The sequence below is a fragment of the Novosphingobium sp. FKTRR1 genome, assembly GCF_020404405.1.
In the GTDB taxonomy this organism is placed as follows: Bacteria; Pseudomonadota; Alphaproteobacteria; order Sphingomonadales; family Sphingomonadaceae; genus Novosphingobium.
This window is the reverse complement of the sequence record NZ_JAIZDA010000014.1, coordinates 1-55,531: the sequence shown is the minus strand read 5'-3', so window position 1 is coordinate 55,531 and position 55,531 is coordinate 1. Positions and strand designations below refer to the sequence as shown.

General features: G+C 65.2%; 57 protein-coding genes and 1 pseudogene (1 of these 58 cut by a window edge). 40 read left to right on the top strand and 18 right to left on the bottom strand.

What is annotated here, in order from left to right; translation table 11 throughout:
• The 18 genes from LDN95_RS13950 to hutC form a co-directional block, all read left to right on the top strand.
• Positions 1–131: the 3' portion of a hypothetical protein gene (locus LDN95_RS13950; RefSeq protein ID WP_039335409.1), read on the top strand. It extends 91 nt beyond the left edge of the window; the window shows 131 of its 222 coding nt (coding positions 92–222); its start codon lies beyond the left edge, outside the window; it ends in the stop codon at positions 129–131.
• A gap of 60 nt (positions 132–191) precedes the next feature.
• Positions 192–512 (top strand): hypothetical protein, encoded by a 321-nt coding sequence (locus LDN95_RS13945; protein WP_039335411.1) that lies wholly within the window; start codon positions 192–194, stop codon positions 510–512.
• A 23-nt stretch (positions 513–535) separates the two neighbouring features.
• Positions 536–2,452, top strand: coding sequence for a 2Fe-2S iron-sulfur cluster-binding protein (locus tag LDN95_RS13940; RefSeq protein WP_039335413.1), 1,917 nt, complete (start codon positions 536–538; stop codon positions 2,450–2,452).
• Entirely contained in the window at positions 2,452–3,180 is a 729-nt protein-coding gene (locus LDN95_RS13935; protein ID WP_017503491.1) for a hypothetical protein, read from the top strand. Before LDN95_RS13940 ends, LDN95_RS13935 begins: the two co-directional genes overlap by 1 nt.
• Positions 3,177–3,899 (top strand): hypothetical protein, encoded by a 723-nt coding sequence (locus LDN95_RS13930; RefSeq protein ID WP_039335417.1) that lies wholly within the window; start codon positions 3,177–3,179, stop codon positions 3,897–3,899. The genes LDN95_RS13935 and LDN95_RS13930 overlap by 4 nt, the downstream gene beginning before the upstream one ends.
• Positions 3,886–4,329, top strand: coding sequence for a DUF1622 domain-containing protein (locus LDN95_RS13925; protein ID WP_007406411.1), 444 nt, complete (start codon positions 3,886–3,888; stop codon positions 4,327–4,329). The genes LDN95_RS13930 and LDN95_RS13925 overlap by 14 nt, the downstream gene beginning before the upstream one ends.
• Positions 4,330–4,343: 14 nt before the next feature.
• The gene (locus tag LDN95_RS13920; protein WP_015449267.1) at positions 4,344–4,784 is read left to right on the top strand and encodes a four-helix bundle copper-binding protein; all 441 of its coding nucleotides are present in this window, start codon (positions 4,344–4,346) and stop codon (positions 4,782–4,784) included.
• 332 nt (positions 4,785–5,116) lie between these two features.
• Positions 5,117–6,340 carry a glycoside hydrolase family 130 protein gene (locus LDN95_RS13915; protein WP_016743863.1) on the top strand — a complete coding sequence of 408 codons (1,224 nt, stop codon included), beginning with the start codon at positions 5,117–5,119 and terminating at the stop codon, positions 6,338–6,340.
• Positions 6,341–6,568: 228 nt separating this feature from the next.
• On the top strand, positions 6,569–6,859 hold the full coding sequence (locus tag LDN95_RS13910; protein ID WP_007406388.1) for a hypothetical protein: 291 nt from the start codon (positions 6,569–6,571) through the stop codon (positions 6,857–6,859).
• A gap of 318 nt (positions 6,860–7,177) precedes the next feature.
• Positions 7,178–7,579, top strand: coding sequence for a hypothetical protein (locus LDN95_RS13905; RefSeq protein ID WP_015449265.1), 402 nt, complete (start codon positions 7,178–7,180; stop codon positions 7,577–7,579).
• Positions 7,580–7,726: 147 nt separating this feature from the next.
• Positions 7,727–8,056: a hypothetical protein gene (locus tag LDN95_RS13900; RefSeq protein ID WP_039335426.1), complete on the top strand. Its 330-nt coding sequence runs from the start codon at positions 7,727–7,729 to the stop codon at positions 8,054–8,056.
• Positions 8,057–8,308: 252 nt separating this feature from the next.
• A complete protein-coding gene (locus LDN95_RS13895; RefSeq protein WP_039335428.1) occupies positions 8,309–9,829 on the top strand; it encodes an aldehyde dehydrogenase family protein in 1,521 nt (506 codons plus the stop codon).
• A 26-nt stretch (positions 9,830–9,855) separates the two neighbouring features.
• Entirely contained in the window at positions 9,856–10,881 is a 1,026-nt protein-coding gene (gene adhP / locus LDN95_RS13890; protein ID WP_037569599.1) for an alcohol dehydrogenase AdhP, read from the top strand.
• Positions 10,882–10,906: 25 nt separating this feature from the next.
• Complete coding sequence (locus LDN95_RS13885; protein WP_015449263.1) at positions 10,907–12,613, top strand: copper resistance system multicopper oxidase; 1,707 nt, start codon at positions 10,907–10,909, stop codon at positions 12,611–12,613.
• On the top strand, positions 12,610–13,596 hold the full coding sequence (locus tag LDN95_RS13880) for a copper resistance protein B (protein ID WP_174544608.1): 987 nt from the start codon (positions 12,610–12,612) through the stop codon (positions 13,594–13,596). Before LDN95_RS13885 ends, LDN95_RS13880 begins: the two co-directional genes overlap by 4 nt.
• On the top strand, positions 13,590–14,831 hold the full coding sequence (locus LDN95_RS13875) for an MFS transporter (protein WP_015449261.1): 1,242 nt from the start codon (positions 13,590–13,592) through the stop codon (positions 14,829–14,831). Before LDN95_RS13880 ends, LDN95_RS13875 begins: the two co-directional genes overlap by 7 nt.
• 68 nt (positions 14,832–14,899) lie before the next feature.
• Positions 14,900–15,337, top strand: coding sequence for a DUF411 domain-containing protein (locus tag LDN95_RS13870; RefSeq protein WP_004213035.1), 438 nt, complete (start codon positions 14,900–14,902; stop codon positions 15,335–15,337).
• A 191-nt stretch (positions 15,338–15,528) separates the two neighbouring features.
• On the top strand, positions 15,529–16,218 hold the full coding sequence (gene hutC / locus LDN95_RS13865; protein WP_230588639.1) for a histidine utilization repressor: 690 nt from the start codon (positions 15,529–15,531) through the stop codon (positions 16,216–16,218).
• Positions 16,219–16,221: 3 nt separating this feature from the next.
• On the opposite strand, the gene LDN95_RS13860 is transcribed toward hutC, so the two are convergent.
• The 4 genes from LDN95_RS13860 to LDN95_RS13845 form a co-directional block, all read right to left on the bottom strand.
• The gene (locus tag LDN95_RS13860) at positions 16,222–16,956 is read right to left on the bottom strand and encodes a PepSY domain-containing protein (protein ID WP_004213137.1); all 735 of its coding nucleotides are present in this window, start codon (positions 16,954–16,956) and stop codon (positions 16,222–16,224) included.
• Positions 16,953–17,657, bottom strand: coding sequence for a PepSY domain-containing protein (locus LDN95_RS13855; protein WP_015449260.1), 705 nt, complete (start codon positions 17,655–17,657; stop codon positions 16,953–16,955). Before LDN95_RS13855 ends, LDN95_RS13860 begins: the two co-directional genes overlap by 4 nt.
• A gap of 10 nt (positions 17,658–17,667) precedes the next feature.
• Positions 17,668–20,370 carry a TonB-dependent receptor domain-containing protein gene (locus LDN95_RS13850; protein WP_015449259.1) on the bottom strand — a complete coding sequence of 901 codons (2,703 nt, stop codon included), beginning with the start codon at positions 20,368–20,370 and terminating at the stop codon, positions 17,668–17,670.
• 738 nt (positions 20,371–21,108) lie between these two features.
• Positions 21,109–21,675, bottom strand: coding sequence for a TetR family transcriptional regulator (locus LDN95_RS13845; protein WP_039335533.1), 567 nt, complete (start codon positions 21,673–21,675; stop codon positions 21,109–21,111).
• Positions 21,676–21,744: 69 nt separating this feature from the next.
• On the opposite strand from LDN95_RS13845, the gene LDN95_RS13840 reads away from it, so the two are divergent.
• Both LDN95_RS13840 and LDN95_RS13835 read left to right on the top strand, forming a co-directional pair.
• Complete coding sequence (locus LDN95_RS13840) at positions 21,745–22,575, top strand: SDR family oxidoreductase (protein WP_037479754.1); 831 nt, start codon at positions 21,745–21,747, stop codon at positions 22,573–22,575.
• 450 nt (positions 22,576–23,025) lie between these two features.
• The gene (locus LDN95_RS13835) at positions 23,026–23,202 is read left to right on the top strand and encodes a hypothetical protein (protein WP_226018247.1); all 177 of its coding nucleotides are present in this window, start codon (positions 23,026–23,028) and stop codon (positions 23,200–23,202) included.
• 61 nt (positions 23,203–23,263) lie between these two features.
• On the opposite strand, the gene LDN95_RS13830 is transcribed toward LDN95_RS13835, so the two are convergent.
• The 9 genes from LDN95_RS13830 to LDN95_RS13790 form a co-directional block, all read right to left on the bottom strand.
• Positions 23,264–23,671, bottom strand: coding sequence for a response regulator (locus LDN95_RS13830; protein ID WP_013039094.1), 408 nt, complete (start codon positions 23,669–23,671; stop codon positions 23,264–23,266).
• Between the two features lie 81 nt (positions 23,672–23,752).
• Complete coding sequence (locus LDN95_RS13825; RefSeq protein ID WP_015449255.1) at positions 23,753–24,376, bottom strand: response regulator transcription factor; 624 nt, start codon at positions 24,374–24,376, stop codon at positions 23,753–23,755.
• The gene (locus LDN95_RS13820; protein ID WP_030089528.1) at positions 24,366–25,901 is read right to left on the bottom strand and encodes a PAS domain S-box protein; all 1,536 of its coding nucleotides are present in this window, start codon (positions 25,899–25,901) and stop codon (positions 24,366–24,368) included. The genes LDN95_RS13825 and LDN95_RS13820 overlap by 11 nt, the downstream gene beginning before the upstream one ends.
• 58 nt (positions 25,902–25,959) lie before the next feature.
• Entirely contained in the window at positions 25,960–26,433 is a 474-nt protein-coding gene (locus LDN95_RS13815; protein ID WP_015449253.1) for a DUF305 domain-containing protein, read from the bottom strand.
• Positions 26,434–26,523: 90 nt separating this feature from the next.
• On the bottom strand, positions 26,524–27,642 hold the full coding sequence (locus LDN95_RS13810) for a copper resistance protein B (RefSeq protein WP_039335436.1): 1,119 nt from the start codon (positions 27,640–27,642) through the stop codon (positions 26,524–26,526).
• On the bottom strand, positions 27,642–29,570 hold the full coding sequence (locus LDN95_RS13805; RefSeq protein ID WP_039335437.1) for a copper resistance system multicopper oxidase: 1,929 nt from the start codon (positions 29,568–29,570) through the stop codon (positions 27,642–27,644). The genes LDN95_RS13810 and LDN95_RS13805 overlap by 1 nt, the downstream gene beginning before the upstream one ends.
• A gap of 67 nt (positions 29,571–29,637) precedes the next feature.
• Entirely contained in the window at positions 29,638–30,204 is a 567-nt protein-coding gene (locus tag LDN95_RS13800; RefSeq protein ID WP_226018246.1) for an RNA polymerase sigma factor, read from the bottom strand.
• Entirely contained in the window at positions 30,201–30,638 is a 438-nt protein-coding gene (locus LDN95_RS13795; RefSeq protein WP_039335535.1) for a periplasmic heavy metal sensor, read from the bottom strand. Before LDN95_RS13795 ends, LDN95_RS13800 begins: the two co-directional genes overlap by 4 nt.
• Positions 30,638–30,910 carry a hypothetical protein gene (locus LDN95_RS13790; protein WP_007406394.1) on the bottom strand — a complete coding sequence of 91 codons (273 nt, stop codon included), beginning with the start codon at positions 30,908–30,910 and terminating at the stop codon, positions 30,638–30,640. The genes LDN95_RS13795 and LDN95_RS13790 overlap by 1 nt, the downstream gene beginning before the upstream one ends.
• A gap of 132 nt (positions 30,911–31,042) precedes the next feature.
• Here LDN95_RS13790 and copC point away from each other — a divergent pair, with 132 nt between their 5' ends.
• From copC to fabI, 10 genes and pseudogenes are all read left to right on the top strand, one after another.
• Positions 31,043–31,420 carry a copper homeostasis periplasmic binding protein CopC gene (copC, locus tag LDN95_RS13785; RefSeq protein WP_039335443.1) on the top strand — a complete coding sequence of 126 codons (378 nt, stop codon included), beginning with the start codon at positions 31,043–31,045 and terminating at the stop codon, positions 31,418–31,420.
• A 4-nt stretch (positions 31,421–31,424) separates the two neighbouring features.
• The gene (copD, locus tag LDN95_RS13780) at positions 31,425–32,369 is read left to right on the top strand and encodes a copper homeostasis membrane protein CopD (protein WP_039335445.1); all 945 of its coding nucleotides are present in this window, start codon (positions 31,425–31,427) and stop codon (positions 32,367–32,369) included.
• A 36-nt stretch (positions 32,370–32,405) separates the two neighbouring features.
• A complete protein-coding gene (locus LDN95_RS13775) occupies positions 32,406–33,080 on the top strand; it encodes a class I SAM-dependent methyltransferase (protein WP_017501308.1) in 675 nt (224 codons plus the stop codon).
• Between the two features lie 107 nt (positions 33,081–33,187).
• On the top strand, positions 33,188–35,545 hold the full coding sequence (locus LDN95_RS13770; RefSeq protein WP_039335449.1) for a heavy metal translocating P-type ATPase: 2,358 nt from the start codon (positions 33,188–33,190) through the stop codon (positions 35,543–35,545).
• Positions 35,542–35,940, top strand: coding sequence for a Cu(I)-responsive transcriptional regulator (gene cueR / locus LDN95_RS13765; RefSeq protein WP_039335451.1), 399 nt, complete (start codon positions 35,542–35,544; stop codon positions 35,938–35,940). Before LDN95_RS13770 ends, cueR begins: the two co-directional genes overlap by 4 nt.
• On the top strand, positions 35,934–36,155 hold the full coding sequence (locus LDN95_RS13760) for a hypothetical protein (RefSeq protein ID WP_017501310.1): 222 nt from the start codon (positions 35,934–35,936) through the stop codon (positions 36,153–36,155). Before cueR ends, LDN95_RS13760 begins: the two co-directional genes overlap by 7 nt.
• Positions 36,156–36,344: 189 nt before the next feature.
• Positions 36,345–38,066: an alpha/beta hydrolase gene (locus LDN95_RS13755; RefSeq protein WP_226018245.1), complete on the top strand. Its 1,722-nt coding sequence runs from the start codon at positions 36,345–36,347 to the stop codon at positions 38,064–38,066.
• Positions 38,067–38,069: 3 nt separating this feature from the next.
• Complete coding sequence (locus LDN95_RS13750; RefSeq protein WP_039335455.1) at positions 38,070–39,497, top strand: bifunctional enoyl-CoA hydratase/phosphate acetyltransferase; 1,428 nt, start codon at positions 38,070–38,072, stop codon at positions 39,495–39,497.
• Positions 39,490–40,680 carry an acetate/propionate family kinase gene (locus tag LDN95_RS13745; protein WP_226018244.1) on the top strand — a complete coding sequence of 397 codons (1,191 nt, stop codon included), beginning with the start codon at positions 39,490–39,492 and terminating at the stop codon, positions 40,678–40,680. The genes LDN95_RS13750 and LDN95_RS13745 overlap by 8 nt, the downstream gene beginning before the upstream one ends.
• Positions 40,677–41,450, top strand: a pseudogene (gene fabI / locus LDN95_RS13740) (enoyl-ACP reductase FabI). The gene LDN95_RS13745 and the pseudogene fabI overlap by 4 nt, the downstream one beginning before the upstream one ends.
• A 27-nt stretch (positions 41,451–41,477) precedes the next feature.
• Here the strand turns inward: fabI and LDN95_RS13735 are convergent.
• The gene (locus tag LDN95_RS13735; protein ID WP_039335459.1) at positions 41,478–41,897 is read right to left on the bottom strand and encodes a hypothetical protein; all 420 of its coding nucleotides are present in this window, start codon (positions 41,895–41,897) and stop codon (positions 41,478–41,480) included.
• A 275-nt stretch (positions 41,898–42,172) separates the two neighbouring features.
• Here LDN95_RS13735 and atpD point away from each other — a divergent pair, with 275 nt between their 5' ends.
• The 10 genes from atpD (at position 42,173) to LDN95_RS13685 (ending at position 50,410) form a co-directional block, all read left to right on the top strand.
• Positions 42,173–43,585: a F0F1 ATP synthase subunit beta gene (gene atpD, locus LDN95_RS13730; RefSeq protein WP_039335461.1), complete on the top strand. Its 1,413-nt coding sequence runs from the start codon at positions 42,173–42,175 to the stop codon at positions 43,583–43,585.
• Positions 43,582–43,992 carry a F0F1 ATP synthase subunit epsilon gene (locus LDN95_RS13725; protein ID WP_039335462.1) on the top strand — a complete coding sequence of 137 codons (411 nt, stop codon included), beginning with the start codon at positions 43,582–43,584 and terminating at the stop codon, positions 43,990–43,992. Before atpD ends, LDN95_RS13725 begins: the two co-directional genes overlap by 4 nt.
• Positions 43,989–44,264 carry an AtpZ/AtpI family protein gene (locus LDN95_RS13720; protein WP_039335464.1) on the top strand — a complete coding sequence of 92 codons (276 nt, stop codon included), beginning with the start codon at positions 43,989–43,991 and terminating at the stop codon, positions 44,262–44,264. Before LDN95_RS13725 ends, LDN95_RS13720 begins: the two co-directional genes overlap by 4 nt.
• The gene (locus LDN95_RS13715) at positions 44,261–44,527 is read left to right on the top strand and encodes an ATP synthase subunit I (protein ID WP_039335465.1); all 267 of its coding nucleotides are present in this window, start codon (positions 44,261–44,263) and stop codon (positions 44,525–44,527) included. The genes LDN95_RS13720 and LDN95_RS13715 overlap by 4 nt, the downstream gene beginning before the upstream one ends.
• Entirely contained in the window at positions 44,524–45,225 is a 702-nt protein-coding gene (locus LDN95_RS13710; RefSeq protein WP_039335466.1) for a F0F1 ATP synthase subunit A, read from the top strand. Before LDN95_RS13715 ends, LDN95_RS13710 begins: the two co-directional genes overlap by 4 nt.
• Entirely contained in the window at positions 45,222–45,464 is a 243-nt protein-coding gene (locus tag LDN95_RS13705) for a F0F1 ATP synthase subunit C (RefSeq protein ID WP_017501321.1), read from the top strand. Before LDN95_RS13710 ends, LDN95_RS13705 begins: the two co-directional genes overlap by 4 nt.
• 1 nt (position 45,465) lies before the next feature.
• Complete coding sequence (locus tag LDN95_RS13700; protein ID WP_039335467.1) at positions 45,466–46,215, top strand: hypothetical protein; 750 nt, start codon at positions 45,466–45,468, stop codon at positions 46,213–46,215.
• Positions 46,187–47,719, top strand: coding sequence for a F0F1 ATP synthase subunit alpha (locus LDN95_RS13695; RefSeq protein ID WP_370631691.1), 1,533 nt, complete (start codon positions 46,187–46,189; stop codon positions 47,717–47,719). Before LDN95_RS13700 ends, LDN95_RS13695 begins: the two co-directional genes overlap by 29 nt.
• Entirely contained in the window at positions 47,716–48,564 is an 849-nt protein-coding gene (locus LDN95_RS13690) for a F0F1 ATP synthase subunit gamma (protein WP_039335471.1), read from the top strand. The genes LDN95_RS13695 and LDN95_RS13690 overlap by 4 nt, the downstream gene beginning before the upstream one ends.
• Positions 48,565–48,643: 79 nt before the next feature.
• Entirely contained in the window at positions 48,644–50,410 is a 1,767-nt protein-coding gene (locus LDN95_RS13685) for an oleate hydratase (protein WP_039335473.1), read from the top strand.
• Between the two features lie 180 nt (positions 50,411–50,590).
• Here the strand turns inward: LDN95_RS13685 and LDN95_RS13680 are convergent, their stop codons facing one another.
• From LDN95_RS13680 to LDN95_RS13665, 4 genes are all read right to left on the bottom strand, one after another.
• A complete protein-coding gene (locus tag LDN95_RS13680) occupies positions 50,591–51,211 on the bottom strand; it encodes a response regulator transcription factor (RefSeq protein ID WP_039335475.1) in 621 nt (206 codons plus the stop codon).
• Between the two features lie 224 nt (positions 51,212–51,435).
• Positions 51,436–52,320: a ribose-phosphate pyrophosphokinase gene (locus LDN95_RS13675; protein WP_226018243.1), complete on the bottom strand. Its 885-nt coding sequence runs from the start codon at positions 52,318–52,320 to the stop codon at positions 51,436–51,438.
• Positions 52,317–53,855, bottom strand: coding sequence for a thymidine phosphorylase family protein (locus tag LDN95_RS13670; RefSeq protein ID WP_062345266.1), 1,539 nt, complete (start codon positions 53,853–53,855; stop codon positions 52,317–52,319). The genes LDN95_RS13675 and LDN95_RS13670 overlap by 4 nt, the downstream gene beginning before the upstream one ends.
• Positions 53,852–55,312 carry an MBL fold metallo-hydrolase RNA specificity domain-containing protein gene (locus tag LDN95_RS13665; protein WP_052242496.1) on the bottom strand — a complete coding sequence of 487 codons (1,461 nt, stop codon included), beginning with the start codon at positions 55,310–55,312 and terminating at the stop codon, positions 53,852–53,854. The genes LDN95_RS13670 and LDN95_RS13665 overlap by 4 nt, the downstream gene beginning before the upstream one ends.
• Positions 55,313–55,531: the final 219 nt, after the last annotated feature.

The window sequence follows — 55,531 nt, the reverse complement described above, 5'->3', positions numbered from 1 at the left end:
GTTGCCGGGCGATGGAGGGCAATATGGGTCTCCAGACGCCGCATGATCATGGCGAGATGAAGGGGCAGGGGCGCAACCCGATGAACCTCTCGCACGACCGGTGCCTTCAGATCCTGCGCAGCGCGCAATGAGCCGGTCCGGGCGCCATCCCCGGCGCCCGGGACCACAGTTTTCAAGCCAAGGAGCAAGCTATGATCAACCATGCGAAAAAAGCCCTTCCGCTTGTCGGCGGAAGCCTGTTGCTGGCGCTCGCGCTTTCGGGCTGCGACCGCCAGGCCGACCAGACGGTGCCGCCCGCGGCGAACAGCGTCGCCGCCACCCCGGTCCTGACCGACAGCGGCAACGCTGCAGACGCGGCGTCGATGGACGCGATGAGCAACCAGGCCGAGATGGAGCGGCATCACCGTCAGGCGATGGACCATGACGCGATGCGCGCCGGGGCCGGCAACCAGACCGCGCCGGCACCCGATCCCGCGCCGGGCAATGCGGCGATGCCGATGAAGGATATGTAGGCTCGCACACTAAGGGGATGAGGATGTCCAGGCGGATCAGCCTTCGACGCTTGAGCCTCGGCTGCGCAATCGCTCTCAGCCTGTCCGCGAGCGCGAGCGCGGGCGCGCAGGAGGGCGAGGATCATGCCGCGCATCATGGCGCAGGCATGCCGGCCGGCGGGGGCATGTCCGCACCGGCAGAGCCGGGGTCGTCGGACATGGCGAAGATGATGAACCCCATGATGGATCGCATGATCAATGGGGAAGGGGAGAATGAGCACGGCCACGAATCGCGCCGGACCGGCTTCATCTCGCAGCTGCTCGCCTTTCCCGCGCTCGACGAAGCGGCAAGGCAGCGGGTCGCTGCGCAGGCCGGCGAACGGGTAAGCACCGGTCTGGCGATGATCAACGCCGCCTCGGCCGACGGCGCGCGTGCAACCACGGTCTCGGCCCGGCTCGATGCGGCGCGCCGCCTGCGCGATGGAACCGACCTGTTCCGGTCCGGCACCGCCGCGCAGGGCGCGATCGGGGGCTTGCAGCCGCCCCGGGAGGTCGGCCTTGCCTGGCTGCGCGATCAGCTCGACATCGACCAGGCCGCGCCCGGCCATGCCGACCACTGGTTCGGCATCTCGCCCTCACACCTCCTTCTCATGCTCTTCCTGGGGCTGGTGAGCGCCACGCTGATCGCGCTGCAGATCTTCCGCCTCCGGCGGATCGGGGCGATCGCCGGCGGTGTCGCCACCGCCAAGACCTCGGAAAAGCCGGAGCCGAAGGCTGTCCCGCCCGCTGCGAAGCTCGCGCACGCACCTGCCCCCGTTGCCGGCAGCGCCGGGCTCGCCTCGAGCAATGCGGCCGCGCCCGCGGGAGCTTCGCTGCGCAAGCCCAAAAGCTGGGCGGGGCAGCTGCGCGTGGTCCAGATCGTGCGAGAGACGCCGAGCGTGCTGACCTTCCGGCTCGCGGACCCGGCCGCCGACCGGCTGCCGTTCGACTTCCTGCCGGGCCAGTTCCTGCAGGTCGAGGTAGAGCCCGAAGCGGGCAAGACCGCGCGCCGTTCCTACACGATCGCCTCTTCGCCGACCCAGCGGGCCTATGTCGAACTGACGGTCAAGCGCGAGGAGCAGGGCGTGGTCTCGCGATACCTGCACGACAAGGTCGTCGCCGACGATCTGCTGAAGGTCAGCGGACCGTTCGGCGCCTTCACCTTCACGGGAACGGATGCCCAGAGCATCGTGCTGATCGCGGGCGGGGTCGGCATCACCCCGATGATGTCGGTGCTGCGCTATCTCACCGACACCGCGTGGAAGGGTGATATCTTCTTCTTCTACGGCGCACGGTCGACCGAGGAATTCGTGTTCCGCGACGAGCTCGAACGGCTCGAACGCCGTTTTCCCAACCTCCATGTCGTCGCCGCGATGCAGCGCGCGCCCGGCACCGTCTGGATGGGCCCCGAAGGGCCGATCACCCGCGAGATGATCCTGGCCGCGGTGCCGGAGATCGCGAGCCGGCGGATCCATATGTGCGGCCCGCCGGCGATGATGGGCGCGATGCGCGGCGTGCTGGCGGAACTCGGCGTCCCCGAAGCGCAGCTGCACACCGAGGCGTTCGGTCCGGCCTCGCTGCCGGCCGACCACGAGGATCTCGAGGTCAAGCCCGCGCCCGCGCCAGCAGCTAAGCCGGCCCCGAGCGCCGAGGTGGCACCGAGCACGGTGACCTTCTCCGTGTCGGGGGTGTCGGCGGCTTTGCCCGCGGACGAGACCGTGCTCGAGGCGGCCGAGGGCGCGGGCGTCGAGATCCCCTATGCCTGCCGTGCGGGCACATGCGGCGCCTGCGTCGTCAAGCTGCTGCAGGGCGAGGTGACGATGGAGGTCGAGTCCGGCCTCGCGCCCGCCGACAAGGCGCAGGGCTATGTGCTCGCGTGCCAGGCGAAGGGCACGGGCACGCCGCTCGTGGTCGAAGCCTGATGCGCGAACGCAGCGACATCGCCGTCGGCCTGCTGGTCGCGTTCCTGCTGCTGTTCCCGTTCGGCTACCTCGTGCATGTGTCACCGCGCTTTCCGGGCAGCCTGGCCGGCGGGATCATCGGGATCGCAGCGCTCGTGCTGATGCTGCTGACGCTTCCCTATGTCGCGGCCAAGCATATCGCCTGGGTCGACAAGGCGCTCTCCCGGCTCGTCAGCAAGCCGACCCTGCTCGCCATCCACATCTATGCCGGCGTGCTGGCGCCGATCCTGGGTCTGGTCCACGCCGCGCACAAGCTCGAAAGCCCGGTCGGACTGCTTCTGACCATCCTTCTGCTGATGACGGTCATCACCGGCTTCATCGGCCGCTACCTGCTTGCCCAGCTTGGTCGGGCGCTGCGCGGACGCAGGTCGGAACTGGCTTCGCTTCGCGCCGCCTTCCTCGAGGAGCCGGCCGCGCCGACGCAGGCCGATACCGCAGCCGCGCCGCTGTCGGGCTGGAGGCGCTATCTGTTCGTCGCCGGGGATGCGCCCGCGGGCCAGCACCCCCAGGACAAGGCGGGGATCGCCGCGGCGCTGGCCGATACCGAATTCGCGATCCGCGCCGAAGAGGCGACCAACACCCTGTTCGCGCGATGGCGGTTCCTGCACATCCTGCTGGGCTGTCTCATCTTCGCGCTGCTCGCGCTCCACGTCGGCGCGGCGATCTATTACGGGCTGCGCTGGCTATGAGCTGGCAGCGTCTTTCCTACGCCGTCTTCATCGCGGCCCTGCTGGTGATGGTCGCCGCGGTCGCGATCCGGATGCGATCGGACGCGCCGAGGGATGCCGGCCTGATGGCGCAGCTCGTCTCGCCCGGCCCGCTCTCGAGCGCGCACCAGTCCTTCGCCGGCCAATGCACGGCCTGCCACACGCCGGGCAAGGGCGTCGAAACCCGGACCTGTCTCACCTGCCATGCGGGCACGGATTTCGGGACGAAGCAGTCGACTCAGTTCCACGCGAAAGCGACGCAGTGCACCTCCTGCCACGTCGAACATGAGGGAGAGCGCGGCATCATCCGCATGGATCACGCCGCCTTGCTCGACATGGCAAAGTGGCGGCAGCCTTCGGCGGGCATGTCGACAAACACTAGAAGCCTGACTCCCGAGACCGCGCTCAATTGCGCGAGCTGCCATGCGTTCCGCGATCCGCACCAGGCCCTGTTCGGCACCGACTGCGCGAGCTGCCACAAGACCGACAGCTGGAAGATCGTCAATTATCGCCATCCATCGGTCAATTCGACGCAGTGCGCCGAGTGCCACAAGGCGCCGCCGAGTCACTTCATGGAGCATTTCAGCATGGTCTCGCAGCGCGCAGCCGGATCGAAGGCGCGCGTCGACCAATGCTATGCCTGTCACGCCACCGACAGCTTCAACAATATCCGCAAGCGAGGCTGGTATGATCACCATTGAGGCCGACTGGCTGAGCGCCTTCTTCCGGCTCGCGGTGATTGGCCTGGAACTGGCGGGCACGCTGACCATCCTGGTCGGCGCGGGGCTCGCAACCTTTCTGTTTGCGCGGCGGGCGAGGGCGGGCGACCGGACCGAGGCTTATAGCGCGTTCCGCTCGGCGCTCGGCCGCAGCATCCTGCTCGGCCTGGAATTTCTGGTCGCCGGCGACATCGTCAAGTCGCTGGTGATCAACCCAACGCTCGACGATCTCATCGTTCTGGCCGGGCTGGTGCTGGTGCGGACCTTCCTGAGCATCTCGCTCGGGGTCGAGATCAACGGCCACTGGCCCTGGGAGGAAACCCGGATGGCGCGGGAGAAGGCGCGTGCGGCGTCGGATGGGTCGCCTGCGACGGCTGAGGCCGCCGGATGCGGCACAGCGCTCAAGGGATAGCAGATGGGAGGTGCATGATGATCGAGAGACGCGAATTGCTGATGGCCGGCGCCGGCCTTGCCGCCGCCGGAACGCTGGCTGTGCCGGCGGCGGCGCAGCAGCATCGAATGGAAGGGATGGCGATGTCGATGACGGACTGCATCGACGATTGCGTGGCTTCGCACCGCATGTGCCTGGAAACCGCCGCTTGGCTGACGAAGCAAGGCGGCGCGTCAGCTACGGCGTCGCTGATCGCCATGCTGAACGACTGTGCGGAACTGTGCCAGGCGACCGCCAACTCGATGCTGCGGGAATCTGCCCTGCACCGCATCGTCTGCCGCGCCTGCGCCGACGCTTGCGAGCGCTGCGCCGAGGAATGCGGACGCCATAGCGCGGACCAGCGGATCGCGCGTTGCTCGGCCACCTGCAAGAAATGCGCGGCGAGCTGCCGAACGATGGCGGACATGTCGAGCTGAGCGGCGCGCTTCGCACGTGCCCCACATAGTCACGTTCAGGCCAGAGCCCCCGGTCACAGCTTGTGTGTCCGACAACTACGCCAGGACAGCGATCATGGCACGTGGCACAAAGTCCGAGTATCCGGCAACGGCGGAAATCATCGCACCCGCCATCGCCGGAGCCTTCCGTGCCGCCACCCGATAGTCGGGTAATGCCGAGCACCATCTTTACGATTGCGTGAACGCTCCACGGTCGATCTGTATTGGAGAAGTCAGTGTCAACCGCCGAATTTGTCAACCGGCTACCCGAATTGCTCCGCCCCAATCCAGCAAGGGTAGTGATCAGACCCTATATGCCGTCGACGGAAACCTATAAATATGCGGTACCGGATCAGCCACGTGCGCAGCGCATCGCCGACCGCGTCCTGGCGCTCGACCCAGCATCGCTCCACGATGAGTTGCAACGCATTCTTGATGATTTCTCGGGAAGGCATCGTGAGGTTCCGTCCCTGTTTTTGCGGCGGTTCCACGAGGTTGATGGCATCATCGTCTGTGATTGCGAGGTCACCCATGAACAGGCGCTCTTGATCGGTGCCCATTTTTGCAACGAATATTCCTATGAGGCAGCAGCGCTTTTCAATCCGAGCATCGTCCTGCATCCTGATCAGTCTGCTGTACCTGAAAACTCTCTCCGATTCATTCTTTCCCTGCGAGGCGTGGGCGAGGGGCATATCTCCTCCGTCACCTTTCGCACCGGGTTTTGCGCCGCGGACGGAACCATAGCAATCAATCCTCCGAGCCCCATGCCGCTCGTGCTGGAGACTGAAAACATCTCCGGCGAGGACGGGCCGGACGCGGGCATTCGGATCAAGTGCGATGGCAGCCACGATCTCTCGGAGATCGTGATCTTTCCGACAACCCCCAGCCAGCGTGGTGGCATCGAAGACCTTCGCTTGGTCCGCTTCCTGGACGACGATGGCCGAGCCACCTATTTCGGTACATATACGGCATTTAGCGGCCAGTCCGTCCGGCAGGAGTTGTTGTCCACGCCGGACTTCCGGACATTCGAACTCAGACCGCTGCGTGGGGATGCCACCGGTAGCAAGGGCATGGCGCTTTTCCCCCGACGCATTGCCGGGCACTTTGCCATGCTTGGGCGCGAGGATAACGAAAATATCTGGTTCCTGACGTCCGCGGACATTCACGACTGGAGTGGCGGAGCGAAAGCCATCGAACCTCGCTGGCCTTGGGAGTTTGTCCAGATCGGTAATTGCGGATCGCCGATCGAGATCGACGAAGGCTGGCTGGTCGTAACTCATGGAGTCGGCGCCGTTCGGAACTATTGCATCGGGGCGTGCCTGCTGGACCGTGACGATCCCTCGAAGCTGCTGGCGCGGACGAAGCTACCGCTTTTGCGGTCGGACATGGATGAGCGCGAAGGTTATGTGCCAAACGTAGCCTACAGCTGCGGCGCGATGGTACATAATCGGGTGCTGGTACTGCCTTATGCCATTGCTGACAGCTTCACCACTTTTGCCACTATTCCTCTCGAGCGTCTGCTGGCCGCCATGGATTAGTCACTGTTGCCGACCTGTCCTGCTCTCGAGTCCGAACCATAGTTACACATCGGCACAACAACGATGCCAGTGCGATAATTTATGGCCATCTCAGAGACGGACTTCGCACATTACGTATACAGCAAGGCGGAAGGTGACACCATTTCACGGGCAAGCTCCGGAAGGGGCGACAATCGACCGGGCATATGCTCGATCGAACGGGAAACCCAGACTTGAAGGAATGGATACTTGCGCAAGAAGACGGCAATGATCGCTTCGCTCGCAGCTCTCGGCTTCCTCGCCGTCAGTGCCGGACCGGTGCTGGCGGACGGGATGCCGCCGGGCATGCCCGATCTTGAGGAGACCCTCAAGGCCAGGCCGGCGCCTGCCCAGCCCGATCCTGCCCACATGCAGGGCATGGCTCACGGTAAGGAGCAGATGCACGGCCAGATGATGCAGGGCCATCGAATGGCGATGCGGGATTCGCAGGACCAGGACGGCGCCTCCGGCATGTCACACAGGTCGGACGGTGGTTGCTGACCCTGCCATCATTCCATCAGACGACAAGGTTGACGGACAAGATCATGGCCGCTTTCAACCGAAGCCTTGGTCCGCCGTTCCCACGGCGGGCCAATCGCTTTTCTGGCCGGTCTCAGGACGAGAAAACCAGGCCGGGTCACATTTTTGATCGATCCCGGATCATCATTTTACGCGCCTGCTCCAGCAGGCACACGGCCGATCGGATTTCGATTCGTAAGTTACGTATACAGACTGCGTCTCGCTAGCAGCATTGAAGCTTCGGAATTGCCGGGATCGGAACGTCGATCGGGCAACAGGAAGAACACTCGGAGACCCTCAATGCGACAGACGACATTTCTCGCGGCGCCCGTCAGCCTCTTCGCGACGCTAACCTTCGCCGCCGGCACCGCTCTCGCCCAGTCGACGCCCGCGCCCGCGCAGGCTGCGCCGGCCCATGCCCACCAGCAGGGCATGGATCATGGCGGGCAGCAGATGCACGATCAGATGATGAAGGATCATCAGGCCGGCGCGCAGAAGCAGCAGGGGCAACCGGCCCAGCAGGATCAACAGGGCATGTCGGGGATGGCCGGCATGTCCGGCGGCTCGCCTGCATCGAACGGCTCGGGCATGGCCGGTAAGGCGAAGAGTGGCTGCTGCAAGATGCCGATGAAGAAGGCCAAGCCGGCGGCGAAGAAGAAGACCGCCAAGCCCATGGCCGACAAGCCGATGAGCGACATGTGAGGTTTCCAGCCCCGAGAACAGACCCCAGGGGCTGAGGGCCCGCCGTTCCCCCGCGGCGGGCCAGTTCTTTGACGATGCCCAGCGTCGCCCCGTGCTCCCAGCTTTCAAAACCGGGTCCGAGCGTCTGACTTGACAGAGGAAACAGCGATGCGAAAACATCTTGGCGTCGGTGCTGCTGTTGGCTTTCTGCTCTTTGGCAGCACGCCGCTCCTCGCACAGGGTATCGGCCATAGCTTGTTCATGCGCGGCAAGATCGTCCGTATGGATGCGGGCGGCACAGTGGCCTGCCTGGGTAAGGCCGATGGCGCGCACATCGGGCAGATACTCGAAGTCTATCACGCAACGCCGCGCCACCGCCGTCTTGTCGGTCATGTCGAAGTCGACCAGATTTTCGACGACCATTATGCTCATTTCCGCGTGAGGGACGGGACGCTTCAGAAAGGCGATTGGGTGAGCCTAAAGTGCGTCCGGGCGTAACGCCAGAATTGGAATGCCAAGCGCCGCCCTCGCCAAAAGAAGACTCGGCCGAGTAACGCCTGTCTCGGCATAATTCCGATCAGGCGTGCGCGAATACGTTCAGGAGTCGATGAATAGTCATCGGCTCTGTTGGCGTGTCTGACCCTCAAGCCCGCGACCCCGATACCAGACTACCTTCTGCGGAACTTACTTATAGGCCACCCGGGCAAAGAGATTACTCCGTCAGGCCATCGATAGAGATGGAGTCAGGTTATGTTCGAGGAGGCGATCGGGACCATTAACGCGGCGGCCTCCTTCCGACACCGCTATGATAATTTCATCGGAGGCCGCTGGAGCGCTCCTGCGGGCGGCGAGTATTTCGCCGACACGAGCCCGATCAATGGCGCCCAGATCGCAGAGTTCGCGCTGTCGACGCCGGAAGATGTCGAGCGCGCGCTCGATGCGGCGCACGCCGCCAAGGATCAATGGGCAAGGATCGCGCCCGCCGAACGCGCCAGGATTCTCAATCGCGTCGCCGACCGGCTCGAAGACAATCTGGAGTTGCTGGCACTTGCCGAGACGATCGACAATGGCAAGCCGATCCGCGAGACGCGCGCTGCCGACGTGCCGCTCGCGATCGACCATTTCCGCTACTTCGCCGGCTGCATCCGGGCGGAGGAAGGCGGCATCTCGACGATCGATGCGGACACCATCGCCTATCATTTCCGCGAGCCGCTCGGCGTCGTCGGCCAGATCATCCCGTGGAACTTCCCGCTGCTGATGGCGGCGTGGAAGATCGCCCCGGCGCTGGCGGCGGGCAACTGCACCGTCATCAAACCCGCATCCCAGACGCCGCTCACCTTGCTGATGTTCGCCGAGCTCACCGCCGACATCCTGCCGCCCGGCGTGCTCAATGTCGTTACCGGCCCGGGACGGACCGTTGGCCAGGCGATCGCCGCCAATCCGCGCATCGCCAAGGTCTCGTTCACCGGCGAGACCGTCACCGGCAAGCAGATCATGCACGCCGCGGCGGACCATCTGATCCCCCAGACGATGGAGCTTGGCGGCAAGTCGCCCAACATCTTCATGGCGGACGTGCTCGACGAGGACGATGCCTTCTTCGACAAGGCGCTCGAAGGCTTTACTTTGTTCGCCTTCAACAAGGGCGAGGTCTGTACCTGCCCGTCGCGCGCCCTGATCCATGAGTCGATCTTCGACCGCTTCATCGAGCGCGCCGTGGCGCGCGTCGCCGCGATCCGCCAGGGCGATCCGCTCGACCCGTCGGTCCAGGTCGGCGCGCAGGCGTCGGAGGACCAGCTCCACAAGATCCTGGGCTATATCGATATCGGCAAGGCCGAGGGCGCGCAGTGTCTGGTCGGTGGCGCCAGGGCGCTGCCGGGCGGTGCGCTCGACCAGGGCTATTTCGTGCAGCCGACCGTGTTCGTGGGTCAGAACCACATGCGCATCTTCCAGGAGGAGATCTTCGGTCCCGTCCTGTCGGTCACCACGTTCAAGACGGTCGAGGAGGCGATCGCACTTGCCAATGACACCGCCTACGGTCTTGGCGCGGGCGTCTGGACCCGGAGCGGCAACACCGCCTACCGGCTCGGCCGCGCGATCGAGGCCGGGCGGGTCTGGACCAACTGCTATCATCAGTACCCCGCCCATGCCGCCTTCGGCGGATACAAGGCATCGGGCTTCGGGCGTGAAAACCACCGGATGATGCTCGATCATTATCAGCAGACCAAGAATCTGCTCGTCTCCTATGACGAGCACGCGCTCGGCCTATTCTGACCCCCCGCTTAAAAGGAGAAACGGACATGGCGAAAACCATGAAAGCGGCGGTCGTCCGCGAATTCGGCAAGCCCCTGGTCATCGAGGAGGCGCCGATCCCGGCGGTCGGCCCCGGGCAGATCCTGGTCAAGATTGCGGCAACCGGCGTGTGCCATACCGACCTGCACGCGGCAGAAGGAGACTGGCCGGTCAAGCCCAACCCGCCCTTCATTCCTGGCCATGAAGGCGTCGGGCATGTCGCCGCCGTCGGTGCAGGCGTCACCCATGTGAAGGAAGGCGACCGGGTCGGTGTGCCCTGGCTCTACACCGCCTGCGGGCACTGCGTGCATTGCCTGGGTGGCTGGGAGACGCTTTGCCACGAACAGCAGAACACCGGCTATTCGGTCAATGGCAGCTTTGCCGAATATGTCCTCGCCGATCCCAACTATGTTGGTCACCTTCCCGACAATGTCGACTTCCTCGACATTGCGCCGATCCTCTGCGCGGGCGTCACCGTCTACAAGGGATTGAAGGCCACCGAGGCCCGACCCGGCGAGTGGGTGGTCGTCTCCGGCATTGGCGGGCTCGGCCACATGGCGGTGCAATATGCCCGAGCCATGGGTCTCAATGTGGCCGCGGTCGACATCGACGATAGCAAGCTCGACCTCGCTACACGCCTTGGCGCCACACTGACGGTCAACGCGCGCAACGAGGACCCTTCGGCAGCGCTCAAGAAAGCCATTGGCGGCGCGCACGGGGCGCTGGTGACCGCCGTTTCGCCCAAGGCGTTCCAGCAGGCGCTCGGCATGGTCCGGCGCGGCGGCACGGTCGCGCTCAACGGCCTGCCGCCGGGCGACTTCCCGTTGTCGATCTTCGACACCGTGCTGAACGGCATTACCGTGCGCGGCTCGATCGTTGGCACGCGGCTCGATCTGCTCGAGGCACTGGCGTTCGCCGGCGAGGGCAAGGTCAAGGCCACGGTCCATGCGGACAGGCTCGAGAACATCAACGACGTCTTCTCCCGCATGCATCATGGCGACATCGAGGGCCGGATCGTCCTCGACCTCGCCTGAAGCCGACTTCGCGAAAGTACAGTTCATGTCTCCCTTACATATCCGGCCGATCGCGCGGCGCCGTTTCGTCCAGGGGCTGGCGATCGGCGGCGCGGTCGCCGGTTTCGCCCCGGCGCTTCTCGCGCGATCCGCACCAACCTTGCCCGCTGAGCTGAGCGGGACCGAGTTCGACCTCGAGATCGCCGAGCTGCCGGTCAACTTCACCGGCAAACGCCGTATCGCGACCGCCGTGAACGGCAGCGTGCCCGCGCCGGTCCTGCGCCTGCGCGAAGGCGACACGGTCACGCTGCGCGTACGCAACGGCCTCAAGGAGATGTCGAGCATCCATTGGCACGGCATCATCGTGCCGGCGGAGATGGACGGCGTGCCCGGCATCAGCTTTGCCGGCATCGCGCCGGGCGAGACCTTCACCTATCGCTTCGAGGTCCGCCAGAGCGGAACCTACTGGTATCACGCTCACACGCTCGCCGAGCAGACGGGACTCTATGGAGCGATCATCGTGGAGCCAAAACAGGTGCCGACGGCGCGGGCGCCCGATCGCGACTATTGCATCGTGCTCAGCGACTGGTCGGACGAGCCGCCGCTGCAGATCTTCCTCAATCTCAAGAAGCAGAGCAGCTACTATAATTTTGCGCAGCCGACCGCCGGCGATTTCCTCAAGGATGTCGGCACCATGGGCTTGGGCAAGGCGCTCGAGCGGCGGCGGATGTGGAACAGCTCGCGGATGAACCCGACCGACTACAGCGATGTCTCTGCCGCGACCTACACCTATCTGATGAACGGCGCGCCGCCCGCCGGCAACTGGACCGGTATCGCCGCGCCCGGCGAGCGCGTGCGCCTGCGCTTCGTCGGCGCGGGGACGGCGACGTTCTTCGACGTGCGGATCCCCGGGGTCGAGCTGACGGTCGTATCGACCGACGGGCAGCCGGTCGAGCCGGTCACGGTCGAGGAATTCCGGATCGGCCCGGGCGAGACCTACGACGTCGAGTTCACCATGCCCGAGGGCGGCGCCCGCACCATCTTCGCGCAGGCGATCGATCGGAGCGGCTATGCGCGTGGCACGATCGCACCGGCCCCGGGCATGGCGGCAGCCGTGCCGCCGCTCGATGCCCGGACCTGGCTCGAGCCGGTCGACATGATGGGCGCGATGGCGACGATGGGCGCAATGGGAGGCGACGCGCATGCCGGGCACGGCATGACCGAGATGCCGGCCAGGGCACGGCACGCCCGCACCGAATATGGCGCCAATACCGACATGCGCGTCGACTATCCGCGCACCAATCTCGACGATCCCGGCGCCGGGCTGCGCGGGCGCGGCTGGCGCGTGCTGACGCTGGCCGATCTGCGCACGCCGGGCGGCGATCCCGACCCGCGCGAGCCCGAGCGCGACATCGAGCTGCATCTGACGGGCAATATGGAACGGTTCATCTGGTCGCTCGACGGCATCAAGCTCAACGATTCCAGGCCGCTTCATTTCAAGCCAAACGAGCGGCTGCGCGTCACCTTCGTCAACGACACGATGATGGCGCATCCGATGCATCTGCACGGCATGTGGAGCGATGTCGAAGGCCCGGACGGCGCCTTCCAGGTCCGCAAGCATACGGTCGTGGTCCAGCCCGCCCAGCGGGTGAGCTTCCGCGTCACCGCCGACGCCATGGGCCGATGGGCCTTCCACTGCCATCTGCTCTATCACATGGCGGCCGGCATGTTCCGGGAGGTGGTGGTCGCATGATCCGGATTTTCCCCTCGCGCGGCATCGCTCTTGGCGCTGCCCTCTTCCTGGCGCCGGCGATCACGGCTCCCGCCCTCGCGCAGGATGCCTCGCCCCCGTCGCCCGCCGCCACCCCTGCCCAAACGGCCACTCCCGCTCAGCACACCCCTTCCGCGCAAGGCTCTCAGGACCATGCGGGCATGGACATGCCGGGCATGGATATGACCGACACGAAGGCGTCCGGTAACGGCGCCACGATGGACATGGGCTCGATGCAGGGCGGCCAGGCCCCGCCGGACGCGCGCAACTCGGACGATTATGCCGACGGCTACCGCAACTCGACGCTGCCGGGCTATGAGATGGCCGACAAGCTCTCAATCCCCAAGATACTTGTCGATGAGCTTGAGTTCACCAGCGGCAACGAGGGTCAGGGCGTGGGCTGGACCGTGCTCGTCACCAAGGGTCAGGACAATGACAAGCTCTGGCTGCGCAGCCAGGGGCTCAAGAACTCCCGCGACCAACGTCTCGATCCGGAGAGCAGCGTCGAGGCGCTGTGGTGGCACAGCAAGAACCCGTTCTGGGGCACGCTGCTCGGGGTCAGGCAGGATCTCGGCAAGGGTGCGACCACCTGGCTGGCCGCCGGCGTCGAGGGACTGGCGCCCTATTGGTTCGACGTCCAGCTCACCGGCTATGTAGGAACCGATGGGCGTCTCGCGGCGCGCGCCAAGGCGTCCTATGAGGTCTTGTTCACCAATCGGTTGATCCTTACGCCGCAGGTGGAGACCAATATCTATTCGAAGCGGTCGAGCGATCGGCAGCTCGGCAGCGGCTTCAGCAATGTCGAGCTGAGCGGACGGTTGCGCTACGAGGTGTCGCGCAAGTTCGCGCCCTATATCGGCTTCGTCTGGGAGCGCGCGTTCGATGGCACGGCGGGCTTCCGACGCCTGCGGGGCGAGGGGTCATCCGAACACCGGCTGGTGATCGGCTTGCGCGCCTGGTGGTGATCCGCGGATGGCCACTCGAGGGGTCGACCGCGAACGCGCCGCGTGACAAGGCTGGATCGCAAGCCAACGGTCGCTGGCCGGCCTCCTTTTTCGTCTTGTTGCTCGCGGCGGCTGCGGCGTCGGCGGGACAGACGGCCATTCTCGCCTTCCTTCCGGCACTGGTCGACCCGGCTCGTGGCGCGCTATCGTCAAGCGCTCATGATTTTCATGTCGCGAGCCTGACCGCGGTCCATCCCCTGGCAGCCTTGCTGGCGGCGCCGCTCTGGGGCTGGATCGCGGACCGGGTCGACTATCGGGCGATGTTGCGCGCAGCGCTGGTCATCCTCGCCCTGGTGACCGCGCCGATCGGCCTCGTCGGGCTGCCTGAGCTTTATGCATTGCGCCTGGTGGCGGGGATGGCGTCGGCCGCCATCATACCGTTGGGCTTGCTCTGCGCGAGCTTTGCCGCAAACGAGCGCGCGGACCAGGCGCGGCGCTTCACCTGGCTGACCGCCTTCTTGTTTCTGGGCGATCTCGCCGGTCCGCTGGTGGCGGAGGTCTCGGCCGCGATCCTGCCCCGCGCTCCCCTCATGATCCTCGCTTTCGGCATCGGTGCCGTCGGGGCGGCGCTTTGCGCCGTGCGTCTGCCGCGCTGGTGTGCACCTTGCATCGATGGCGGAGACCTGCCCGCGCCGACGCTCGGCGCGACGCTGATCCTGCTTTTCGTCACGATCGTCGCGGGCGGCGGGCTGGCGGCGATGCATGTCAATCTCCTGGTGACGCGGAGCGTCATTTCGCTGAGCCGCGAAGAGATCGCCTGGATGCTCAGTCTCTGCGGATTGGGCATGCTGGCAGCACAGATCTTCCATGCGAGGCTCGATTGGCTGGTGACCATGCCGAGGCGGCTTGCGGGGCTGACGCTCGGCCTGCTGGCTGCGGCGCTCTTCCTGTTCCCTGTCGCCGCGAGCATGGCCGAACTCAGTGGGATCATCGTTGCTGCCGGCTGGAGCTCGGCAACCCTTCGATTGGTTACCAGCTTCTGGATCAGCGGTGCGGCAGCCCCTTCGGGTCTGAAGCTCGGTCTCCAGCATTCCGCCGCCAGCATCGGGCAGGCGCTCGCGCCGCTGGCGATCGCCGTCGTCGCTCCCGGGGCGCAGCACTTAGTCTTGTGGGGGATTGGTGGTCTGTCGCTGGCGCTGCTTGTGTCCTTGCCGCTCGCCTGGAGGCCGCGCGCCATCGTGAAATCTTCAGCGTGATGAGGGGTAGGGGGCATCAATGCGTATAGATCATTAGGAACCCTATCGCATGCTTCCGGGAGCCGTTCATGAAGACCCGTCTTTCTGCCGCCTTGCTGTTCCTCGCCCTGCCCGGCGCAGCGCTTGCGGCGAATGATGTCGTCGTCCACCGGGACCCGGGTTGTGGATGCTGTGAGAAGTGGGCCCAGGCGCTTCGCGCGAAGCTGGGCCGCACGGTCGTCATGCGCGACGATGCGTCGCGCGGGGCGCTTCAGCGGAGGGCCGGCATGCCGGGCACGCTGGCATCCTGCCACAGCGCGATGGTTGATGGCTATCTGATCGAGGGCCATGTCCCGGTCGCCGATATCAAGCGCCTGCTGGCAACCCGTCCCGTAGGCGTCAGAGGCATTGCGGTGGCGGGGATGCCGATCGGCTCGGAGGGCATGGAAGTGGCAGGCGCCGCCCGCCAACCCTATGCGGTGGTGTCGTTCGGCAGTTCGGGCCAGAAGGTCTTCGCGCGGCATTGATCACGCACGCCTCGGCTCTCGCTGGTGATTTCCTGTTTGAATGACTGGGACTTGCTCGCCCCCACCTGTATAGTCATTTGATGCATGCTCCCGCTCGCCCCCATAGCCGCGCATCCGCTCCCCGGACGAAAGCTGCTTCTGTGGGCGAACCCGCGGTCGACGCTGCCGGTGCGGAGAAGCAACCTCGCTATGTGGCGATCAAAGACAGCATTTTCGAGGACATCCGGGAAGGTCGCCTGAAGCCCGGCGACCAGACGCCGTCAGAGGCCGAGCTCGTCGAGACGTTCAAAGTCTCGCGCATGACCGCAAACCGGGCGTTGCGGGAACTGCAATCGGCCGGTGTCGTGGTACGGCGGGCGGGGCGGGGCAGCTTTGTCGCCGAGCCCCGGCCGATCGGGCAGCTGATCGAGATCCGCAACATCGCGGAGGAGGTGCGCGGCAGGGGCCACGCCTATCGCGCGCGCGTCATTTATAATATCGAGATACGGGCTGATGCGGAAAGGGCAGCTCTGCTGGAAGTCGGCTTGGGCACGCGCCTCTTCCATTCGCTTATCGTCCATCACGAGACCGAATTCCCAATTCAGGTCGAGGAGCGCTTTGTGCTGGCATCTGCTGCGCCACGCTACGGAGAGAGGGATTTCAGCGCCTCGACGCCGAATGAATATCTGACACGTGTTGCCCCGCTCGAGCGAGTAGAGCACCGGGTGTGCGCGGCGATGCCGGATACAGCCATGCGAACAATGCTGGGCCTCGCTGAAGGAGAACCAGTGCTAATGATGACGCGCAGAACCTGGAGTCGCGGACGTCTCGTATCGCACGCTTGGCTCACGCACCCGGGCAATCGGTTCGAGCTATCGGCGGCTTTTTCTGTTGGGACCTAGCGATCAGCCCGCGCCCAACTTGACGGCCGATTTGCGCCTGCGCCGCAACCATCGCACGTCGGCGCGACTGAAGCTCTTAAACAGCAGGTAGAAGCCCGTCCCCGACAGCCACAAAGTACCGAACGCAACGAAGACGATCAGCGGGTGATTGAAGCTGGTGCGGTTCACATAGTCCATATTGTGGAGCATCCAGAAGAAATCCCAGGTGCGCCATGTGTCGCCGCGCATGACCAGGAATCGGCCGGTGTCGGCGGAGATGTAGGCGCTGCTGTTCTCTGCGTCCGCGAAATCCAGTCGCCACATGGTGCCTTCGTGCTCGCGCGCTTCCACATTCGGTTCGGCGAGCAACGTTGCCTTGCGGATCGGTGCTTCATTCACCATCGTCGCGACGTCGCGCGCGACCTGCTCGTCGACCCGAACCGGGGCGCCGCTCGTCGCGTCGATTAGCCGCGTGCCCGTGGTGGATCGAAGCTCGTAGACGGGGCGTGTGGCAAGGGACCGCAAGGCGATGCCGAGCACGGGACCATCAAGAGCGAGCTTTGCCGGCGCAATATAGTCACCGGCAGGTAGGGCGTGCTGATGGCTGGCCTGCGCACTGTGTCCGCCGACCTTCTCCTGATCGAGCAAGGCCATCATCGAGCCGCTCAGAGCCCAAAGGAGAAACTGCACGCCCAGGATCAGGCCGACCCATTTGTGGATGCGCCGAAAAAAGAGCGGGGTGAACCGGATTTTCTTCATGCCTTCTTCTTCCTGCGCCGCGGGAACGACCAAAGCAGCAGCCAAGCCCCGGCCAGCGCCATGGCAAGGGCACTCCAGGTCGCCACGCGCAGCAGCGGATTGTTGACGTCGGAGCGATCGTCATAGTCCATGATGTGCAGCATCCACGCGAAATCGAACACGCGCCACAGCGCATGGCGGCGCGAGATCAGCTCACCGGTCTGCGGAGAGAGATACAGGGTTGGCCGGTTCCAGGCATCGAATTCGACCTGCCAATAGGGAGGCTTGCGCGCCTGCATTTCCAGTGGCGCCGTCGTCAGCAGCCGGGCTGCGACGATGTCCCCGGTGCCGCTGTAGATGCGCCGAGCGGCGGCGCGGATTTGTGCCTCGCTCAAATCGGGGATGGGCTGTCCCGAACCTGCATCGAAGAGTCTTGGACCACCCGAGGTTTGCGCGCGCCAGACGGGCTGATCCATGAACCGTTGCAGGCGGATCTCGGACGCGTCGGGAGCCGATTGAACAATCCGCGCCGGCGGGACGAAGCTCGCAAGGTCGATGGGGGCGACGACCGGTGGGCGGACCAGATCGTCGCCATGGATGATGTCGATATGGACGGCCACCATATAGAAGCCGGTCAGCGTCCAGAGCAGAACCTGGACGCCGACGATCAGGGCCAGCCACTTGTGCGTCCGGCGGATGACCAAAGGCCAGCGAATTGCCATGTGCTGCCCTTCAGAACGCGGTTCGGAAGCCGGCGTAGAAGCGCCGTCCGAGCAGATCATAGGTCATCGTGTCGGTGTTGGCATCGGTGAAGCTCTGGATATAGGGCGCCTTGCGGTCGAACAGATTATCGGCCCCGATCTGGAAACGTGTCTTCTCGTCGATCGCGAAGGCAAGCTGAAGATTGTGGTAGAAGACGTTCGGCGTGCGGTAGCCGATGTCGCCGGCCGATGCGTTGAAGTCGGTCGCCTTGCCGATCCATTGTGTCGACCAGGTCGCGCTGATGCCGTCCTTTTCCGCCGTCAGCACGCCATAACCACGCCATTTCGGATAGCCGCCATTGCCGCCCCCGATAAACCCGTCGAAATAGATCGGCGCGCCGCCGGGGAAGGGGTTTACGACATATTTGTTGAGATAGGTCATGTTGAGATCCAAGGAGATCTTCACCTCGCCCACCGCACCACTGTACACCAGACCCAGATCGAGACCATTCATCTCCTCGCGGCCGGTGTTGATGGGCTGGGCGGAGAGGTAAGTGACCTCGCCGGTCAGCGCGCTGCGCGTAAAGTCGCTGCAGAACGGGTGCGACAGGTTCTGGCTCGCATAGCAGACTGCGAGCTTGGTCGAGCCGGGAATGGCCCGGATCGCGTCCTTGATCTTGATGTCGAACCAGTCTGCCGTCAGCGACAACCCTGGGATGATGCCGCGCGGCGATATCACCGTACCAACGGTCCAGGTCGTGGAGCTTTCGGGCCGAAGGCTCTGGTTACCGCCCACTGTGGTGAGGATCGTGGTGCCGAGCTGCGTATAGTTGGCCGGCACACCGGACGCCTGACAATTGGCGATCAAGGTCACGTTGCCGCTGGAGGTGTAGCGCGAGCAGGGATCGGTCGTGGTCAGATTGCCTTCCGAGACGCCGCCGAAAAGCTCCGGCACGTTGGGAATGCGAAAGCCCGTCCCATAAGTGCCGCGCAGACGGATGCTGTCATTGACTACCCAGTCGGCACTGAGCTTGTAATTCCAGTCGCTCCCGAAGAGATTATAGTCTGAGTAGCGGACTGCGCCATCGAGCGTGAGCGCCTTGGCGAAAGCTGTGTTGGCAAGCACCGGCACCGATAGCTCGAGATAGGCTTCCTTGGCGGTGCTCGAGCCCGAAATAGGATCCTGCTGATTGACGTTCGCCACGCCGAGCACCGTCAACGGGTCGGGATCGCGCCAGCCTTTTTCGCGCCGATAGACCACGCCGGTGGCGAAGGACACCGCGCCGGCTGGAAGGGAGAAGAGATCGCCGTTGAGGTCAGCCGTGACCGTGCCGAGTTCGTTGCCTCCGCGATCGCGCGAGGTGAACAGAATATAATCCAGAACCTGAGGTGTCAGGTCTCCGAACCCAAGATAGTCACCGCAGGGGATGGCCGCGCCCGCCGTGCTGGAGCATTTGCTCCTGTCGAGCGTGTTCGCGACGCGCTCGAGATTGGCGATGTTGGTCGAGCCGTCGACGGCCGTGTTACGCCCGAAGCTGCCCGCGACTTCCCAGGCCCAGTCGTTCGCCAGCTTGCCGCGCAGCCCGAAGGTGCCTTGCCAGGTATCGGTCTCCTGGAAGAAGTGGCGCGCGCCGGGTTCGGCGAGGCGGCGCTGGGCCAGGACCAGGTTCTGGCCGGTCGGATTGGTCGGATTGCTGGCTGGTATTGAGAGATTGCGCAGCGTGCCGGGTGTAGCGATCTGATTCGACTTGCGGAACGTATAGAGGAACTCGCCGAACGCCTGGATACCGTCGGTCAGCGCATAGTCCGCGAAGAAGGCCGTGCTGACGCGCTCGACTGGGCTGACCGCATTGAGAAACGGGTTCGAGTTGAAGTTGTGCTTGGCGGGACTGTAAGGCTCGTAGAAGTTCCCGTTCCCTCCGGGTACCTGGTTGAAGTTGATCTGTTGGCCGTTGGGCAGCACCGCGCGTCCGCCGATCGTCGAGGCGCTGTTGACGCAGCTCAGCGAGCCCGGCGTCGTTTCAGCGAGCGAGCAGGGCGCACGCGAGGCCATGTTGACGGCGCTGGTCTTCTGGTAGGTGACTGCTGCCATGAACCCGCCACGATCGTTGCGAATGCCCCAAAGTAGGTCCGCGGTGAGATCGGAGCCGTCGCCGCGCTCGGTAATGCCTTGTCGGACGCTGAGACCCAGGCCTTCATAATCGGTGCGCGTGACAAGGTTGACCACGCCGGCCATGGCATCGGCCCCGTAGATAGCGGACGCGCCATCCTTGAGGACATCGGTGCGTGCCAGCGCCACGACCGGGATCATGTTGAGATCGGGTGAGGAATTGGCGCCGGTGCCGCCCGCGACGAGGCGTCGGCCGTTGAGGAGCACGAGTGTGCGCTTGATGCCGAGGCCGCGCAGATTGACCTGAGCAGTGCCATAACCGTTGTTGGTCCAGTAGGCCGATGTCTGGTTGCCCGCGAAGCCGGCATTGGCCGGCAAACGCTGCAAGGCGGTTTCGATATTGACGATGCCGGTATTTTGGATCTGCTCGGCGGTGACCACGGTGGCCGGTCCAACCCCGGCCAGATCCTGCCGACGGATTCGTGAGCCGGTAACGACGATGTCGCTGTCATCCCCCAGGACTTGTGCTTTTGGCTGCGGTGTCGGATCGGCCTGAGCGAGAGCCGGCGCGGCGTAGCCCGCGACGATGGCGGCGCTGCCGAGCAGGGCCATCCTGATGGTCATGTGCAATCCCCCTGACGTTTTAGAACAGCCACAGACAACATCAGTTGTATATACAGGTCAACAGTATTTTTCCTGTTTTTCCAATACCTTATTCTCGTGAAATTTAGATATAGATATAGCTATAATACGCACGCCAGACGTCGAACCCTCATGACTGAAGAGATATTTTTGCGAGCGCTCATTTGTAAAGCTGCTGAGATAGGAGATAGAATATCATATCGTAATACAGCCTCGCACGCTTCGATTTGATGATCGGGACATTTGGCCGGCAAGAATGCGAAGCGGCATGATCACATGTTATTGGTGTCGGCGTGATATACCTAGGTATAGCGCTAGAGATGCTCCGGGAACATTAGTCCTTTGCTGAGCTTGCACGCGCCAGGGAAAGTAATACCGATGCGGACCGCATTTGATCCTCGTTTCCTGGATGTGTCGCGCCTTCTTCCGGATTGAGCCGCAGGTTCGCCTTTTGAGGCAGATGAAACGACTCCTGACGAAACGTCGTGCGACGAGTCCGGCGACCTGAGATCGTCGCGCAGCCACTGGGTCACTTGGCGATGATCCAATCCGGTTCGGCAGTGGCGGCGCAGTCCTCGAACGTCGATCGCATCCGCGGAGCCGACGGGCCGGCTTGTGCATGAGCCGCCCTGATTTTGCCGCTGGGCAGTACGGCAGGTTGCGAAAAATGCTTGCTGTGTCCCGGTCGGCGCGCGGGCGTGCAGCTCGCGCCTCGCACGATCACACGCGCAGCAGTCGCCCCACCGCCCGCATGATCGTCGCCCGGCGCGCCGCGTGCTCGGCAGCGTCGCGTGCAGCTCCGGTCATGCACCAGAGCTGGGTGAGGGCGGCGACAAGCCGGACGACATCCAGGGGCGTGAAGTCGGCGACGATCCGCCCCTCGGCCTGCGCCGCTGCGATCCCGTCCAGCTTCTCCCCGAGAAGGACCTCGCCGGCCGGGAGCATCAGAACATCCTGGCCACGCTCCAAATGATGCCAGGTCAGCAGCCTCCACAGGCGCGGGCGTTCGACCAGCAAGTCATAGGTGCGCCCCGCATAACCCTCAAGATCATTGGGATCGAAGCGATCGGCATGCGCCGCGTCCATCACTTCCTGCGTCAGCGCGGCATCGAAGAGCGCCTCCTTGTCCCCGAAATAGGTGTAGAGCATCGGCTTGCTGATACCCGCCGCCTGCGCAATCCGGTCGATCCGCGCGCCCGCCAGCCCATGGGACGCGAACTCCTCGGTCGCTGCAGCCAGGAGCGTCTCGCGGCTCTGTGCGGCATTCCGCCGGGTTCGTTGCTTCATCACACCTCCAAGCATTGACGCATTCCAGGTTTCAAGTTGCCTACCAGTTGGTAATATATGGAGTAACATATGTCCAATCACTGGTTTCTCACGGGCGCGTCCAGCGGCATCGGCCGCCATCTGGCCGAACTGATCCTGGCCGCTGGCGACGACCTTACCGCGACGGCCCGCAAGCCCGAAAGCCTCGATGATCTCGCGGCGAAATATCCGAGCCAGCTGCGCGTCGAAGCGCTCGACGTCACGGTCAAGGACGATATTGCTGCGGTCGTGGCCCGGGCGCAGGCGCGTCGACCCGTCGATATTCTGGTCAACAACGCCGGCGGCGGCGTGATCGGCGCCACCGAAGAGATGTCGGACGCCGAGGTCGAAGGCCAGATCGCGCTCAATCTCATGGCGCCCATCCACATCACCCGCGCCTTTGTCCCCGCCATGCGGCTGCGCGGGAGCGGCCGGATCATCCAGATCTCCAGCGCTAGTGGTCAGGGCTCGCTTCCGACGAGCAGTCTCTATCATGTGGCCAAATGGGGCCTGGAGGGCTTCAGCGAATGCCTCCGCCAGGAGCTTGAACCCTTCAACCTGTTCGTGACACTGATCGAGCCGGGCGGGGCGCGCACCAGCTTCAGCCACAATCTGCAATTCGCCAGCGAGATCGCCGCGTATCGCGATACGCCCGCCGGCCATATCCGCAAGATGTTCGAGACCGCCGGAAACGAGCTCTACACGCTCGACCCGCAAAAGATCGCGCAAGCGATCGTTGATGTCGCAACCAGCGACCATCCGCCGCTGCGCGTGACTCTGGGGGGTGACGCTTTCGGCGTTGTCCAGGCGGCGCTGCAATCGCGGCTCGCCTTTCTGCAGTCCCAGGAAGCGCTCGCGCGCTCGGTCGCTTTCGACAGTTGAGCTTTTCCGTCTTCCAGCTTTCGTCTCCGCGCGGTGCGACGCGCCTCACCGGGGCCCGGCAACCCTGTCGTCAGCGCCGTTATCCGATACTTAGGTATAGTCATCCGACACGATTGCAGAGGCGCCACACGGGCAATCGCTTGGTACCATCGCAAGAGAGGAAAATACCCTCGCGGTCGCCAATCAAGGGTGCGTGGACCTTCGCAGTCTGCGTGCCCTTGATTTGGCAGCGCGCCGCCCAGCCACGCGCGACATGAACGGGAGCGGCCTTCTGCGAAACCCAACGCTCCGCCGCATTTTCTATAAGCTCTCGCTCGAATTGCTGCGCGCCGCCTTTGTCTTCCTGCGACTGGGGTTAAAGGGCGAGGCGCGCCTGCTTGCGCACGCGTCTCAATGGGCGAGGCACACGGCTTCCGGTCGCCGCCGCAGGTGGTGGCACCGGAAAGTGGCATGAGCGTCGTCGCCGCCTTTCTATATCATGAGGGCAAACGGCTACGGCCGGTGACCCTGATCGATCCGGTGTGCGAGCATATCGCCGAGGATGACTTCGTGTGCGTAATCCTCGGCGTCATCGCCGCAGTCTGCATCGGACTCTACATCCGGTTCAAACGCAACCACTGGCTTTGACGTCGCTGACCGCTGTCCACATCGCGCAGGGCTGAGGCCGCCGGGGGTAGGTTGCCACAATTCAATGCTTTCGAAGCGTCTCGGCGCGGTGCCGGTCCAACGCATCGAGCAAAGCCCTGCCGATCAAAGGCTTTGCGAGAACGTGATCGAAGCCCGCCTCGGCGGCCCGCGAGGCCAGCAGCGTGTCGTGAAAGCCTGAGATCATGATGGCGCGTCCCGACCATCCGATCTCGCGAAGGTGACGCAGCATCGCGAATCCGTCGATGTCGGGCATGCGATAGTCGAGGATGACGCAGTCTGCCTCCTTCGCGCGGGGGTCGGCCAACAGCGCGTGGCCGGTCGTATATCCCCACACGGCATAGCCGCGCGATCTCAGCAGCAGCTGGAGGCCACGCCGCACGCCGGGATCGTCGTCGGAGACGAGGATGGTGTATCTGCCATCATGCTGAGTGGAACGGACCGATGGCATTGCGAGAAGCGGACACCCGTGTGACGATTGCACAATCGATCGCATATCGCGCCTCGTCCCGTCGCTACGTAGAGGTCGCAGTCACTTCGGCTTGCGGCCCATGCCCGCGGCAAAGGCGATCCGCAGGGCTTCGGACAAATTGCGGACCTCGAGCTTGGCCATCAGGCTCGCGCGATGGACCTCGACCGTTCGCGATGAACAGCCCAGGTCATAGGCGATCGTCTTATTGGGCAGGCCGTTCGCCAGCCCTTCCAGCACTTCACGCTCCCGGGGCGTCAGTGCAGCGACCCGCACGCCGGCTTCAGAGGTTTCCAGAGTGCGAAGGTCGACATCGTCGAGACGCGCGAACGCGCGGCTGACGGCGCCGAGCAGGGCGGCTTTCTCGAAGGGCTTCTCGAGAAAGTCGACCGCGCCGCCTTTCATGGCCTGCACCGCAACCGACACGTCGCCATGGCCGGTCAGGACGATGACCGGCATATTGACCCCGCGTGCTGCCATGGCGGCCTGAATCTCGAGACCGTCCATCTCGGGCATGCGCACGTCGAGGATGACGCAGCCGACGGCCGCCGACTTCGCCTCCTTGAGAAACTCCACGCCCGAGGCATAGGTCACGACGTCGTAGCCCGCGGTCTTGAGCGCAAAGCTCGCCGCCTTGCGGATGCTCTCCTCGTCGTCGACCAGATGGATGACGCGTCTATCCCCCATGTTCCTCCTCCGCCCGCGCATGGATCAAGGTAAAATGAAAGCGCGCGCCGCCGCGGTCGGGGCGCTCCATCCAGATACGGCCCCCATGCGCTTCGATGATGGTCCGGCAGATCGAAAGGCCGAGGCCCATGCCGTCGGCCTTTGTCGACTTGAACGCCGTGAAGAGCTGCTCCCGGACCTCGTCGGCGATGCCGGGGCCGGTATCCTCCACGGTCACCTCGATCAGCCCGTCAGGGCGCAACCTGGTCGCTACCTTGAGGTCGCGAACAGGACACGCCGCCATCGCCTCGATGGCGTTGCGCATCAGGTTGACCAGCACCTGCTGGATCTGCACCCTGTCGACGAGAACCGGCGTCGCGGCGGGATCGACCGCGAAGAAGCTGCGGATGCCGCGCTCGCGTGCACCGACCAGCGCGAGCTCGCTCGCCTCGGCGACAACCTGCGGCAGATCGTGGAGGCTCTTGTCGACCTCGCCGCGGGCGACGAAATCGCGCAGGCGCCGGACGATATGGCCGGCCCGCAGCGTTTCCTGTGCCGCATCATCCATCACCGACCGTAGCGACACGAAGGGTTCGTCGTCCCGCTCGTCGAGCATGTCGCGGATCGTCTCGAGATAGAGCGCGACCGCGGCAAGCGGCTGGTTGAGCTCATGCGCGAGGGTCGAGGCCATCGTGCCCATCGCGCTCAGCCGGGAGACATGGACCAGCTCTGCCTGCAGTTCCTTGAGCCTGAGCTCATCCTGCTCCTTGGCGGTGAGATCCCGGATGAAGCCGGTGAACAACCGCTGCCCGTCTTCACCGGCCTCGCCAACCGACAGCTGCATCGGGAAGGTCGAGCCGTCGCGGCGCTGGCCGACCACGACGCGGCCGAGGCCGATGATCCGGCGCTCGCCGGTCTGGAGATAATGCGCGATATATTCGTCATGCCGGTCGCGATCGGGCTGGGGCATCAGGCAGGAGACGTTGCGGCCGACGAGCTCGGTTTCCGAATAGCCGAACAGGCGTTGGGCGGCCGCGCTGAACGACGTGATGTCGCCGGTCTCGTCGATGATGATCATCGCATCGGGGACGGTCGCCAGGATCGACTGGAGATGCTGCTCGCGGGTCTCGATTGACGCCCGGACCGCCGCCTCGTCGGTGACATCGCGACTGATGCAGGCAAAGCCTCGATGTGCGTCGCCTTCGAACAGGGCGCTGATCGTCAGGCGCGCGAGATACTCCGCTCCGTTCTCGCAGACCCGCCACGCTTCGCGCTCCAGCGTGCCTTCGTGAAGGGCGGCCGCCAGGTCTGCGCACGGGCGGCCGGCCGCAATCTCGTCGGGCGGGTAGAACAGGTCATGGGGCTGTCCCAGGACGCGATCGAGGGGCCAGCATTCGGCACGCTCGCCTTCTTCATTATAGCTCAGCACGATCCCGGCAGGATCGAGCAGCGTCAGGACATGGCCGCCAGCCTGTCGCAGGAACAACGGCGCAAGCCGCACCACCTCCCTGGCAATCTCGTCCGCCCCGCGCCTCGTGTCGACCATCGGCCGGCTCACATACCTGGCCGGGCGCACGTATCCGGGCGTAGCCCGACCGTGCCACTCAGCGCCGCGCGAGTATGGCCTTCATCTCGTCGATTTCCTGCCGCTGCGAGCGCTTGATCGCTTCGCAAAGCCGGATGACTTCCGGATCGCTGAGCTTTGCTTCCTGGCACATCAGGATCGCCCCGGAATGATGCGGGATCATCGAGCGCAGAAAGGCCGTGTCGCCGATCGTGGTCTGGGTGCGGATGAGTGCAAAGCTGCCGAAGAAGGCGACCAGCGACGCGGCGATCAGCGCGATGTTGGCGGCCTTCGACACGAACATGTGTCGCATGGCGAGGATCATCAGCACCACCATCGGTGCGACCATCATCAGCGTCATGTAGAGCATGTTGAGGTTGTTGTAGAAGCTGTCGAGCCCGTCGATCATGACGAACATCACCAGATACATGATGACGCCGCTGATGACGGTCTGAACGGCAAGGCTCCAATAGGCACCCATCTTCCGGGTGTTCATGTGGGACGAATGGTCCATGGCGTATCTCCTTCGCTCGGCGCCGGCCGACCTGGGTATGAGTGTAACGCCCCGCTCTCTTGTTCGCCCCCGCCATCAACCGTCCTGATGCTAAAACCAGAAGCGAACGCCGGCGACGAAGCTGGTGGCATGGACGTCCTCGCCCGCAAGCCTCGACAGCCGCGCCGTGTCTCCGGCTTTGCGCAGATAGGAAACGCCGATGTAAGGTGCGAACTGGCGGCTGAATTCGTAGCGCAGGCGCGCGCCGAGCTCTATGTTGACCAGCCCCGAACCGATGTCGTTCTCCGGAATATCCTGCGCGGCGAAATTGACCTCGGCGCGCGGCTGCAAGATCAGGCGCTGGGTGATGCGCTGGTCGTAATAGCCCTCGACCCGGCCCAGAACATCGCCCTTGGTCGAGAGGAACAGCGCGCCTTCGACCTCGAACATGCCAGGAGCCAGGCCCTCGACGCCGATCGTCGCGTAGGTGCGGTCGGGCCCGCGGCCGAAGTCCTGGCGGATACCGCCCTGAAGATTGAAATAGGGGTCGATGGCCCGGCTGTAGAGCACCTGCACCTCGGCGCTGTCGATGCCGCGGCCGAACTCGCCTTCGCCCTCGCTCTTGAGCCAGAGCCGGTTGATGTCGCCGCCGTAAAAGCCTTCGCCATCCCAGCGATAGCCATCGCGGCCGCTATGCGCCTGATACTCGAACACGTTGAGCAGCACCTGCCCGAAATTGTTGCCGCCGCTATCCTTCATCATGATGTCGCGCGAGCGCGCCATCTCGCCGCCGGGAAAATCACGATCGGCGAAGTGGTCGCTTGGGGGAGGCGGCGGGGGCGCATTGCCGGCCGGAAGCGCCGTGCCGGTCATTTGCATGCCGGGCATGGCGGGCATTCCCGGCATCGTTGTCTGGCCATGCTGCGAATGGTCCATACCCGGCATCTCCGGCATCGCGGGAGACGCGGGTTGCGGCTGACCGGCCGCATCTCCCTGCGGCGCAGGACTGGCCTGGTGCTGCGAATGGTCCATCGCCGAGGTGGCGTCCGGCGCTGGTGTCTGAGCGCGCGGCCTGGCGGCGGCCTTGTCCTTCTTCTTCTCCTGCGCCGGCGCCACTTCGCCCGGCGGCGCCATGCCGGGCATGCCGTGCATCGAATGATCCTGGGCAAAGGCGGGCGCGGCAGCGAAAAGGGCGATCGCGCTCACCAGCGGCGTGAGGATGCGGGTCATTACGCGTCTCCCTTCGGACGGACGCTCACGACCCGCATCATCCCTGCATGCATGTGGTAGAGGAGATGACAGTGGAAGGCCCAGTCGCCGACCGCGTCGGCGGTGAAGTCCCAGGTCACCTTGCCGCCGGGCTGGACGATCACCGTATGCTTGCGCGGCGCATGATCGCCATGCCCCGTCACCAGCTCGAAAAAATGCCCGTGAATATGGATCGGATGCCCCATCATCGTGTCGTTGATGAGATTGACGCGCACCCGCTCGCCTTCGATGAAGGGGATCGGCTCGTGATGGTCCGACATTTTTTCGCCGTCGAACGACCACATGAACCGCTCCATGTTGCCGGTGAGGTGAATGTCGATGCTGCGGCTCGGCGCGCGCACGTCCGGATTGCGATCGAGCGCCATCAGGTCCCTGTAGACAAGCACCTTGTGGCCGACGTCGGCGAGGCCCTGGCCGGGCTCGCCGGTGCGGTCTACGGGCATCGGCGAGATGGTCTGGACGCTCGGGTCGCGCTTCACCTGGGGCGCATTCGAGAAGTCGCGCATCTTCATCGAGCCCATCGCGTGCCCGCCATGATCCATGCCCGCCATCTGGCCATCGGCGCCCATCGCCCCGTGGTCCATGCCCGCCATCGACGAGTGATCCATCCCCAAGTGGTCCATGTCTCCCATGGCGCCTTGCTCCATGCCGGACGCCATCGCGGCCCCCGCACCGGTTGCGAGGCGGGCAGATGCGTTCTTTTCGGCAGTCGGATCGACGCCCCGCGTCGTGCCGCCCGACATGTCCATGCCCTCCATGCCGGACATCGAGGACATGTCCATGCCCATGTCCTTCATGTCGGCGAGCGGCCGTTTGCGCAGCGGCGGCACCTCGCCGGCCATGCCGGCCCGCGGCGCCAGCGTCGCGCGCGCCATGCCGGAACGATCGATTGCCTCGCCGACGAGCGTGTAGGCCTTATCTTCGCTAGGCGTTACGATGACATCGTAGGTCTCGGCGACGCCGATCTGGAATTCGTCGACGCTGACCGGCATCACATTCTGCCCGTCGGCCTGAACGATGCTCAGGGGCAGGCCGGGAATGCGGACATTGAAGGTGGTCATCGCCGAGGCATTGATGACGCGCAGCCGCACCCGCTCGCCCGGGGTGAAGAGCGCAGTCCAGTTGTCCATGGGACCGTGGCCGTTGACGAGATAGGTGTAGGTCGATCCGGTCACATCGGAGATGTCGGTCGGGTCCATGCGCATCTGGCCCCAGTCGAGCCGATCCTTGAGCGGCTGGTCCTTGCCAGACAGAAGTCCGGCCAGCGTCTGGCGCTGGAAGTTGAAATGGCCGGGATTGACCTTGAGGCGACGGAAGATCGCCTGCGGTGACAGCGCGCTGTGATCGGCCAATACGATGACATGTTCGCGGTCATAGGCGACCGGATCGGTGCCCGCCGGGTCGATGATGATCGGCCCGTAATGGCCTTCTTGCTCCTGCAGGCCCGAATGGCTGTGATACCAGTAGGTACCGTTCTGCATCACCGGAAAATCATACAGATAGCTGCTGCCGGGCTTGATGCCGGGGAAGGAGACGCCCGGCACGCCGTCGTGTTTCGCCGGAACCAACAGCCCGTGCCAGTGGATTGAGCTGTCTTCCTCGAGCTGATTGATGACGTTGAGCCGCACGCGCTGGCCCTCGCGCAGCCGGATCAGCGGGGCGGGGACCGTGCCGTTGAGGCCGATTGCCCGGAACTTGCGCCCGTCGATGGTCATCGACTGCCGGGCGATGGTGAGCGTGATGTCTTCGCCCGACACGGTCGGCAGCGTCGGTCGCATCCCCGGCGAGATCGTCTGCGCCCAGGCCGGCAGCCAGGCTGACAATGCTGCGCCGCCGCCGGCGAGGGCCGCGCCGCGGAGGAACTGGCGGCGGTCGAGAGCAGAAATCATTCGGTTTGTCTCAGCTTTAAGAAAGAGGGCGGACCTATTGGAAATACGCAGCGTGGCCTCATCCCCCTCAAACTTTCTTCAATATTTCCGCGAGGCGCGCCCGGGCGCGGTAGAGGCGGGTCTCGACTGCCTTCTGGCTGATGCCGAGAATCTCGGCGGTTTCGGCTTCCGACTTCTCGTCGATCGTCCGCAGGATGAGCGTGTCCTTGAGAGAGGCGGGCAGGGCGGCGATCGCTTTCATCGCCTCTGCCAGTTGCTGCTCGGCGCCGATTGCCTGGTCGGGTAGCGGCGCCTCATCGGCGACGTCATCCGCCTCGCCCAGCGGCAGGGCCATGGAGAAGAAGTTCCGGACCGCGCGCCGGCGCCGCCAGTCATGGCATTTGTTGATGACGATCCGGGACATCCAGACCGGAAAAGGTCGCGCAGCGTCATAGCGGTTGAGTGCGGCAAAGGCCGCGACGAAGCTCGCCTGGGTGACATCTAAGGCCTCATCCATAGATCCGACATGGCTGCGCCCGAGCCGGTGAACCCAACCTTGATGCCGCCGGACCAGTTCGCCATAAGCCGCTTGCCGCCCGCCAAGCGCCAAAGCCGCGAGCTCCCCGTCCGAGCAGTCGGGGAGGCTCGCGGTCATTTGGACTTGGCCGTCAGCGCTTTCACGACGGCGTCGTCGAACTTCTCGGTCTGATCGGGACGCAGCACGGCCCGCATTGCGAAGATGTGCTCGAGCGTTTCCTTCTGCAGGGCCCCCATGGCCTGGTGCGAGCGATCCACCGCCGCTGCGACTTGCGGGCCATAGCCATGCTCCGCTTCGATCGCCTCCGCGAGGCGCGCATTGTCGGCGCGCAGTTCGGCCTCCAGCGCTTGACGCCGTAAGGCGTAGTTCTTCTCGATTGTCTCGAGCCGGCTGTGTTGCGCGGAATCCAGCTTCAGATCGCGATGGAGCAGCTCGTGCAGCTCATTTTCGACCGGGCGCACCGGAACCACATAGACGCGGCCGATGACAACGCCAGCGATCGCCGCGGCAAAGGTCAGCAGGACGAGGAGCAGGAGCCGGCGGTCGCGCATCATTGTGAACTCAGCAGCGTCGAAGGAGCGAGCGCGAGCCGCGCGTCAAAGGGCGATATCGGCCCGGCTTCGGTCGACCGCACAGGCACGGCCGAGCCGGCAATTCCCAGGAACAAGGCTGCTGCCGCGGCGATACCGAATGTCGTGGCGCTCAGGCGGGGCATGGCCTGGAGCCGGGCGATCTCGGCCATGACGCGGCTGTCCAGCCCGGCAAGCCGGGGATCGAGCGGCGCTTCCCGCAACCGGCTGAGCATGTCGTCGAGGTGGTCCATGATGTTTCTCCGTCTTCACTTCTCAATACGCAGGATGGTCCGGCAACCCTTGTCCGGGAACAAAAAGAAAATTGCGAGGGGTGCAGGTCGCGGCTGCGTATTGTCTCATGGGATCCACAGGAGAATGTTCCAATGCGTTTCTTTTCGCCTCTCGCAGCTATCGCCATCGTAGGCCTGAGTGTTTCGGCTCCGGCCTATGCCCATCCCAAGCTTGTATCCTCGGCTCCGGCCGCCAATGCCAGCGTCTCGGCGCCCTCGCGCATTACGCTTACGTTCAGCGAAGGTCTGATGCCCAGGCTGTCGGGTGCCGAGATCGTGATGACCGGTATGCCCGGCATGCCCAACCATCGCATGGCGGTAACCGGCTTCAAGACGTCCGTCGAAGGCGACAAGACGCTCGTGCTGACGCTCGCCAAGCCGCTCATGGCGGGCAGCTATCAGGTCGCCTGGCACGTCGTCTCGACCGACACGCACCGCATCCAGGGCAATCTCGCCTTTACCGTCAAGTGACGCCATGAACGACGTGGCACTCGTCGCCGTCCGCTGGGCGCTCTACGTCGATCTCGGCCTGTTGTTCGGCCTGCCGCTGTTCGCGCTCTATGCGCCCGGCGGCGGCCGGATGGTACAGCGGCATCTGCCGATGGTAGCAATGGTGGCCGGTCTCGCCTGTCTCGCCCTCCTGCTGTCGGCGCTGGGGTTCGCGTTGCAGGCAGCGGCCATGACCGGGCTGCCGCTCACCCAGCCTGATCTTTCCATGGTCGCAGAGCTGTTCAACGGCACGTCCATGGGAACGGCGCTGAAGGCGCGCCTCGTCGCGCTCCTCGTTCTTCTGCTCTCCATCCCCTTCTATCGCCGGCAATCCGGTCCTGCCTTCATCGCCTCCACTCTGGCAGGCGCGGTCGCACTCGCGACCCTCGCCTGGAGTGGGCATGGCGCGGCTGGCGAAGGCGAGGCGGGCTGGCTGCAACTGGGGGCCGATCTCATCCATCTGCTCGCCGCCGGCGCCTGGGTCGGCGCGCTTGCCGCATTCCTCGCGCTGGTACTTCCCAGGCTCGCAACCGACGATCTCGCCGCTCAAGACATGGACCGGGTCACGCTCGCCGAGGAAGCGTTGCGGGGCTTCTCCCTCGTCGGCACGATCATCGTCGCCCTGCTGATCCTGACCGGGACGGTGAACGGCTGGTTCCTCGTCGGTCCGGGCAACATCGCCTCGCTCGGGCAGTCGACCTACGGCCTGCTGCTCATCGCCAAGCTGCTGCTGTTCGCCGGCATGCTGGGCCTGGCCGCGCTCAACCGTTATCGCCTGACCCCGGCACTTGCGCAGGCGATCGAGGAAGAGGACGCGCCACGGGCGCAGGCGCTGCTGCGCGCGAGCCTCGTCGTCGAAGGCGGTCTTGCGATCGTCATTCTCGGGCTCGTCGCCTGGCTGGGGACACTATCGCCGCCCATGTCGATGTAGCTTATCGTTTCGGACGCCTCGCGTTGGGAGAAGCCAATGCAATCCTACACCCCGCCGCTCGGGACCGGATCGACGAAAGACTATGATCGCGCGATCCGCCTGTGGACGCGGGAGAAGCGGTGGCGTGCCGCCATGCTCGCCGCCCTGGCGCCCAAAGCCGGTGAGACGGTCGTCGACGTCGGCTGTGGCACCGGCAGCTTCGCGCTGATGCTCAAGCAAGCCGAGCCCAGGACGCAGGTGATCGGTCTCGATCCCGATGCCGAGGCGCTCGACATCGCGCGGCACAAGGCCGCTGTGCGGCGGGCCGATATCGACTGGCGTCAGGGATTTGCCAGGGACGTGGCCCCGGGTACCGCCGACGCTGTCGTGTCGAGTCTCGTGCTGCATCAGATGCCGGTCAGGGAGAAGGCGGCAACCCTGCGCGCCATGTTCGCCATGCTGCGCCCGGGTGGGCGCCTGGTGATCGCCGATTATGGCCGCCAGCAGGGTTTCATGCGGCTTGCCTTCCGCCTGACCGTGCAGCGGCTCGATGGCATCGATGATACCCGGCCCAATGCCGACGGCGTGCTCCCCGGCCTGATCGCGGCGGCCGGCTTCAGGCATGTGGCCGAGACGTTTCGGCTTTTGACCATCACCGGCGCGATCGACTTGTTTACGGCGCATCGACCGGCGCAGGACCACGGCCTTACGGTTGCCAATGACCTTGGCTGATGGCGGCCAGGCGAACGGGCCCGCCGATTTGTCCGCTTAGGCGATTACGTATTGACCCTGACACGGTGTCAGACCCTAGATCGTCAGGCGTCGAAAGGAGCAAGGCGATGAACGAGACACATGGAGCGGCGCATGGCGGCGGTTGCTGCGGCGGCCACAGCGCCGCGAAAGCGGCGACCGGCGTCAAGGACCCGGTCTGCGGCATGACCGTCGACCCGGCGACCACGGCGCATCAAGCCGAGCATGGCGGTGAACGCTATCATTTCTGCAGCGCGGGCTGCCGGGCAAAATTCATCGCCGATCCCGAGCGCTATCTCGGCCCGCCGGCACCGCCGGTCGCGGTGCCAGAAGGCACGATCTGGACCTGCCCTATGCATCCCGAGATCCGGCAGGACCATCCCGGGTCCTGTCCGATCTGCGGCATGGCGCTCGAACCCGCGACAGTAACCGCCGACAGCGGCCCCAGCCACGAACTGGTCGATTTCACACGGCGCTTCCGGGTCGGCCTGATGCTGGCCCTCCCGGTGCTGATCCTCGAGATGGGCGCGCATCTCTTTCCCGCGATCCATCGCCTCGTGCCGATGTCGATCTCGGTATGGATCCAGTTCGTGCTGGCGACACCCGTCGTGCTCTGGGCGGGCTGGCCCTTCTTCGAGCGTGGCTGGACCTCGCTCAAGACCCGCAACCTCAACATGTTCACCCTGATCGCGATGGGGACCGGGGTCGCCTGGATCTACAGCGTCGTCGCGACGCTCGCGCCCCAGCTGTTCCCGCCCGCCTTCCGCGGAGAGGACGGCATGGTTGCCGTCTATTTCGAGGCGGCCGCGGTGATCACTGTCCTCGTGCTGCTCGGCCAGATGCTCGAACTGCGCGCGCGCGAGCGGACCTCGGGCGCGATCAAGGCGCTGCTTAACCTTGCGCCAAAGACCGCGCGCCGGATCGGTTCCGATGGCAGTGAAGAGGAAATCAGCCTCGATCTCGTTGCGGTCGGCGACCGCCTGCGTGTGCGTCCCGGCGAGAAGGTGCCGGTCGATGGCGTGGTCGAGGACGGCCGTTCCTCGCTTGACGAGTCGATGGTCACCGGTGAGTCCATGCCCGTCACCAAGGCCAAGGCCGACACGGTGATCGGCGGCACGCTCAACCAGACCGGCGCGCTCGTTATCGTCGCCGACAAGGTTGGCCGGGACACCATGCTCGCGCGCATCGTCCAGATGGTCGCCGAGGCGCAGCGCTCGCGCGCGCCGATCCAGCGCATGGCCGATCAGGTGTCGGGCTGGTTCGTGCCCGTGGTCATCGCGGTCGCGGTGGTCGCATTCATCGCCTGGGGCATCTGGGGCCCCGAGCCGCGCTTCGCCTACGGGCTGGTTGCGGCGGTCGCCGTGCTGATCATCGCCTGTCCCTGCGCACTGGGTCTCGCCACGCCGATGTCGATCATGGTCGGGGTTGGCCGCGGCGCCGGGCTCGGCGTCCTCATCAAGAATGCCGAAGCGCTCGAGCATATGGAAAAAGTCGACACGCTCGTCGTCGACAAGACCGGCACGCTGACCGAAGGCCGGCCTGCCGTCACCCAGATCGTGCCGGCGCCCGGCTTCGACGAAGCCGAACTGCTGCGGCTTGCCGCCTCGGTCGAGCGGGCCTCCGAGCATCCGCTCGCGCTGGCGATCGTCGAGGCCGCCAAGGATCGCGGCATCCCCACGAGCGACGTCACCGACTTCGATTCCCCCACCGGACGCGGCGCGCTCGGCACCGTCGACGGCCGCCGGATCGTGCTCGGTAATGCGCGGTTCCTCTCGGAAGAGGGCATAGCAACCGACGCGCTGGCGGAGCAGGCCGACGCCCTGCGCCGGGATGGCGCCACCGCGATCTTCATCGGCGTCGACGGCACCGTCGGCGGCGCCTTTGCAATCGCCGATCCCGTGAAGCAGACGACGCCGGAGGCCCTGGCCGCACTCAAGGCCGAAGGCATTCGCGTGGTGATGTTGACTGGCGACAACCGCACCACAGCAGAGGCGGTGGCAAGGCGGCTCGGCATTGACGATGTCGAAGCCGAGGTACTGCCCGACCAGAAGAGTGCCGTCGTCGCGCGGTTGAAAAGCGAGGGGCGCGTGGTGGCGATGGCCGGCGACGGGGTCAACGACGCCCCCGCACTGGCTGCCGCCGATGTCGGTATTGCCATGGGCTCGGGCACCGACGTCGCGATCGAGAGCGCGGGCGTGACGCTGCTCAAGGGCGATCTCATGGGCATCGTGCGGGCACGGCGGCTGAGCCAGGCGACCATGTCCAACATCCGCCAGAACCTGGTCTTCGCCTTCATCTACAATGTCGCCGGGGTGCCGGTGGCGGCGGGCGCGCTCTATCCGCTGTTCGGCATCCTGCTCTCGCCGATCATCGCGGCCGCCGCCATGGCGCTCTCCTCGGTCAGCGTGGTCACCAACGCGCTGCGCCTCAACCGGAAAGCGCTGTGAACATCGGGGAGGCGTCGAAGCAAAGCGGGGTCTCGGAGCGTATGATCCGCCATTATGAGAAGATCGGCCTCATCCCGGCGCCGCCGCGCCGGGGAGCGGGTTATCGCGACTATGACGAGCGCGATCTTCATCGCCTGCGGTTCATCGCCAATGCGCGCGATCTGGGGTTTCCGATCGAGGAGATCCGGACCCTGCTCGGCCTGTGGGCCGACACGGGCCGCAGCAGCGCCGATGTAAAGCGGGTCGCGTTGGCGCGGGCGGAGGAATTGCAGCGCAAGGCCGAAGCGCTGACGACCCTGCGCGAGACCCTCGTCGATCTCGCCGAGCGCTGTCATGGCGACGAGCGGCCAGATTGTCCCATCATCGCCGAACTGAGTCTCGACAGAAAATGTTAGCGCCGGCCGCCTCTCGGACCAGACCCGCTCTGGCGGCCGGGGTGCTGATCGCACTTGGCATTCTCACGACGGGCCTCGCGATATATTTCCTCGCAGTCCGCCCGCCACTGCTGGCGGAGGATCTTCGCCATATCGGCGGCAACCCGCAGACCCTTTCGCCGGTATTGCGGGACTGGTTCGGCGGGATAGCTGGCTCGCCCGTGCGACCGCACTGAGCCTCCTGATCGTATTTGGCCGCTTTTCATACAGCAATGTCGTGCTGAGCTCTGACTTCTGGGGCTGGCATATGCGAGGGTAATCCCTCCGTAGGACTACGGAGTGCGCAGAGGCTTCCTGCGCTTCAGGGCTTGTTGCACCGCAGCAGGAGCGAAAATGTGCAGAGTCGAAGCAATATCCCTGACCCGTTGGACGGTCTGGCCACGACGCTGGATCGGTCGAGCTTCGCCGCCATCGCGCAGCTGACTTCAGGCCAGTCGCCCGCCACTTTGGCGCAGTCTTTTTCCGACTGGTGGACGCACATTCTCTGCTCGCCAGGCAGGCAGCTGCAGCTCGCCGCCAAGGGCGGGCGCAAGCTGATGCGGCTCGCCGACTATGCCATGCGCAGCGCATCCGGCAGCGATCCCGAGCCGGCGATCGATCCGCTGCCCCAGGATCGGCGCTTCGCCGACGCAGCCTGGAAGCGCCATCCGTTCGACCTGATCGAGCAGGCCTTCCTGCTCCAGCAGCAATGGTGGCATGCCGCGACGACCGGCGTGAGCGGCGTCACCGGGCACCACGAAGCGATCGTCGAGTTCGCGACCCGCCAGATGCTCGACATGGTGTCCCCGACCAATTTCATCCCGACCAACCCCGTGCTCCAGCAGCGCATCCTCGAAACCGGAGGACAATGCCTTGTCGAGGGTGCGCGATTTTTTTGCGACGACCTGGAACGCCTGGTACGCGGGGAGCCCGCAGCGGGCACGGAGGCCTATCGGGTCGGCGAGAAGGTCGCAGCCACGGCTGGCAAGGTCGTGTTTCGCAACAGGGTCATGGAACTGATCCAATATGCGCCCGCAACCGAGACGGTGCGTCCGGAGCCGATACTGATCGTGCCGGCATGGATCATGAAATATTACATCCTCGACCTGTCGCCGGAAAATTCGCTCATCCGCTGGCTGGTAGGGCAGGGCTACACCGTGTTCTGCATCTCCTGGCACAATCCCGACAGCGCCGACCGCGATCTCGACACGGAGGATTATCGCCTGCTTGGGCCGATGGCCGCCGTGGATGTCATCCAGGCGATTACCGGCACCGAGAAGATCCACGCGGCCGGCTATTGTATCGGCGGCACGCTGCTCGCCATCACCGCGGCCGCGATGGCGCGCGATGAAGATGAGCGTCTGGCGAGCGTCACGCTGTTCGCCGCCCAGACCGAGTTCAGCGAGCCGGGCGAACTTGGTCTGTTCATCGACGAGGCGGAGATCAACCTGATCGATGCGATGATGTGGGCGCGCGGCTTTCTCGACAGCAGCCATATGGGCGGCGCCTTCCAGATGCTGCGGTCCAACGATCTGCTCTGGTCGCGCATCCTCTCGACCTATCTCATGGGCGAGCGCGAGCCGATGACCGACCTCATGGCATGGAACGCCGACGGCACCCGCATGCCCTATGCCATGCACGCGCAATATCTTCGGCGCCTGTTCCTCGACAATGACCTGTCCGAAGGGCGCTACGAGGCCGGCGGCCACCCGGTCTCGCTCTCGGGGCTGCGCATGCCGATCTTCATGGTGGGCACGGAAACCGACCATGTCGCGCCGTGGCGCTCGACCCACAAGCTCCACATGCTGACGGGCGCGGAGATCCGCTTCGTGCTGACGAGCGGTGGCCACAATGCCGGGATCGTCTCCGAGCCCGGGCATCCTCATCGCCACTTTCGCGTCGCGACACGGATGCAGGATGGCCCGGCGCCAGGTCCCGATACCTGGCTGGAGCGGGCCGAGCTGCGCGAAGGGTCGTGGTGGCCGGAATGGAGTTCATGGCTTGGATCGCACTCGGGCAAGGCGGCCGCCCCACCGTCGATGGGCGCGCCCGAACGGAACTATCCGCCGCTCGGTGATGCCCCCGGGCGCTACGTGCTGGAGCGCTGAGCCATGGCCACCGCCAACCTCATCGAGAACCGCACGTTCGACGAGATCGCCGTCGGCGACACGGCCAGCCTCACCCGCACGCTGACCGCCGACGACATCCAGCTCTTCGCGGCGGTGTCAGGCGACGTGAATCCGGCGCATCTCGACCCTGTCTATGCCGAAACGGACATGTTCCACAGGGTCATCGCTCATGGCATGTGGGGCGCGGGGCTCATCTCGGCGATCCTGGGAACCGAGCTGCCAGGGCCCGGTGCGATCTATCTCGGCCAATCGCTTCGCTTCACCCGCCCGGTGGGCGTCGGCGACACCATCACGGCCTGCGTCACCGTCGCGCAGAAGCGCGCCGAGCATCATGTCATCGTTCTCGACTGCACCTGCGTGAACCAGAAGGGCGAGACCGTCATCAGCGGCCAGGCCGAGGTCAAGGCGCCCACCGAGAAAGTCAGCCGGCCCCGCATGCCGCTTCCCGACGTGCGGATCGCCAGCCATGACCGCTTCCGCCAGTTGATGGCGCGCGCCAAGGACGGATCTGCGTGCGTCACGGCCGTGGTCCATCCGTGCAGCGCCGACGCCATGCGCGCAGTGGCTGAGGCCGCCGACGCCGGCATCGTCGTTCCGATTCTCATCGGCCCTGCGGCGCGTATGACGAATGCGGCGAAGGACGCCGGTGTCGATATTGCGGCCTTCCGGGTGATCGACGTCCCGCACAGCCACGCCGCCGCCGCCGAAGCCGTCGCGCGCGTGCGGGCCGGCGAAGCCGCGCTGCTGATGAAGGGCTCGCTTCATACCGACGAGCTCATGGGCGCGGTCGTATCGTCCGACACGGGCCTTCGGACCGAACGCAGGATTAGCCACGCCTATGTGATGGACGTGCCCGGCTATCCGCGCCCGCTCATCATCACCGACGCCGCGATTAACATCGAGCCGACGCTTGAGGACAAGGCCGACATCGCGCGCAACGCGATCGACCTTGCCCATGTGATCGGGATCGAACAACCCAGGGTCGCGATCCTCGCCGCCGTCGAAACGGTCAATCCGAAAATGCGCACCACATTGGATGCCGCGGCGCTCTGCAAGATGGCGGACCGGGGCCAGATCGAAGGCGCGCTGCTCGATGGCCCGCTCGCCCTCGATAATGCGATCAGCGAGGCGGCCGTGCGCGAGAAAAGTATCGTCTCGCCGGTCGCCGGCCAGGCGGACATCCTGCTGGTGCCCGATCTGGAGGCCGGCAACATGCTCGCAAAGCAGCTGACCTTCCTGGGCGGCGCCGATGCCGCAGGCGTGGTGCTCGGCGGGCGCGTTCCGATCATCCTCACCAGCCGGGCAGACAGCGTGCGCACGCGCCTCGCCTCCTGCGCGCTCGCGGTGCTGCTGGCGCGGGCTGCGACCAAGGCGGCTCCCGGCGTTGCGGGACAGCGCCGCGATGGCTGAAATCCTGTGCCTCAACGCCGGTTCGTCGAGCCTTAAGTTCGCGCTCTACGCCGAGCCGGGCACTGATGAGCCCTCTTTGCTGGCGAGCGGCAAGATCGAGAATATCGGCCTTGAGCCGCACCTGATCGCGCGCGATGCGAAGGGGGATGTCCTTGCCGACCGGCGCTGGACGAAAGACGTCACGATCACGCATGAGACGCTGCTCAAGGATTTGCTGCGGGAGATCGAAGCTTCGGTCGGCGAGGATCTGATCGCGGTAGGACATCGGATCGTTCATGGGGGCGCTGACCATTCAGCGCCGGCGCGGGTCGACGCGCCACTCCTCGCCGCACTCGAGGCGCTTTGCCCACTGGCGCCATTGCATCAGCCCCATAATCTCGCCGCGGTCCGCGCCGTCTCCAGGCTGCGCCCCGCTCTGCTGCAAGTCGCCTGCTTCGACACCGGCTTCCATCATGGCCAGCCCCCGGTTGCGACGCGCCTCGCGCTGCCGCGCGCGCTCGGCGAAGAGGGCATGCGGCGCTACGGCTTTCACGGCATCTCCTACGAATATATCGCGCGGCAGCTGCGTTTGATCGATCCCGATACAGGCGGTGGCCGCACGATCGCCGCGCATCTCGGCAACGGGGCCAGCCTCTGTGCGATGGACGGGGGGCGCAGCATCGACACGACGATGGGGTTCACCGCACTCGACGGATTGGTGATGGGCACGCGGTGCGGAGCGCTCGACCCGGGCGCGGTGCTCTATCTTCTCCAGCAGAGGGGCATGACGGCGCGCGAAGTCGAGCATCTCCTCTACAGTGAGTCCGGCCTTTTGGGCGTGTCCGGCACATCGAGCGACATGCGCGCGCTTCTCGGCAGCGAAACGCCCGCCGCTGGGGAAGCGATCGACCTCTTCGTCTGGCAGATCGCGCGCCAGGCTGGCGCCCTCGCATCCTCGCTCGGGGGGCTCGATAGCTTCGTGTTTACCGCCGGGATCGGCGAGAATGCGCCTGAAATCCGCGCCCGCGTCGCCGATCGGCTCCGCTGGCTCGGCGTGGCGCTCGACACGGACGCGAATCTCCGCGGAGCGTCGGTCATCAGCGCGCCGTTCAGCCGTGTCACGGTGCGCATCATCCCGACCGACGAGGAGTGGATGATCGCCATCCACACCGCCGATCTTCTGCGTGAGGAGCCGAAACCATGAAACCTCTCGTCGATCTTACTGGCAAGCGCGGCCTGGTGATCGGCATCGCCAACGCGCAGAGCATCGCGGCGGGCTGCGCCCAGGCCTTCCACGACTGTGGCGCGAGACTGGCGGCGACCTATCTCAACGGAAAGGCCGAGCCGCTCGTGGCGCCCGTCGCGGAGACCCTGGGAGTCGAATGGCTCGCCGCGTGCGATGTCCGGGTGCCGGGCGAACTGGAGGCCCTGTTCGAGCGGGTGAAGTCCGAATAAGGCGGCCTCGATTTCCTGCTTCATTCGATCGCTTTCGCGCCGAACGAGGATTTGCACGGCCGCGTCGTCGACAGCTCGGCCGAAGGCCTCGCGCTGGCGATGGACGTCTCGTGCCACAGCTTCCTGCGCATGGCGCGTCTCGCCGAGCCGCTGATGTCGGATGGCGGCTGCCTGCTGTGCGTCACCTTCTACGGGTCGGAGCGGGTGGTCGAGCACTACAACCTGATGGGGCCGGTCAAAGCGGCCCTCGAAAGCGCGACCCGCTATGTCGCGGCTGAGCTTGGCCCCAAGGGCATTCGCGCCCATGCGATCTCGCCAGGCCCGATCGCGACCCGCGCTGCCAGCGGCATCGACCGCTTCGACGAGCTGCTCGAACGGGCCGCGGCGACGGTCCCGCAGCACCAGCTCGTGACCATCGAGGATGTCGGAGGGCTCGCCGCCTTCCTGGTGAGCGATGCCGGCCGCCATATCACCGGCACGATCATTCCGGTCGATGGCGGTCAGCACCTGCTCGGCTAGGGCGGCTCGCCGCGATCGGGGGCTATCCTATTTGTCGCTGGTGGCCTGCTTCTCGCCGTCGCCCGGGCTTTTCTGCCCGAACCATGGTCCGACAATGGCAGCAAAGGCATCCAGCGCCCCGGGAGCCGTCGGAGCGCTCGCGACGGCCTGCCAGGCCTGCTGCCATTCCTCGAACGCCGATCTTGTGCCGGCAATCATATGCTCGCGGACCGTGGCCATGTCCTCGAACAGTGCCCGCGGTCCGGCCGGGCTGACCGCGCCGGCGTCCGACGTCTTGTCCGTCGCGCCCGCAATCGAGGCACGCGCCTCTTCGGCGAAGCGGCCGGCGGCGCGGTTGCCGACCTCGAGCGACTCTTCGCCAACTTTCCGGGCGACTTCGGCGAGCTTCAGCATCAGGCCGACATTCGCTTTGGCGAGCGCGGCAAGTTGATCGACCGGATAGGGCATGGGACGATGAACCTTTCTCTTCGCGTCTAAGCTCCAGCGTATCGGGCATGCAGCCCTGGCCTGAGGCTCATCGCGTCGCGCCGCCGATATTCGGCGAGGCTGAATCAGAGAGAATCGGTAACTCTACGTATGCCGAATCTGCGGCTTGCCTGCGACGCTCAGCCAATGCACTTTTGGCTTGTCGTCCATGTCGTGCCCGCGGGCAGCGACTTCTACCCGTCCCGTCATGATCGCGGCACGGTCGGGCATGATTATGGTCTGACCCGGCAACCGGCATGGGCGTGATACCATCCATAGCCAGGCTCGGCCGGATTGCGGCGCTCCGCGGTCCCGTCCTCGATGTCGAGTTCGACGAAGGGCCGCTGCCCGCAGTCAATGAAGCACTGCGCATCGATGCGGCGTCAGGCCCGCTGGTCGCGGAAGTGCAGAGCCATATTGATGATCGGACCGTCCGCGCCGTCGCGCTTCAGCCGACCTCCGGTCTGGCGCGCAATGTCGGCGTGGTGGCCTTGGGCGCACCCATCGCGGTTCCGGTCGGAGACAAGGTTCTTGGGCGGCTCCTTACGCCGACCGGGCAGGTGGGGGACGGCGGCGCGCCGCTCGGACCGGATGTGCCATTGAGGCCGATCCATCGCGCACCCCCACCGCTCGACGAGCAGAGCGCGGCGACGGCGATGTTCGAGACCGGCATCAAGGTCATCGATCTGCTCGCACCGCTTGCCCAGGGCGGCAAGGCCGCCATGTTCGGGGGCGCGGGGGTGGGCAAGACCGTGCTGGTGATGGAACTCATCAACGCGATGGTCGCCCGCTACGAGGGTGTCTCAGTGTTCGCGGGCATCGGCGAGCGATCGCGCGAGGGCCATGAGCTGCTCACCGACATGCGCGGCTCGGGTGTGATCGACAAGACCGTGCTCGTTTTCGGGCAGATGAACGAGCCGCCGGGCGCGCGCTGGCGGGTCGGGCTGACCGCGCTCACCATCGCCGAACATTTCCGCGACGAGCAGAAGCGCAACGTCCTGCTGCTCATGGATAATGTGTTCCGCTTCGTCCAGGCCGGCAGCGAGGTGTCGGGCCTGCTTGGACGCATGCCCTCGCGCGTCGGCTATCAGCCGACGCTGGCCAGCGAGGTGGCCGCGCTGCAGGAGCGCATCGCCTCTGTGCATGGGGCTGCGGTGACCGCGATCGAGGCGGTCTATGTGCCCGCCGACGATTTCACCGACCCTGCGGTCACCGCCATCTCCGCCCATCTTGACAGTTCCATTCTGCTCTCGCGCGCCATGGCGGCCGAAGGCATCTATCCCGCGGTCGATCCCCTGGGGTCCTCGTCGATCCTGCTCGATCCGCAGGTCGTGGGTGATCATCATTACGCGCTCGCCCAGCAGGTCCGAGAGACGATCGCGCATTATCGCGAGCTGCAGGACATCATCTCGCTGCTCGGCATCGAGGAGCTGGGCCGCGAAGACCGGCTGATCGTCGGCAGGGCGCGGCGACTTCAGCGCTTCCTGACCCAGCCCTTCATGGTGACGCGGGCCTTCACCGGGCAAGCCGGCCGCTCGGTGGCGCTGGCTGATACCCTGAAGGGCGTCGCGGCCATCCTGTCGGGCGAGACCGACGACTGGCCCGAAAGCGCCTTCTACATGGTGGGCGATATTGAAGAGGCACGCTCTCGCGTGGGGCAGGGCGCATGAAGCTGCGCATCACCGATCCGACCGCGATCCTCGTCGACGCCGATGTCGCGTCGGTTCGCGCCGAGGACGCCAGCGGCAGTTTCGGCATCCTGTCGGGCCATGCCGATTTCCTGACCGCGCTTGGCGTCTCGATCGTCTCCTGGCGGGGCTCCGATGGCGCTCCCGGCTATTGCGCGGTGCGCAACGGCATTCTGACCGTGAGCCACGGCACGGAGGTCGCGGTCGCGACGCGCGAAGGCCATGTCGGCGATGACCTTGGAACGCTCGAGCATGACGTGCTCGCGCGCTACCGCGAGCGCGACGAGGGCGAACGATCCGAACGGACCGCGTCGGCGAAGCTCAGGATGCAGGCGATCCGCCATATGGTCGAGGCCCTGCAGGGTGGTGGCCGGGAGCTTGGTCTGTGAACGCGGACAAGCCCGAGCAGCCGATCGTCGAAGCCATCCGGACCCGCGCGGAACGGCGGCGGCTTGCGCAGCGGCTTCCTTCCGTCGCCCGCAATCTCGGCCAGATCGGCGTGCTCGGTTGGCAGATCGTCCTGCCCGCGCTGGTCGGTCTCGCGATCGGCCGCTGGCTCGACCACCGGCTGGATAGCGGCATCTTCTGGACCGCGCCGCTCCTGCTCGTCGGGCTCGCCCTCGGCTGCTGGTCGGGCTGGCGCTGGATGCACCGGCAATGAGCCAGCTCTCCCCCATCCTGTTCCTGGCCCTCGGATTTGCGGTCGGCCTCGCCCATTTCGCGGCCATCGCGAGAGAAGCCGACCTCGTCACACATGGCGGCTCGGCATCGCGCGCGATCCTGCTGAGGCTCGGGCGTCTCGCCGTCACTATTCTGGTCCTCGTCATCGCCAGCCGCCAAGGGTGGCCGGCGCTTCTTGCCGCAACAGCCGGCTTCATGGGCGGTCGCCAGATCATGCTCCACCGGTTCGGAGGTGCCCGATGAAATTCGCCTCGCCGCTCGAAGGCCATGTACTTTTCACCGTCGGCCCGGTACCGATCAGCCAGCCCGTGGTCACGACCTGGGGCATCATGGTCGTGCTCACCATCGGAAGCTGGCTGCTGACCCGCCGCCTTACTCTCCGCCCATCGCGTGCGCAGGCTGCGATCGAGCTGGTCGTCGAGACCGTCGCCGGCCAGATCCGCGAGACGATGGAGGCGGAACCGCGGCGTTATCTGCCGCTGATCGGCACGCTGTTCCTGTTCCTGCTGGTCGCCAACTGGTCGTCGCTGATCCCCGGCGTCGAGCCGCCGACCGCGACCCTCGAAACCGACGCGGCGCTGGCGCTGATCGTCTTCGGCGCAACGCTCTGGTTCGGCGTCCGCGCGCTCGGGCCCAGGGCCTATCTCGCGACCTTCGCGCGCCCCTCGATCCTGCTCGCCCCGCTCAATATCGTCGAGCTCTTCACCCGCAGCTTCTCGCTGATGGTGCGCCTGTTCGGCAACGTCATGAGCGGCGTCTTCATGATCGGCGTCGTGCTGAGCATCGCCGGGCTGCTCGTCCCGATCCCGCTGATGGCGCTCGAAATGCTCACCGGCGCGGTCCAGGCCTACATTTTCGGCGCGCTCGCCATGGTCTTTATCGGGAGCGCTATCAGCGAGAACGGCGCCCGCCCGGCATCCAAACAGGAGTCCCCCGCATGAACTGGATCCATCTCGCCAGCATCCTCGGCGCCGCTTTCGCGATCTCGATCGGCGCAATCGCCCCGGCGCTCGGGCAGGGCAGGGCCGTCGCCGCCGCGATGGACGCGATCGCGCGCCAGCCCGAAGCCGCCAACACCGTCTCGCGCACGCTGTTCGTGGGCCTCGCGATGATCGAGACGATGGCGATCTACTGCCTCGTGATCGCGCTGCTGCTGCTCTTCGCCAACCCGTTCGCCTGACATGCGGATCGACTGGTGGACGCTCGCGCTGCAGGCGGTCAATGTCCTCATCCTCGTGTGGCTGCTCGGACGCTTCCTGTTCCGTCCGGTGATGGATGCCATCGCTGCCCGCCAGGCATCGGCCCAGGCGCTGCTCGACGAAGCGCAGGAGGCAAAGGACCGGGCACAGGCCGAAGCGCAGGCGCTCAAGACGCAGAATGACGGCTTCGTCGCGGATGCGGCTGCGCGGCACGCCGAGATCCGGACCGAGGCCGAAGCAGAGCGCCAGCGCCTCCTCGCGCAGGCCAGGCTCGAGGCGGACGCCGTGGTCGAGCAAGGCCATGCGGCGATCGATGCCGAACGCGGGCGGGTGGCGGCACAGTGGCGGGAAAAGGCAGCGAGCCTCGCCGCCTCGATGGCGGGCACATTGCTCGCTCGTCTCCCGCCCGAGCAGACGGTGCAGGCCATGGTCGACGCGCTCAACGCGCGGCTCGGGGACCTTTCCGAGGCGGATCGCCGCAGCCTGGCGGTCGCCGGGACCGTCACCGTCGCGACGCCCGCGCCGTTGACGGCCGATCTGCAGACGCAGGTAGCGCGCGCGCTTGGCGAAATCCTGCCGGATACCGCGACCCCGATCTTCGCGGTCGATCCAGATCTCATCGCCGGCGCGGAGCTTCGCACGCCCCACGCCGTCGTGCGCAACAGCTGGCGCGCCGATCTCGACGCCATGGTGGAGAGCCTCAATGAGGACGATCATGCCCGGATCGCCTGAAGACTGGCTGACGCAGGCCCAGAGCTGTATCGCGCGCGCCAATCTCGGGCCGCGTGTCGATGCAATTGGCCGGGTGGAATCGATCGGCGACGGCGTTGCTATGGTCTCGGGCCTTCCGGACGCGCGCCTCGACGAATTGCTCTATTTCGCCCGGGGCCAGACCGGATTCGTCCACACGCTCGACCGGGACCGGATCGGCTGCGTGCTGCTCGACGATGCCGCCCAGGTGGAGGCAGGAGACACCGTAACCGGCTCGGGCGAGGTGGTGCGCGTGCCGGTTGGCGAGGCATTGCTTGGCCGCGTCGTCGATCCGCTCGGCCGTCCGCTCGATGGCGGCCCACCGATAAGGGCCAGGCGTTTCGACCCTGTCGAACGGCCGGCGCCATCGATCATCGAGCGCGACCTCGTCGTCCAGCCGGTCCAAACCGGCACGCTCGCGATCGATGCGATGTTCGCCATCGGCCGGGGGCAGCGGGAACTCATTCTCGGAGACCGCGCCACCGGCAAGACGACGCTCACGGTCGACACGATCATCAACCAGCGCACGAGCGACATGATCTGCGTCTATGTCGCAATCGGTCAGAAAAGCTCGGCGGTCGCACGCGTGATCGATCAGGTGCGGCGGCATGGCGCACCGGACCGCACCGTCTTTGTCGTGGCGAGCCCCGCCGCGGCGCCTGGGCTTCAATGGATCGCGCCCTTCGCGGGCTTCACGATGGCCGAATATTTTCGGGACGCGGGCGGCCACGCGCTGGTGGTGCTCGACGATCTCACCAAGCATGCCGCGACCCATCGCGAGATCGCTCTGCTGACCGGGCAGCCGCCCGGGCGCGAGGCCTATCCCGGCGACGTCTTCTTCCTCCATTCCCGCCTGCTCGAACGCGCGGCGCGTCTCTCGGCCAAACGAGGGGGCGGTTCGCTCACCGCCCTGCCGATCGCGGAGACCGATGCCGGGAATGTCAGCGCCTATATCCCAACCAATCTGATCTCGATGACCGATGGTCAGATCATTCTCGACGCGAAGCTGTTCGCGCAAGGGCACAAGCCCGCCATCGACGTCGGCACGAGCGTGAGCCGGGTCGGCGGCAAGACGCAGCTGCGTGTCCTGCGCGACGCGAGCGGAACCATGCGCCTCGACTATGCGCAGTTCCTGGAACTCGAGATGTTCACCCGCTTCGGCGAGCAGCCTGAGCCGCGCGTCCGGGCCCAGATCGAACGTGGCAAACGCTTGCGCGCCCTGCTCGTGCAGCCATTGCTCAGCCCCCTGCGGGCCGTCGACCAGGTGGCGCTGGCCCTTGCGCTCAGCGAAGGGTTGCTCGACGACATGGCAGTAGCGGAGATACCGTCGCTCCGCACACGGCTGCCCGCCTGGATCGACGATCACGTCCCCGAGCTTTGCGCGCAGATCGAGCGGACCGGACAGATCGACACTGCGCAGCGGGCCGCTCTGGTCGCGGCGGTGAAAGCGCTGCTCGAAAGCCCGCGGATGGGCGGTATGCCATGAGCGATCGTCTCGCCGAGATCGGCCACCGGATCGAGACCGTCCGCCAGCTCGGTGCGGTGGTCAACGCCATGCAGGGCATCGCCGCGCAGCGGGCGCAGCAGGCGCGCGCGCTGCTGCCCGCGGTGCGACGCTATGCGGAGACCGCCCGCACCGCCATTGGCCAGGCGCGCCGCCTTGACGAGCCACTGGCGCGTTTTCCGGCGCGGGCGGTCGGTGGTGCGAGAGGCGGCCTTATCCTGTTCGGTGCGGAGCAAGGCTTTGCCGGGGCCTTTCCGGAGCAGCTGCTCGACGGCGCCGCGGCCGACATGCAGGACAGGCATATTCTTCTGATTGGGGCACGCACGGCGGCCCTTGCGGCCGAGCGCGGTCTGCGCATCGCATGGAGCGCGAGCATGCCGAGCAAGGCCGACGCGCTTCCCGCGCTGGCGACGAGCATCATCGACGCGGTTTACGACTTTCTGGAGGAGGCCGGCGCGGTGCCCATTACCATGGCTTATCCGGTCTGGAGCAGCGGCAAGGGCATCTCGATCGTGCGTGCGAGCCTCCTGCCGCTCGACCTCGACACTTTCCCGGCGTCCACGGCGGATTTGCCGCCGCTCGTCAATATCAAGGCGGCGGACCTCATCGGCAACCTGACAGTGGAATATGTCTTCGCCCAGATCTGCGCGGCGGCGGTCGAGACGTTCGTCGCCGAGAATGAGGCACGGCTGCGCACCATGGCGACCGCCCGCAGCCACATCGATCGCAAGGGCGAGGCCCTGCGCCTCGAGGAGCGGCTCACGCGTCAGGATCAGATCACCAGTGAAGTCGTCGAACTGAGCGGCGGGCGACATCGGCGAGAATGAATGCAGGGCAGGCATTTCTGCTGTTCAGCAAGAAACCGCAGAACCGCCATTGTCGTCGGGATCGAAGAGGGAGTTCGTCATGCACTATAGTAGCGGAAACTATGAAGCTTTCGTGCGCCCCCGCAAACCTGAGGGCGCTGACAGGAAGACGGCCTGGTTCGTCGGCTCGGGTCTTGCGGGACTAGCGGGCGCGGCGTTCCTGATCCGCGACGGCGGCGTCGCCGGCGAGCATATTACCATCCTTGAGGAGCTGCATGTTCCCGGCGGCGCGCTCGACGGCCTCGACGTCCCCGAAAAAGGGTTCGTCATCCGCGGAGGGCGCGAGATGGAGGAGCATTTCGAATGCCTCTGGGATCTCTATCGCTCGATCCCGTCGCTGGAGATCGAGGATGCGAGTGTGCTCGACGAATTCTACCGGCTCAACAAGGACGATCCGAATTTTTCGCTGCAGCGCGTCACGCAGAACCAGGGCCTGGATGTGCCTGACAAGGCTTTGCTGACACTCGGCGATCGCGCGCAAAAAGATCTGATCTCCGTCTTCCTCGCGACGCGGGAGGAGATGGAGAACAAGCGGATCAACGAAGTCTTCGGCGATGATTTCCTCAGGAGCAACTTCTGGCTCTACTGGCGCACCATGTTCGCCTTCGAGGAATGGCATTCCGCGCTCGAGATGAAGCTCTATCTCCATCGCTTCATCCACCATATCGGCAGTCTGGCGGATTTCTCCTCACTCAAGTTCAACCGCTACAATCAATATGAATCGATGGTCCTGCCGCTGGTCAAATGGCTGCAGGATCGCGGCGTCAGGTTTCGCTACGGCGTCGAGGTCACCGACGTCGATTTCGACATCCAACCCGGCCGCAAGCAGGCGACCCGGATTGCCTGGATCGAAAATGGCGTCGAAGGCGGCGTCGATCTCGGCGCCGATGATCTCGTCTTCATCACCATCGGATCGCTGACCGAGAATTCCGACAATGGCGATCACCATACTCCGGCCAGGCTCAACGAGGGGCCCGCGCCGGCTTGGGATCTGTGGCGCCGGATCGCGGCCAAGGATTCCGCCTTTGGTCGTCCCGATGTGTTCGGATCCAATATCCCGGAAACCAAATGGGCATCGGCAACCATCACCACGCTAGACGCGCGCATCCCGGCGTACATTCGCAAGATCGCCAGGCGCGATCCGTTCAGCGGCCGGGTGGTGACCGGCGGCATCGTCACGGTCAAGGACTCGAGCTGGCTACTGAGCTGGACGGTCAGCCGGCAACCCCACTTCAAGAAGCAGCCGAAGGACCAGATCGTCGCCTGGTTCTATGCCTTGTTCGTCGACCGGCCGGGTGACTATGTGAAGAAGCCGATGCAGGACTGCACGGGCGAGGAAATCACGCAGGAATGGCTCTATCACCTCGGCGTGCCGGTCGCGGATATCCCCGGGCTCGCGGCGACGGGAGCAAAGACCGTGCCGGTGATGATGCCCTACATCACCGCCTTCTTCATGCCGCGCCAGGCCGGCGACCGGCCGGAGGTGGTGCCTCAGGGCGCGGTCAATTTCGCCTTCATCGGCCAGTTTGCCGAGTCGAAGCAGCATGATTGTATCTTCACGACGGAATATTCGGTGCGCACGCCGATGGAGGCCGTCTACACGCTCATGCAGGTCGAACGCGGCGTGCCTGAAGTGTTTAGCTCAACCTATGATATTCGCACGCTCTTGGCTGCGATCGGGCCGCTCAGGGATGGCAAGGGGATCGACATTCCCGGCCCGTCCTTCCTGCGCAAGCTGCTGATGAAGAAGCTCGAAGGCACAGAGATCGCCCAGTTGCTGGAAGAGTTTCACGTTATTTCGGAATAGTGATCGAAGGCCATCTGGCCGTTTGGATGGGGCGAGCCCGCGCCCGAGCCGCCGGAGCCTGCGTCGCCATGCCTTCGTCACGGGTTCGATGGATGCCGATGTATTATTCCGCCAACGCCTCGCTCTGCTCCGGGTCGGCGAAGCCAAAAGATGCGCAGTGACAGAGTTGTGTCTGCAGGCTTACGACCGCTTTCCCATTCCCGCCGAAAAGGCGATCCTCAAGGTCTCGGAAAGCGTATGGGCGCCGAGTTTGGCCATAAGGCTCGCACGATGGACTTCGACCGTTCGGGAAGAGATGCCGAGGTCGTAGGCGATGGTCTTGTTTGGGTGCCCCTGAGCGAGACCTTCTAGGACGTCCCGTTCACGCGGCGTCAGAAGATCTATCTGCATCCTCGCTTCAGCTTCTTCGAGGGCACGGCTCTCTGCCCGGTCGATGCGCGCGAATGCTCGGTCGACTGCAGTGAGCAGTACGGCCCTTTCGATCGGCTTGGCGAGAAAATCGACGGCGCCTGCCTTCATCGCCTGGACCGCCAGCGCGACGTCGCCATTTCCGGTCAGCACGACGATCGGCATGTCGATGTTTCTCTGTGTCAGAACTGCCTGAACCTCGAGACCGTCCATATCCGGCATATGCATGTCGAGAATGACACAGCCGATCTCGGCTTCACCCGCAATCTTCAGAAATTCCGGTCCCGATGCATAAGTCTCAATGATGAAACCCGCTGTTCGTAACGTGAACGCCACCGCTTTCCTGATTGTCTCCTCGTCATCGACGATATGAACGACGCGCTTTTCTGCCATGGTCCCCCTGGCAATTCAAACCTACCATGCTGCAGCGTCGGTCACGCCGCCGCTTCGCGCGCGCCTTGTGCGGGTTGGACCATAGTCCAAGGTCAAGGGGGATTTTGTGCCTCACGAACTCGGCGATCACGCCGGCATCTGGCGAGCCAAAGCGTGGACGACATGCTGTCGGCAGGTTCAGAAGCTATTTTAGGGAGGGGCGCCTGCGTGCCCCGCAGTCCTGCTTACGGGGCGTTGCGGACAGCCTCCGCGATCACCGGCATCATGTCGATGTCGTTGGAGGTGTGAACGATTGTGTTCGTGCTGACGATGCGCCCCACATACCCGCCCAGAACCTGCGCCGCGTCGCCCGCGAAGAGGGGATGAACCACCACACAATCGGGTGGTGCGAAACCCATGCTGGCGAGCTGGCGTGCCGCGACCGCGAGCGTTCGCCCTGACGAGGCGATATCGTCGACCAGCACTGCCTGGCGATCGAGAAATGCCGAGGCGTTGGGGATCGAAATCGTCACCTCACGGTCGCCGGACCGCACTTTCTCGCAGACGAGGAACGGCGCATCGGCGTCGGCCGCGACCTGCGCGACCCATTGCTCGCTTTCCATGTCGGGGCCGATGATCAGCGGCCGGGCGACGTTCCGTTTGATCCATGCTGCCAGGAGCGGGGCCGCATGAACGACCTGGGTCGGAATTCGATAGATCTCTGCCAGCGCATGGTAGCGGTGGAGATGCGGATCGACCGTCACCATCCAGTCGAGATGGCGAGACAGGAGGGCGGCAAAGGTTCGCGACGTGACCGCCTCGCCGGGATGGAAGCGCACGTCCTGGCGCATATAGGCGAGATAAGGGGCGACGAGACCAAGCTTGAGGGCACCAAGCTCGCGAAGCGTGTCAGCGGCGAACAGAAGCGGTAGCAGCTTCGCGTCCGGACGATCGAGGCTCGACAGAAGGACAACGTGCCGATCGGCGACATCGCTTTCGATCCTGAGATAAGTCTCCCCGTCAGGAAACTGGCGATGTTCCAGTGCTCCCGGCTCCGCGTCGAGGGCAGTGCACAGGGCCTGCAGCAGCGCCTCGCTGCCGGGAAGCGCGAAGATGATCGGCCGGTTCATTCAGCGGTAATCCCGAAGATCGCCCCGTCACTCACCGCGAATGCCGCGGCATAGTCAAGCTCACCGGGACTCTCGGCATGGATGGTGCATAGTGGGGCGCCTGCCTCCACCGTCTGGTGCAGGCGGCTGTGCAGCGCGACCCCGGCGGCTTTGGCTGTGGGCGCGCCGGCGAGCTTGGCGACGATTGCGAGCTTGCGATTGTCGATGCTGACGATCCTGCCGCTATAAGGTGCGATCATATCCTGCTGAAACTTGGCAACCGGCGGTTCTCGCATGCCGCCCTGGGCTTCGCAGATGCGTTGAAATTTCGCCCAGGCCCGGCCGCTTTCGAGGCTTTCCAGCGCGCGCGCGAATCCTCCGCCGGTCGGTGTCGCTCCCGCCAGCTCGAGGAGGCCTCCGGCGAGTTCGCATGCCCGGTGCGCGAGATCCTCTGCGCCGGGTTCGCCCTGGAGCACGGCCAGTATCTCCTGGGCTTCGAGCGCCGGGCCGATGCCACGGCCAATCGGCTCGACGCCCGGGCCGCACATCACGCGGGTGCGCAGGCCAAAGGCCTCGGCGACCGAGGTCAGCGCCGTCGAGAGCGTTTCGGCTGCCTCGGCGCTGCGCACCTTGGCGGTCGGGCCGACCGGGATGTCGATCACGAGATGGGTCGCGCCGGCGGCAATTTTCTTGGAAAGTACCGAGGCCACCATCTGTCCGACCGCGTCGATGTCGAGCACCCGTTCGACCCCGATGATCACATCGTCGGCCGGGCTGAGCTTTACGGCGCCGCCCCAGGCGATACATCCACCCTCGCGCTCGACCACCCGGCGGATCGCGGGCACGTCGAGGTCGACGGGCGCCAGCACTTCCATCGTGTCGGCAGTGCCGGCCGGCGAGGTGATCGCGCGTGAGGACGTCTTGGGCATGATCAGGCCTTCAGCGGCCATGATCGATACGATGATCGGCGTCGTGCGATTGCCCGGCAATCCGCCGACGCTGTGCTTGTCGACGATGACGGCACCGGCCCAGCTCAGCCGCTCTCCGACATCGACCATGGCCCTCGTGAGCCCGACGGTTTCATCCTGATCAAGCGGGACCGCCGAACAGGCCGTCACGAAGGCCGAGAGATGGACATCGCTGTACCGGCGCTCGGCAATGTCAGTGATGATCGCCGAGAAGGCCGCTTGGCCGAGTCGGTTCCCGTAGATACGACGCCGCACGTCACTGAGCGAGGCAAGCGGCTGGGAATGCGCGATCTCCACCAGGTCGCCGTCACTGACGCCGAGCCGGTGCCAAGCCGCCTCGGACAGGCCAATCTCGCCGGGTGCCGGAATATCGGCCGAACTGTGCAGCAGGGAGACCACCACTTCATGGCCGCCGGCGCGGAGTCTGATTTGAGCGCGGGACGCGAGCCCTTCGGATCGACAGACCGGGCAGTCGTGACGCATGACTGCAATCGGATCGTTGCCGGCTGCGGTAAGGCCGAGGCGTCGCGCCCGTAGCGTCGTCGCGATGGGCTCCGCATCGGTTTCTTCGATTGCGGGGGCGCTCACGCCAGCATGCCCCAGCTTCCCAGCGCCGGGACGCTGGAGGACCAGCTCAGTTCTTCCGAGATGCGCTTCGCCAGCACATGTGCGCCGGTGGGCTCTCCGTGGGTGACGAACACATGTTTTGGCGCCTCGTGCAGCGAGCCGAGCCATCGCATGAGCTCATCGCTGTCGGCGTGCGCAGACAGCATGGTAAGGTTTGCGACCTCGGCCTCGACCGGAATATACTCGCCGTGGATCTTGATCGTCCGGGCACCGCTGATCATCGCCGCGCCGCGCGTCCCCGCCGCCTGGAAGCCCGAAAAGAGGACGAGATTCTTTCCGTCCGGTGCGAAGCGCTTGAGATGATGCAGGACACGGCCACCAGTCGCCATGCCGCTTGCCGAGATGATGACCTTGGGGGCGGGATTCGCGGTCAGCTCCTTGGACTCCTCGACTTCGCGCACATAGTGCGCGACTCCGCAGGCCGCCTCGCACTCCGCGCGACTCAGCCGGTGCTCCCCCATGAAGTCGCACATCAGCCCGCTCGCGTTGATCGCCATGGGGCTGTCGAGATAGATAGGGATGTCCCGCAGACGGCCGTCGGCACGCAGACGTGAAAGGTGATAGAGGAGCGACTGCGCGCGTCCCACGGCGAAAGCCGGGATCACGACCGTGCCGCCGCGCCTGACGCACCGCTCGATATGGTCCCCCAGCGCTCTTGTCGGGTCGATCTGCTCGTGGCGGCGATCGCCATAGGTGGACTCCACGAGGACATAGTCGGCGCGCGCGGGCGGCTCGGGATCCTTCATGACCGCGTCGCCGTAACGCCCGATGTCGCCGGAGAAGAGGATCGTGCGACCTTTCCAGTTGATCTCGATCGACGCGGCCCCGAGGATATGTCCGGCGCGATGATAGCGTGCCTTGATGCCATCCGCGATCACGTGCCATGCCCCGAACTCGATCGTTCGGAACAGTTGCAGCGCCAAGCGCGCGTCGGCCTGAGTGTAGAGCGGCAGTGCCGGTTGGTGCTTCGAAAAACCGTGACGGTTGGCGAACTCCGCGTCCTTCTCCTGAAGATGACCGCTGTCCGGCAGTAGAAGCTCGCACAGAGCTTCGGTGGCCCGTGTACTGAGAACGGTTCCTCCCCACCCGAATCGTGCCATCCGGGGCAGCGCGCCGGAATGATCGAGATGCGCATGGGTGAGCAGCACCAGGTCGACATCGGCAACCTCGGGCGGAATCGGCGCCCAATTGAGGCGGCGCAGATCCTTCGGACCCTGGAACAGGCCGGAATCGATGACCACCTGCGTCTCGCCATCATCCACTAGGTACCGAGAGCCCGTTACGGTCCCCGATGCGCCGAGAAAGGCGATGCCGAGGCCGTCTGCTGAGCGCTCCGCGAGATCGATACGCGCTTCTTGTTCGAGGATAGCCGTGCCGAAATGGCTGCGGGGGCGATGCTTCTGTTTCCTCTTGTGCATGAATCCTTGCCTGCCTCTCACGTTTATATTCGTGAGCGCAGCATTGGTGGGCTCGTACCTCGAGCCTATACGCAAAAGCCGCAGCAAGCCTGTTTAGAGTCCTCTAGCAAGGAGGAACCCCTCCGACTTCAGTCGGATACTGGCTTCAGCCACAGACTCGCGTGCTAGCCTGTAACCTCGGGAAAAGCGGAAGCCGCCGAAGGCGTGAAGCTTCCGCTT

Excerpts from the sequence above, each read along its gene's own strand:
- LDN95_RS13745 (WP_226018244.1), top strand. The coding sequence starts at position 39,490 with ATGGCTGAAATCCTGTGCCTCAACGCCGGTTCGTCGAGCCTTAAGTTC.
- LDN95_RS13775 (WP_017501308.1), top strand. The coding sequence starts at position 32,406 with ATGCAATCCTACACCCCGCCGCTCGGGACCGGATCGACGAAAGACTAT.
- LDN95_RS13760 (WP_017501310.1), top strand. The coding sequence starts at position 35,934 with ATGTTAGCGCCGGCCGCCTCTCGGACCAGACCCGCTCTGGCGGCCGGG.
- LDN95_RS13725 (WP_039335462.1), top strand. The coding sequence starts at position 43,582 with ATGAAGCTGCGCATCACCGATCCGACCGCGATCCTCGTCGACGCCGAT.
- copD (WP_039335445.1), top strand. The coding sequence starts at position 31,425 with ATGAACGACGTGGCACTCGTCGCCGTCCGCTGGGCGCTCTACGTCGAT.
- LDN95_RS13715 (WP_039335465.1), top strand. The coding sequence starts at position 44,261 with ATGAGCCAGCTCTCCCCCATCCTGTTCCTGGCCCTCGGATTTGCGGTC.
- LDN95_RS13695 (WP_370631691.1), top strand. The coding sequence starts at position 46,187 with ATGAGGACGATCATGCCCGGATCGCCTGAAGACTGGCTGACGCAGGCC.
- LDN95_RS13880 (WP_174544608.1), top strand. The coding sequence starts at position 12,610 with ATGATCCGGATTTTCCCCTCGCGCGGCATCGCTCTTGGCGCTGCCCTC.
- LDN95_RS13705 (WP_017501321.1), top strand. The coding sequence starts at position 45,222 with ATGAACTGGATCCATCTCGCCAGCATCCTCGGCGCCGCTTTCGCGATC.
- LDN95_RS13885 (WP_015449263.1), top strand. The coding sequence starts at position 10,907 with ATGTCTCCCTTACATATCCGGCCGATCGCGCGGCGCCGTTTCGTCCAG.
- LDN95_RS13675 (WP_226018243.1), bottom strand. The coding sequence starts at position 52,320 with ATGAACCGGCCGATCATCTTCGCGCTTCCCGGCAGCGAGGCGCTGCTG.
- LDN95_RS13750 (WP_039335455.1), top strand. The coding sequence starts at position 38,070 with ATGGCCACCGCCAACCTCATCGAGAACCGCACGTTCGACGAGATCGCC.
- LDN95_RS13860 (WP_004213137.1), bottom strand. The coding sequence starts at position 16,956 with ATGAAGAAAATCCGGTTCACCCCGCTCTTTTTTCGGCGCATCCACAAA.
- LDN95_RS13690 (WP_039335471.1), top strand. The coding sequence starts at position 47,716 with ATGAGCGATCGTCTCGCCGAGATCGGCCACCGGATCGAGACCGTCCGC.
- LDN95_RS13925 (WP_007406411.1), top strand. The coding sequence starts at position 3,886 with ATGATCACCATTGAGGCCGACTGGCTGAGCGCCTTCTTCCGGCTCGCG.
- LDN95_RS13820 (WP_030089528.1), bottom strand. The coding sequence starts at position 25,901 with ATGGTCGACACGAGGCGCGGGGCGGACGAGATTGCCAGGGAGGTGGTG.
- LDN95_RS13915 (WP_016743863.1), top strand. The coding sequence starts at position 5,117 with ATGCCGTCGACGGAAACCTATAAATATGCGGTACCGGATCAGCCACGT.
- LDN95_RS13815 (WP_015449253.1), bottom strand. The coding sequence starts at position 26,433 with ATGGACCATTCGTCCCACATGAACACCCGGAAGATGGGTGCCTATTGG.
- LDN95_RS13930 (WP_039335417.1), top strand. The coding sequence starts at position 3,177 with ATGAGCTGGCAGCGTCTTTCCTACGCCGTCTTCATCGCGGCCCTGCTG.
- LDN95_RS13830 (WP_013039094.1), bottom strand. The coding sequence starts at position 23,671 with ATGCCATCGGTCCGTTCCACTCAGCATGATGGCAGATACACCATCCTC.
- LDN95_RS13710 (WP_039335466.1), top strand. The coding sequence starts at position 44,524 with ATGAAATTCGCCTCGCCGCTCGAAGGCCATGTACTTTTCACCGTCGGC.
- LDN95_RS13805 (WP_039335437.1), bottom strand. The coding sequence starts at position 29,570 with ATGATTTCTGCTCTCGACCGCCGCCAGTTCCTCCGCGGCGCGGCCCTC.
- LDN95_RS13870 (WP_004213035.1), top strand. The coding sequence starts at position 14,900 with ATGAAGACCCGTCTTTCTGCCGCCTTGCTGTTCCTCGCCCTGCCCGGC.
- LDN95_RS13800 (WP_226018246.1), bottom strand. The coding sequence starts at position 30,204 with ATGACCGCGAGCCTCCCCGACTGCTCGGACGGGGAGCTCGCGGCTTTG.
- atpD (WP_039335461.1), top strand. The coding sequence starts at position 42,173 with ATGGGCGTGATACCATCCATAGCCAGGCTCGGCCGGATTGCGGCGCTC.
- LDN95_RS13835 (WP_226018247.1), top strand. The coding sequence starts at position 23,026 with ATGAGCGTCGTCGCCGCCTTTCTATATCATGAGGGCAAACGGCTACGG.
- LDN95_RS13700 (WP_039335467.1), top strand. The coding sequence starts at position 45,466 with ATGCGGATCGACTGGTGGACGCTCGCGCTGCAGGCGGTCAATGTCCTC.
- adhP (WP_037569599.1), top strand. The coding sequence starts at position 9,856 with ATGGCGAAAACCATGAAAGCGGCGGTCGTCCGCGAATTCGGCAAGCCC.
- LDN95_RS13735 (WP_039335459.1), bottom strand. The coding sequence starts at position 41,897 with ATGCCCTATCCGGTCGATCAACTTGCCGCGCTCGCCAAAGCGAATGTC.
- LDN95_RS13845 (WP_039335533.1), bottom strand. The coding sequence starts at position 21,675 with ATGAAGCAACGAACCCGGCGGAATGCCGCACAGAGCCGCGAGACGCTC.
- LDN95_RS13840 (WP_037479754.1), top strand. The coding sequence starts at position 21,745 with ATGTCCAATCACTGGTTTCTCACGGGCGCGTCCAGCGGCATCGGCCGC.
- LDN95_RS13680 (WP_039335475.1), bottom strand. The coding sequence starts at position 51,211 with ATGGCAGAAAAGCGCGTCGTTCATATCGTCGATGACGAGGAGACAATC.
- LDN95_RS13895 (WP_039335428.1), top strand. The coding sequence starts at position 8,309 with ATGTTCGAGGAGGCGATCGGGACCATTAACGCGGCGGCCTCCTTCCGA.
- LDN95_RS13825 (WP_015449255.1), bottom strand. The coding sequence starts at position 24,376 with ATGGGGGATAGACGCGTCATCCATCTGGTCGACGACGAGGAGAGCATC.
- LDN95_RS13665 (WP_052242496.1), bottom strand. The coding sequence starts at position 55,312 with ATGCACAAGAGGAAACAGAAGCATCGCCCCCGCAGCCATTTCGGCACG.
- copC (WP_039335443.1), top strand. The coding sequence starts at position 31,043 with ATGCGTTTCTTTTCGCCTCTCGCAGCTATCGCCATCGTAGGCCTGAGT.
- LDN95_RS13855 (WP_015449260.1), bottom strand. The coding sequence starts at position 17,657 with ATGGCAATTCGCTGGCCTTTGGTCATCCGCCGGACGCACAAGTGGCTG.
- LDN95_RS13935 (WP_017503491.1), top strand. The coding sequence starts at position 2,452 with ATGCGCGAACGCAGCGACATCGCCGTCGGCCTGCTGGTCGCGTTCCTG.
- LDN95_RS13790 (WP_007406394.1), bottom strand. The coding sequence starts at position 30,910 with ATGGACCACCTCGACGACATGCTCAGCCGGTTGCGGGAAGCGCCGCTC.
- LDN95_RS13920 (WP_015449267.1), top strand. The coding sequence starts at position 4,344 with ATGATGATCGAGAGACGCGAATTGCTGATGGCCGGCGCCGGCCTTGCC.
- LDN95_RS13945 (WP_039335411.1), top strand. The coding sequence starts at position 192 with ATGATCAACCATGCGAAAAAAGCCCTTCCGCTTGTCGGCGGAAGCCTG.
- LDN95_RS13795 (WP_039335535.1), bottom strand. The coding sequence starts at position 30,638 with ATGCGCGACCGCCGGCTCCTGCTCCTCGTCCTGCTGACCTTTGCCGCG.
- LDN95_RS13810 (WP_039335436.1), bottom strand. The coding sequence starts at position 27,642 with ATGACCCGCATCCTCACGCCGCTGGTGAGCGCGATCGCCCTTTTCGCT.
- LDN95_RS13770 (WP_039335449.1), top strand. The coding sequence starts at position 33,188 with ATGAACGAGACACATGGAGCGGCGCATGGCGGCGGTTGCTGCGGCGGC.
- LDN95_RS13685 (WP_039335473.1), top strand. The coding sequence starts at position 48,644 with ATGCACTATAGTAGCGGAAACTATGAAGCTTTCGTGCGCCCCCGCAAA.
- LDN95_RS13900 (WP_039335426.1), top strand. The coding sequence starts at position 7,727 with ATGCGAAAACATCTTGGCGTCGGTGCTGCTGTTGGCTTTCTGCTCTTT.
- LDN95_RS13850 (WP_015449259.1), bottom strand. The coding sequence starts at position 20,370 with ATGACCATCAGGATGGCCCTGCTCGGCAGCGCCGCCATCGTCGCGGGC.
- LDN95_RS13940 (WP_039335413.1), top strand. The coding sequence starts at position 536 with ATGTCCAGGCGGATCAGCCTTCGACGCTTGAGCCTCGGCTGCGCAATC.
- LDN95_RS13905 (WP_015449265.1), top strand. The coding sequence starts at position 7,178 with ATGCGACAGACGACATTTCTCGCGGCGCCCGTCAGCCTCTTCGCGACG.